This is a genomic window from Paenimyroides viscosum (assembly GCF_003858535.1).
GTDB lineage: Bacteria > Bacteroidota > Bacteroidia > Flavobacteriales > Flavobacteriaceae > Flavobacterium > Flavobacterium viscosum.
In genome coordinates this window covers 1-41,504 of record NZ_RQTJ01000024.1, presented here as the reverse complement: position 1 = coordinate 41,504, position 41,504 = coordinate 1, and the positions used below count along the sequence as shown (strand labels likewise).

Genomic DNA, 41,504 nt, shown 5'->3' with positions numbered 1-41,504 from the left:
GTCAATACAATATACTGATTTTTAATCTTTTGAGCAACTTTTTCTATAATGCACTACGGGTTAGTGATATAATTTGTTTCATAATTATTTTTGCTCAAAAGTAGTGTTTATTGTAGTATTCCACAAAATTAAAGTTATTGGGTTGTAAGGATAAAACAAGAAATAATAGCTAATAACCTTTTTCTTAAACTTTTTGCCTAATTTTACCCCACTAAACAACAATTATTACAGTTATGTCAGTAGCTAAAAAAGATTATAAGATAGTGACCACCAAGTCACTTTTTGATATGAAACAAAACGGAGAAAAAATCTCTATGCTTACCGCTTATGATTACACCATGGCTAAAATTGTAGATTCTGCGGGGGTTGATGTGATTTTGGTGGGCGATTCTGCCAGTAACGTAATGGCGGGTCATGAAACTACTTTACCTATAACTTTAGATCAAATGATTTATCATGCATCATGCGTGGTGCGTGGTGTAGAGCGTGCTTTGGTAGTGGTTGATTTACCTTTTGGAACTTATCAATCGGATTCTAAAAAAGCATTAGAATCTGCCATTCGTGTAATGAAAGAAAGTGGTGCTCATGCCTTAAAATTAGAAGGTGGTAAAGAAATTAAAGAAGGAATTAAAAAGATTTTGGGTGCCGGCGTTCCTGTTATGGGACATTTAGGTTTAACACCGCAATCGATTTACAAATTCGGAACATACACCGTTAGAGCAAAAGAAGAGGAAGAAGCAGAAAAGTTGATCGAAGACGCTAAAATGTTAGAGAAAATTGGATGTTTTGCTATTGTTTTAGAAAAAATTCCTGCAACATTAGCTACAAGAGTCGCACAAGAAGTATCAATCCCTATTATTGGAATTGGAGCTGGTGGCGGCGTTGACGGTCAGGTTTTAGTAGTGCATGATATGATTGGTATGACGCATGAATTTAGTCCGAAATTTTTAAGAAGATACATGAATTTGTACGAAGATATGACCAAAGCTATCGGTCAGTATGTTGATGATGTAAAATCAAAAGACTTCCCTAATTCAACAGAGCAGTATTAATTACAATAAACCACAGATGCACAGATTTTTTATTAATCTAAATAATTTTTTTTAGCTTGATCTACAAAATAAGTTGCATCTAAAACAATTAAATGAATATCATTTTCATCTGTGCATCTGTGGTAAATTATTTATTTTCATCACTAATGAAAAGCTATTCAACAAAAGAAAATTTACAGGTTTTATACGAAGACAATCACTTAATTGTGGTAAATAAACGTGTGGGCGATATTGTGCAGGGCGATGAAACGGGAGACAAACCTTTAAGCGATGTTGTAAAAGAGTACCTAAAAGATAAATACAGCAAACCCGGAGCCGTTTTTTTAGGAGTTGTTCATAGGTTGGATCGACCAACATCGGGCATTGTGTTGTTTGCAAAAACATCAAAAGCATTAACCCGACTGAATGATTTGTTTAAAAACCGTGAAACACAGAAAACCTATTGGGCTGTTGTAAAAAATCAACCGCCGAAAGAAAGCGATACGTTAATTCACTATTTAACCCGAAATCCTAAAAACAACACCTCTAAAGCACATTTAAAAGAAGTAAAAGATAGCAAACAAGCTGTTTTAGATTATAAAATCATTCAAAAATTAAACTCTTATTTTGCGTTGGAAATCAATCTGCATACGGGTCGTCATCATCAAATCCGTTGTCAATTAACTGCTATTGGTTGCCCAATTAAAGGTGATTTAAAATATGGGTTCGATCGTAGTAATAAAGACGGTGGTATTCATTTACATGCGCGAAAATTAGTATTAAGCCACCCCGTTACAAAAGAAGAATTAAAAATAATTGCACCTGTTCCCGACGATATTATTTGGAAAAATGTAGAAAAATAGTATATTAGATTAAAATTTTAGATATGAAATGGGAAAAAAGAAAAGCAGAAGGCTTTGAAGACCGTCGCGGAATGTCTGGCGGTGGCAAAGCAATTGTTGGTGGTGGAATTATTGGTGTAGTTGCTTTACTACTAACCATGTTTGGTGGAGAAACGGGTCAGGTAATAGGTACTATTTTAAACCAAACACAAGGCACTACTCAATCGTCTGAGCAAGTGCAAACACGAGAATTATCAGACGAAGAAATAACTTTAGGGCAGTTTACAGAAGCTAATTTTGATTATAATCATATAACTTGGACTGAAATTTTTAAAGAAAACGGTCAAAAGTATCAAAAACCAGGAATGGTTTTGTTTGATGATGGCGTAAATACAGCATGTGGATCTGCAACATCAGCGGCGGGACCATTTTACTGTCCAGCTGACCAAAAAGTATATATGGATTTACGTTTTTTTGAACAATTACGTACCCGTTTTGGAGCAAAAGGTGGCGATTTTGCTATTGCGTATGTAATTGCACATGAAGTTGGGCATCATGTACAAACAATAGTTGGTACCAATCAACAAGTTCGTCAGGCACAACAAAAAACAGATAAAGCCGGTGCAAATAAACTATCTGTAGCACAAGAACTACAAGCCGATTTTTATGCAGGCGTTTGGGCTAGCCGTAACAAAGAAAAACTTGATGCTGGCGATATTGATGAAGCTATAAGTGCTGCACAAGCTGTTGGTGACGATGCTATTCAAAGCAAAATGCAAGGACACGTTCAACCCGAAACATTTACACATGGAACTTCGGCAGAACGCAAAGCTTGGTTCATGAAAGGTTTTAATTCTGGTGATATTAATCAAGGAGATATAGAAACTATTTATAACAGTATTAGATACTAAAATAGCTAACTATTAAAAAAATGCTTCGTATTTTTGCGAAGCATTTTTATTTATATATGAGTTACGAAATCGATCAAATAAAATTATCCGAACGTATAATTGCTATCGCTAAAAAAGTATCAATCACTGCAGGTTTGTATATTTTTCTTACGTTTATCATTGTTTTGGTTATATATTCGTTTGGGTTAATTGCTGTAATTGGTTCACCAGATGAATTAATAAAAATGTCTAACCAAAAAAATTTAGATCAATTTATGGTAGCCAACGCTACCCCGTTACTTATTTTAAATACTGTTGTTACAATTGCTTTGCACTATTTTTTAGGCGGTATTTATGGAATGATTAAAAAAGTAGAAACACAACCTTACGCAACACTTGGTAATGCTTTTGGAACTATTTTTAGCAAAGAAGGCTTAAAAGTATTAAACGTTATCATTTTATTGCAACTTATAACTACAACCGCTTCTTATTTTTTAGATTTTGCTGGATTTGCGTTAGTAGGTTTAGGCATAAGCATACTATTACAATTTTTAACGTATTTTACAATCCCCGCAATTTATATCGATGGTTTAAGTATTAGAAAAAGTATTGATTTAAGTGTAAAAACAGTTAATCAAAAACCAGCATTTTTATTCTTTTTCATTGCCTTTGCCTATTTTTTATCTTTTATAGGAATACTATTTTTTGGGTTAGGAATCATCTTAACACTACCGTTAAATTACATTGTTGCTTACAGTTTGTACACTCACATAAAAGAACAAGTTTAGTTATTTGTCCACAAATCACGATCTAAACTTCTATATTGAATAGCCTCTGCAATATGCTGGGGTTTTATTTTTTCGGCAGCTTCTAAATCAGCAATTGTTCTAGCAACTTTTAAAATTCGATCGTACGCACGAGCCGATAAATTCAGCTTCTCCATTGCTGTTTGCAGCAGATTTAGCGAAGTTTCATCTAACTCACAGAAAATAGAAATTAGTTTTGTAGGCATTTGTGCGTTGTAATGAATTCCGTGATATTCACTAAATCTTTGTGATTGAAAGGTTCTTGCTTTTATGACACGTTTTCGTATGTCATCACTTTTTTCGGCTGTTGATTTATCTGCCAGTTTTTCAAACGGAACAGGGTTTACTTCAATGTGAAGGTCGATTCGATCCAATAAAGGTCCCGAAATTTTGTTCAAATATCGATTCATTTCCATAGATGAAGACTGACTTAAACCTTTATCGTTCATAAAATATCCACTTGGACTAGGATTCATACTTGCTACCAGCATAAAAGATGAAGGGTACGAAACCGTGAATTTTGCCCGAGAAATAGTTACTTCGCGATCTTCTAAAGGCTGACGCATTACTTCTAACACTTCGCGCTTAAACTCAGGTAATTCGTCTAAAAACAACACACCATTGTGTGCCAAAGAAATTTCACCAGGTTGCGGATAACTTCCGCCACCAACCAAGGAAACACTAGAAGCAGTATGATGCGGTGCTCTAAACGGTCTTTTCTTTATCAACCCTACATTTTGCGCTTTGCCTACCACACTGTGAATCTTGGTGGTTTCTAAAGATTCCTCAACCGTCATTGGTGGCAAAATACTTGGTAATCTTTTAGCTAGCATGGTTTTTCCAGAACCGGGCGGACCAATCAAAAGAATATTATGTCCGCCTGCTGCTGCAATTTCCAAAGCACGTTTAATGTTCTCCTGCCCTTTTACCTCGGCAAAATCTAATAACGAAAAATCGCTGGCAACATCAAACAAATCTTCCTCTTGAAGTTCAACGGTTTTAAGCAGCGTTTTCTCTTCAAAATGACTGATTAAATCGGCAATATTATCAACCGCATAAACATTCAACCCGTGAACAATAGCAGCTTCTTGTACATTTTGTTTAGGTAAAAATATATCGGTAAATCCATCATTTTTTGCCTGAATTGCAATTGGTAAAGCTCCTTTTATTGGTTGAACAGATCCGTCTAACGACAATTCACCCATAATCATACAATGAGTAAAATCGGTCTTTTTTAACTGACCCGATGCTGCCAAAATACCAATAGCCAAAGGCAAATCGTAGGCAGATCCTTCTTTACGCAAATCGGCAGGTGCCATATTTATTGTAATTTTTTTTCCAGGCAAATTATAACCAATATTAGACAATGCCGCAGCAATACGGTAACTTGATTCTTTTACAGCATTATCTGGCAAACCAACCAAATGATAGCCAATACCTTTGTCAATATTTACTTCAATAGTAATTGTAGTAGCATCAATCCCAAAAACGGCACTACCAAAAACTTTAACCAACATACCTATTTTATTTTCTATTCTAAATATAATGAATTAAATACTTAAACAGCAAAAAAATTAAATATTATAGAATTCTAAAGTGAAATATTAATTGGTTTTTTTATATTTATTTTAAAATTTATTAGAATTTATGTTGGATATTTTTCAGTCAATTTATCAGCACCCTCTATTTAAAGAGAATGATTTACACGTTATTGCACAAGCGCACAAAAAGGTAGAATTACCAAAAGGCAGTTATATTTTTAAAGAAGGCGAAACTGCCAATGAATACTATTTACTTGAAAAAGGAATTGTACGTGCTTTTGTTTTAGACTATAATAATAACGAAATTACAACCGAACTTTTTACTGATAATGAAATTGTAATTGTTCCAGCATCACTATTTCAACGCCAGCCTTCACAAGAAACGGTACAAACAATAACCGATTGTGTTTTATGGAAAATTGATTTTCAAGACTTTCAAAATTTATTTACCTCGCATCCAGGTTTTTCAGAATGGGGGCGTTTGTGGTTTACCTTTCAGCTTTTTTCTTTAAAACAAAAATCGCTTGATATGGTCACCCAAACAGCATCAAACCGCTATTTAAAGCTTTTAAAAGATAAGCCACAACTTGTACAAAACACTCCACTAAAACACATTGCTTCTTATTTAGGTATTACCGATACATCTTTAAGTAGAATTAGAAAAGAAGTTTTAAAAATATAACTCAACAATAATTTTCTTGCCAAAAGACAAGAAATAAAAGGTACGAAATCGGCTACATTTGGTTAAGATAAAACTTAAACCATGAAAATTGTAAAAACAATCTTTTTTGTATTATTTGCCTTAATGATGATTAATACAGGTATTGATAAATTTTTCATTACATGCCCATGCCTGAAATGCCGGCAGAAATGATAAAAATTAACGAAGCTATGATGACTTTAAAATGGATTTTACCTTTGGTTGCAACCATTGAAATTCTTTCAGGAATTTTAGTATTAATTCCAAAAACAAGAGCATTAGGTGCGGTAATGATTTTTCCTGTAATGATTGGTATTCTATGTCACAACGCTACTTTTATGCCCGAAGGTTTAATTATTGCAGGTGTGTTTTTCTTAATTAACATCTGGATGCTTGTTGACAATAAAGAAAAAATCAAACATTTAATTAGCTAAGTTATGAACAAACCAAAATCACAAAAATTAGAGATCGTTATTCCTGCATTTCGTGGACACAGTCAAAGCTTTTTAATGGTTCTTAAAGATATTTCAGAAGAAGATGCGCTAAAAAGAATTGAAGGTAGAACGAATCATATTATTTGGATGGTTGGAAATTTTCTGGATATGCGTTACGCAATGGGAAATGTTTTAGGATTAACAGACGTATTCCCATACAAAGACTTTTTCTTTCAAGGAAAAGCTTTAGACGAAAGTTTGATCTTAATATGAACTATTAATTTTACAAAAGGCGATTTTTAAACGAAATGAAATAAACTAAATTTCTACTGAAATTACCCTGTTATTTACTAATACAGCAAAAAAGGTGAGCTTTTAAGGCTCACTTTTTTTATTGATTACTACTTTTTAAAACAACTACATGACACTAAAATGGCGAAATAAATATCCGCCGCCAATTCCTATCGAAATAAAAAAATGTCCCTGATTAAGTGGCATTACATAATCATGCCCTACTTTAATTGTAAACGGAAAAGCTTCCATGTAAACATGCGGACTAACCCGAAACTGATTATTGAATTCTTTATTAAAATCGAACAAATAACCGGTTATAACACCTGCAGAAACATTGTAAGATTTATATTTATCATCAATCAAAAAATACATTGCCGTAAACTGCGGCTGTAAACCCGACGGTGCTTTTGCGTTTGGTGTAGTATAATCTAACCCAAAAGCAAAATCGTAGGGTTTGTATTTGTCAAACAGTACAGGAATATTAAATGATGCCTGAAACATTGTTGCTTTATCATATTTTGCACCTACACTAAAAACCTGAGCTTTAACTGATTGATTGCAAATCAAAACAAGAAACACACCAATTATTTTCGCTATAAATCTCATATTATTTATCATTGATTTGCTATTAAGTTATTTATTAATATACGGTGCTTTCTTTAAATCGACAATTTATTCAAAAATACGCATTTTGAACTGTTAAAAGATCAAATTGCAACTGTGATATGGTATTTACAATGATTTTTATCAGTATTTGAAACGATTTTTATTTAAAACTTCGCAACAATAAAAATCATTTTCATGAAAATACCCAACATACATACTTTTCACATTCCCGTTATGGGGCTTGCTTATACCATTGATACGCCGATTCTTGTAGCGCATTACGGAATTTCGTCTGTTATTTCGGTGATGGATGACGAGCTTATCGAACAAATGAACCGTTTGTACACCAAAAAATTCCAGCTTCCTTACAAGGAAATCAGTAAAAAGGCAGAAGATTTTAGAGCCCAAAGAATAACTTCGTACCTGAATACATTGGATACCATTGTTAAACAGAAATTTGAACATTTAAAAGATCAATTGATTAAAAACAAAGAAGTCGTAAAAAACTACATCGATCTTTTACCAAATACTTCAGAAATCAGAGAAAATCTGCGAAAGCATTTGGAAGGCAGCGAACCGCTTACAAAATTAAAAGCTTTTTTAGACCAGCACCTTACTCCAGGATCAATCGATGTTAATATTATGACCAAAGTAGATCGTGAAACGTACGAAAATAAAGAACCTCGACCGGCAATTTATAACGATGCACATTCTGCTTTGCGCGGTTTTGCAAAAAGTACGGTTAATGCTTCGGTAATTTTGTCGGCAGGAATGAATCCTAGATTATTTGGTTATTTTGAAAGCTTTGATGTTTTCTTTCCTGATGAACAAAATCAGCTTCAAAAAAAGATTATTTTAAAGGTAAGCGATTACCGTTCTGCATTTATACAAGGAAGTTTCTTGGCAAAAAAAGGGTTGTGGGTTTCGGAATATCGAATAGAATCTGGACTTAACTGCGGCGGGCACGCTTTTGCTACAGACGGTTTTCTTATGGGAACTATTTTAGAAGAATTCAAACAAAAACGCGAAGAGCTTACACTTTCCATGCACGAATTATTCTGCAAGGCTTTAGAACAAAAAGGAAGACACGTTCCGCAACAGCCTTTAAACATTAAAATTACTGCGCAAGGCGGGGTTGGTACAGCTTTAGAACACGATTTTCTTTTAGCGCATTATCAGTTAGATGCCGTTGGTTGGGGATCGCCGTTTTTACTGGTTCCCGAAGCAACCTCAACAGACGAGGCTACAAGAAATCTATTAGCATTGGCTAAAGAAGACGATTTGTATTTAAGCACTATTTCTCCGTTAGGCATTCCGTTTAACAATATAAAAGGCACAACCAATGAATTTATAAAACAGGAACGAATTGCCAACAATAAAGAAGGAAGCTCCTGTCCGCGAAAATATCTGGCATTAAACAAAAAATATTCAGAAGAAGGTCTTTGTACGGCATCGCGAAAATATCAGCAGAAAGCATTGGCAGAATTATTTGATTTGAATTTAAGTGCTGAAGATTATAAGCAACATTTTGCAGAAATTACCGAAAAAGCTTGTTTGTGTGTAGGTTTGGCAAATGCTGCTTTAATGGATCATGAATTGCCTGTAAAAGGCGAACAGCAAGGCGTTGTAATTTGTCCCGGACCAAATATTGCGTATTTTAACAAAGAAACGTCGTTAAAACAAATGGTGAATCATATTTATGGTCGGGAAAATATCATTGATGTTGAAGACAGACCGCATGTGTTTATTAAGGAATTAAAAATGTATTTAGATCATTACAAAAAAGAACAAAAAATTGCCAAAATTGAACAATCTGATCTTAAAATGAAAAAACAGGAGAAATTCCGTAAAAATTTGTTAGATGGAATTGCCTATTATAAAGATCTTTTTAAAAACGACACTTTTTATTTCACGAATGAAACCAACCTAATTATAACCCAATTACAAGTTGCCGAAAACGAATTAAACATGTAATTACGATCGCTTAAATTTAAAAAGGTTGATACAAAAAGTACCAACCTTTATATTTTTGTTAAGTTTATTAGCTTAATGACACTATAAGTTATACAATTTTCACGAATTTCTTAGAATTTTTTCCATTGCTTTACCTTTGGCTAATTCATCAACCAGCTTATCTAAATATCGGGCTTTTTTTGTTAATTGGTTTTCAATGTCTTCAATTCTATATCCGCAAATAGTTCCTTTAATTAAAGGAGCGTTTGTGTTTAAATTGGCGCGCTGAAAAAAAGTTTCAAACGTAACTTTCTCTTCCATAAGTTTTATTAATTCTTTTTCATTAAATCCTGTAAGCCATTCAATAACTTGGTGTAATTCATCAACAGTTCGCCCTTTTTTTTCAACTTTAGCTACGTAATGTGGATATACCGATGCAAATATCATTTTTGCAATTCTATCATTATGTTTATCTGTTTCTTTCATTTTAGCTTAATAAATTAAATTTCGGTAATTTCAAATATGATTTTCTCTAATGGATAATCCTTTTCATTGGCTTGTACTTTGCTTATTTTTAAGAGAACTTCCAATCCTTCATAAACTTCACCAAACACCGTATAATCATTATCTAACCTTGGTAAACCGCCATTTTTAAGATATATTTCTCTTTGATTTTCTGAAAATTTAATTCCTTTTTTTAGTTCCAACGCATTTAATTCTTCGTTAGTAACAATTTTACCAACCACAAAATAAATTTGATTTAAAAAAGAAGCTTTAGCATCATTTTCATCTCTACCGGCACCAAGAGCACCCATTTTATGAAAAGCGCGAGAATCGAATTCTGCTGGCAACCTATAACGTTTGCTGGGCTGCAGTGCTTTTTCTTGTTCTGCAATATCCACATCATGTGCGCCACCTTGTACTACAAAATTTTCAATAACTCTGTTAAACAATGCGTCATGGTACATTTTATTTTTTACTGCATTTAAAATTAACTGTTGATGTTTAGGGGTAAAATCGTAAAGCAGCACCTTAAAATTGCCTTTATTTGTTTTAAACAACAATTTATGTGTTTGCGCTAAAGCATTGAAAGTACCTAAAAAAATAAATAAAATAACCAACCATATTTTCATAGTTTAAAGATAACTATTTATGCTTTATAATGGTATTGTACCTTTAAATTATTAAGTGAAGAAAATAAAAAAAGGGATAAATCTAATAATTAGACGTATCCCTAGAAGTGACCCGACTGGGGCTCGAACCCAGGACCCCAACATTAAAAGTGTTGTGCTCTACCAACTGAGCTATCGAGTCTAAAACTTTAAAAGTTTATGGTATTTTCAATATGTAATTTAGTGACCCGACTGGGGCTCGAACCCAGGACCCCAACATTAAAAGTGTTGTGCTCTACCAACTGAGCTATCGAGTCAATAATATTTTCGACTTTTTGTGACCACAATGGGAGTCGAACCCATACGCTTTTCAGCACCACCCCCTCAAGATGGCGAGTCTACCAATTCCTCCACGCGGTCTGTAAACTTCTTTTTGTGACCCGACTGGGGCTCGAACCCAGGACCCCAACATTAAAAGTGTTGTGCTCTACCAACTGAGCTATCGAGTCTTAATTACTAACGTAATTGCGGGTGCAAATATAGTATACTTTTTTAATAATTTACTCATATATTTTATATAATTTTAATGTTTTTTAGAAACAAAAACTTAATCAACTAACAAACACTAATTTAAGAATGAAAAAAATTATCTTGGTTGGATATATGGGAAGCGGTAAGACAACAATTGGCTTAAAACTTCACCAAAAGTTGAATATAGAATTTATTGATTTAGATCAATTCATAGAAGAAAAAGAAGGTTTAAAGGTTGCCGATATTTTTAAACTTAAAGGCGAAGTTTATTTCAGAAAGCAAGAAAATATTTGGTTTAACTCACTTATAAATGAAAATAAACCATTAATAATTAGTTTAGGCGGTGGTACACCTTGTTATGCAAACAATCATTTGCTTTTACAAAACAACAATGTGGAATCATTTTACTTAAAAGCAAGTGTGGCAACTTTAACAAGCAGATTAATGCATGAAACAAACCGACCTTTATTAAAAAATGTTACCGATTTCCCTACTTTTATAGCTCAACATTTATTTGAACGTGCCTTTTACTATAATTTTTGTAAATATAAAATAGATGTTAATAACAAAGACCTTGATACTATTTGCAACGAAATTTTAGTAAAAACTCAATAAAAAATTAATACTATTGTTTTTTTAATTATATTTATAGTTAAAAAAATTACTATATGAAATATATTTTTACACATCTACTTTTATTGCTAGGTTTTAATGTATGTTTTGGGCAGGCTATAAATCCAATACACATCATTAATTTATGTTCTAACCAAACCGTACAAGGCACCACGCCTACTACAAATGCGTACAATAATTTACTTACACCTTGTAGTACCTTACCTTTATCTACTGCAATCACTTTTTATTATGTAGAAATTGAGTCTGGGTCAACATTTACCTTCACGGTATCGCCTAACGCACAAGTAGATTTTGATTTTGCTTCATGGTTAAATCCTAATTTATCAAATTTAGGTCCTGGCGATAGGGGTTCGCAAAACACTATTGTTGGCATTAACACAATGGATATAGGTTTATCTTTATTAGAACCTGTTCAACTATGTGAAACTGCTGGTTCTGCCCCACCTAATACTGGTGTTATTCCTGGTATGGTTCGTTGGTACGATGTTGTGCCGGGAGATGGTATTTTAATAGCTGTAGACCATTGGGAAAGTTCGGTTGTTAGTTATGATTTATCTTTTGGTGGCGATGCCGTTCTAAATTGTACAGTAATTGGTAAAACCTACGAAGTTTGCGATTGGGATAAAGACGGAAAAGAAACCTTTGACTTAGATATTATAAAAGATGAAATAAATAATATTAACAAAACATTTACAATAGACTTTTTTGAATCGTCTGTAGATGCAAATAACTTATTTTCAACAAATACTTTACCTTCATTATACGATGTATCGGTAGATGAAAGTCCAAAAACAGTTTATGCCCGTTTTAAAAGAGCAAATGGTCTATTAGCACGTGTTACCGAAATTACTTTTATTGTAAATGAAGTAGCAAAACTTCCTGAACAAGATTTAGAATTAGAATTTTGTGATTTCGATCAAACTAAAGATGAGTATTTTAATTTAACTGATATTGAAAGAATTATTAATCCGCTAAACAATACAAAACCTGAATACAAATACTACGAAAACAGAATAGACGCAGAAGAAAACAACACCAATAACATAACAAATATTACCAATTACTTATCGCGAACTAAAACCATTTACATTCAAATTACAATAAACGGTAAATGCCCAATTGTGGTTCCTTTAAGATTGAAAGTTGATACTTTGGGATTCCCTCCAAAAATTATTGATTATTCTGAATTTTGTGCAGAAGAAACTGCCGATGGATTGGTTTATGATTTAGAAAAATCTATTGATTATTTTATTGGCGACGAACCTAAAGATCAATATTCATTTACTTTTTACGAAACTAGAACAGATGCCATAAATAAAACCAATGAAATTGCACAACCAAAAAGTTATAAAGTATTGTATGGCAGTCAAGAAACCGCATATCTTAGAATAGAGAATGAAAAAGAATGCTTTATAATATCTGAATTAAAACTTGATTCTAAACGAAGAATTAAAATAGACGATATGTACAATTTTAATTGCGATCCTTACATTTTAAAGCCACTTCCGCTGGGATATAACTATTTTACCGAACCTAACGGTCAAGGAAAACGTTTAAGTGCATTTTCTGCAGATGCTATTATTTATGGTAAACGAACCATTTATATATTCGGGAATAGTGCTTTTGTAGATGACGAATATCCCGATTTTAATAAATGCACCTATGAAACAGCATTCACGGTTTACAACAACGATTGTCAAGTACCAAGAGGTATTTCACCAAACGGCGATGGTTTTAACGACAATTGGGATTTAACACCATTTGGCGTAGTAAAGTTAGAAATATTTAATCGTATGGGTAATTTGGTTTATAGTTACGGCATGGGATATACCAACCAATGGAACGGACAAACTACAAACGGAGCCCGATTGCCTTCTGGTACATACTTTTATAGCTTTAACTCTATAAATGGTATTAAAACCGGCTGGGTAGAAGTACTATACGAAACAAGATAACTTGCAACAAAAAACCTCAAACGTTAATGTTTGAGGTTTTTTGTTTAGCTTAAATAAGCATACTCTTCGGTATCGCTAAAAACAACTTGTATATGTTCTAAACTTGAAGTAGATAATGAAATACCTTTAAAATCTGCTTTTACAGGATACTTTTTATGACTTCTGTCTATTAAAACTGCGGTTTTAAATTTCTTTAAAGGAACTTCTAAAAAGTACTTAACACCATAAACCAATGTTGCTCCAGAATTCATAACGTCATCAACCAAAACAATTGCTTTATTTTCATAATCGGTTTTAAGTAAATCGGTTTTAATCTCTTGCAACGGATTTTGTTTGTTTATTTCAACTTTTCCTAAAACTACTTTTATATTTGAAATTTTTGAAACTTCATCACTTATTTTCTGTGCAAAAACATATCCGCTGTTAGCAATTCCGGCAATTACAATTTCAGTTTCATCTACAAAAGTTTCGTATATCTGATATGCAATACGCTTGGTTATTTGCTGTATTTGTTGTTGAGTTAATATAATATTTTGTATCATTTTTTATTGAATATAATAAACAGTTCGTTGTTTAATCTTGGTTTTATTGAATTGTAACAAGGTTCTAAGGTTTTAAATACGAAATTATCTGAAAATAAATCTCGATACTCTTCAATCCTTCCACCAAACGGCGGACCTTGCTCTGTTAATGGAAACGAAAATAAAACACCCGCCAATGTGCCATTTCCTTTTAACAAATTATTCATTTTAGTTGCATACAAAGGTCTTAATTCTGGATTTAATGCACAAAAAAATGTTTGTTCTATAATTAAATCGTATTCATTATCATGTTTAAAGAAATCATCAACTATTAATTGATCTTCAGGAAAATCGGGATTATTTTTTTTAAAATTTGCAATAGGCTCTTCAGAAATATCTAACCCATACACATTTTTAAAACCGTTAGCATACAAATATTGTAATTCGTAACCGTTACCAACACCAGGAATTAAAATTTTTAATTCCTTTTTAGTCAGTTGATCTACATACTCTTTAATTGGTGTTGTAATATTGCCTGCATCCCATGGAATATTATTCTGTAAGTATCTATTGGTCCAAAACTTTTCGTTTAATTCCATAATTTACTCTTTAAAATTGGTTTCGTCAACTATTTCATCATCTAAATAATCATCCATGTCTCTACGATCTTTTTTGGTTGGACGCCCATCACCTTTTAATCGGTAATGATCTTTTGCCAATTTTAAAAGTTCTAAATGTTCAAAAGCCTCGGCAGGTGTATCATCTTTTCGGTACATATCCACTAACTTAGCTCCTACGCGGTTCGCAGGAATATCTAAAACCACATATTGATAATTTATTTGATCTTTACGAACTTGTATTTTATCTCCCGCAAACACATCTCTAGAAGCCTTAGCTTGCTGATTATTAACAGAAACATGACCTTTTTTAACTGCTTCGGTTGCAATGCTACTTGTTTTAAAAATCCTAATACACCACAAATATTTATCTATGCGCATGCTAAAATTATAATTTTGGGTTAATTTTCAAACAAAAATAAATGAAAATTGTATCTTGCACCATTAATTATAAGTTAAATGAAAAGATTTTTTACATCGGCTATAATTTGTGGTAGTTCTTTACTGCTTTGGAATTGTAAACCAGATGATAATACTGCTGAAATAGTAGATCGCGACAGACAAGAAGTTTTCAATGAAAACATTAAAGAAATTGAAACGTTTTTAAAGACAAATAGTGTTGAAGTACTAGAAGATGGTGTAAGTTTTGAAACTGTTGCTTCTGAAGCTAATAATTCTATTTGGAAACAAACCGACTATCCTTTACAGTCTGTAGCTTTAAAAAACCTTCCTTACCACACCACTAGTCAAGGTTTAACAAAAACAAACGACAATGTAGAATATACCGTTTATTATTTAATTTTAAATGAAGGCGGTGGTGAAACACCAATGATTCACGACAACGTTTTTACATCGTACACAGGTTATAATTTTGATAAAACAATTTTTGATACTTATAAGTTTGGATTTTGGAGTGCCTATCCAGCATTTTCAACATATAGCGAAAATATTCCTGGATACACCCAAATACTTCAAAAAATAAAAACAGCCGCAAGTATTATTGATAATGGTGACGGAACGTACACGTATGATAATCCGGGGAGAGTTTTGGTATTTATTCCTTCTGGATTAGGGTATTTTGCCAGTCCCGCAGGATCTATTGGGGCTTATAAACCAATTATTTTCGATATAAAATTAATCCTTTCAAAAGAAGTAGATCATGATAACGATGGTATTTTGGATAAATACGAAGATGTAAACGGGAACGGCGATTTATGGGACGATGATACAGACGGTGACGGAAAGCCTAATTTTATAGACGTAGATGATGATGGTGACGGTTACACAACTCGTGAAGAAATAACCTATATTGATGAAGAAAATGGCGAGTCAGTTAAAAAACTGTATGCTTTTGATGATATACCAACTTGCCCGGGAGGTTCAATAAAAAAACATCTTGATAAAAGTTGTCATTAATAAAATACTAAAACCTGTTTAAAGCAGGTTTTTTTTTATAAAATAAAGATATGAGTTCTTCAAACATAGAAAATTTAATTCAAAAAGATTTAGATACGCTTCTTTACCATAAAAGTTTAAAAGGTGAAATTTCGGTTAACATTGCTATTGAAATTGCAGCTTATGTTGCAGCTAAGTTTTTAAGGATTATATTTGCAAAAAATAAAGAAATTTTACCCCAAGAATTAAATGGTGTTTTTGGCATTATTAGTAACATTTACAAAGTTATTTTTAATGATCAATTAGAACTGAGTGATTATCAAAAAATAAGTACTATGGCATTAGATTTTTTAAAAGATGCTGATTTTGACTCTAACTGTAAAAATTTCTTTAATAATATAATTCAATAAGTTTCACGATACTATTTAATGATTAATTTCGATTTTAACGAAGATTACATCTTAGAAAATGATTCTGTAAGATTAGAGCCTTTATCTGCAAAACATTATGAGGAATTGTTAGAATACACACTGAATGAACCTGAAATATGGGAATATTCTATGGTGAAATGTGACACGCCCGAAAATTTAAACAAATACATAGGTATAGCTATTCAAAAAAGAATCGATCAGAAAGAATATACCTTTGCCGTTTACGATAAAAAGAAACAAAAATTTGTTGGTGCCACTCGTTATTGCGACATTTATTTAGACAGTAACAGATTGCAAATGGGCTATACTTGGTACGGCAAACAACATCAAGGAACTGGTGTTAACAAACATTGCAAATGGTTGCTATTAGAGTTTGCTTTTGAAAAAATGCAAATGGTTCGTGTTGAGTTTAGGGCATATACAGAAAATTTACGCAGTATTAATGCCCTACTTAGTATTGGTTGCGCTGTAGACGGCGTATTACGTAGTAATGCTATTTGTCCTAAAACAGGTGTACGAAGAGATACTATGGTTTTAAGTATTTTAAACAACGAATGGAATGATACCGTAAAACAAATGCTTATAAGTAAGATTAGTGCACAAGGCTAAACGCAATTGGTTTATTTACATTTTAAAACTACTTATAAATTTATTGTACACAAGATAATCTTCAAGTTCGTTTATTTTTTTGGTTAAAACTTTACATTCATAAATAAGGATAATAGTATCTATATCTTCTTCCATTTGACGTAATTCTATTCTTTTACAAAAATGGTTTATATTGGTTTCTATTTCTGCTCTTGAAGTATAATCTTTTTTATTTATATGGATATGAATGTTTTTTAAAGAAATCATGGTTAGTAATTTTTTATTGATGAATCCACCTAAATGAATAATAAAAAAACTACAACCCAAAAATGTAAAGGCAGTATAAAATTGCCCAAAACCAATACTCATGCCAATAGCTGCAGAAATCCAAATAATGCTAGCTGTAGTTAAACCATTTATAGTAAAACCATCTTTAAAAATTACACCTGCACCTAAAAATCCAATACCACTTACAACATAAGAGGCTATTCTAGTTGCATCTTCAGATTCGCCCATTCCCAATTTGTAGGATAGCAAAGTAAAAAGAGTACTTCCCAAACAAATTAAAGTTATGGTTCTAAAACCTGCAGCTTTATCTTTAAGCTCACGTTCTGCACCCAATATCATACCTACCAAAAGCGATGTTACTGCCTTTAGTAAATCAAGTGCTTCCCAATGATCTGTAGCTATATTAAAATCCATATACTATAAATTAAAAAGGTTAACGAAAAACCGTTAACCTTAATTTACTTAAAAATATTAAATTTTATTTATTTAATCATTAATTTATGAGAATATTCTCCTTTAGTAGATTTAAATTTTAAAATATACATTCCTGTTTTATATTGTGCCACGTTAATGGTACTTTGTTCTACTAAAATCATTGGAGCCATAACTTTTTTACCTGTCAAATCAAACATTTCAACCGTTGTTTCAGTATCTAAATTTGATTCAATAGTAACAATTTCTCCATTTGTTGGGTTAGGGTATACTTTTAACTTAGATTGCATTTCGTAGTTTTTTGTAGACGCAGGCGCATCGCCAATTCCCACAGCATACCATGCGTTTACCACTTGTTCCCATTCATTAGAATTTGCACCATATAAAATTATTGCGGCAGTAATTGTTGCGTTATAGGCATCTAAATAGGTCGCTGTTGTTGGTAAACCGCTTGTTAAAGCCTTATAAGCAATTTGTTCTGCTTTTTGAATTGTTATTGGATTTACATAATAGTTATTACCTAAATCGTTAATTCCCATTCCACCTACACTTAATAGGTAAAACCAATGATTACCCACTCCGCTGTTAATGTGCACACCTCCATAATCGTTTGATGGATTTGGATTGGTTGTTGTATTTTGCCAATAATTACCTTTATAAGTATTTGGTTGGCGAGGTGCACCTACAGAGGTTGGCGTGTATTTTGGATCACTCATGCTTCTTAAATGACCGGGTGTAACATTATTTTTAAAAACCCCCTCTCCAATTGTCCAGTTAGGATTGTCATTTACATAAAATTCAATAGCCGTTCCAAACATATCTGCAAAAGATTCATTTAAAGCACCCGATTCGTTTTGATAATCTAACCCACCGTTACCATTTCTGCTAACAACCATATGTGAAAATTCATGACCAGCAATATCTAAACTTACCACTGGATTCATAAGAGATCCGCCTCTGCCATAAAACATTCCATTATAAGTTTCGTTGTTAAAAACTTCATCAAACGCACCAGCATTTTCATGTGTTCCTAGAAAATTTCCTGCGTTATAATAATTATTTATTGCATGACCATTACCATCAAAACTAGTGCGATTATGAATATTTTTATAATATTCATACGTTTGTATCATAGCCCAATGAACTTCTACAGCAGGTTTTGTATTATTGGCTGTAAAATTAGCTGTTGTGCTAGAATATTCAGAAAAACCAGAGAATGTACCGTCATTGTTTAAATTACCATTCAACTGTGAACCATTTACTGTTTTAATTTTCCGTGCATTGTCTAACAACCTATAGCCTCCGCTGTAAGAATCGACCGTAATGTTTTTATTTCCTCTAAAAAAAGTGGCACTCACACTTGGTGTATCGGCTTTAAAAACTTTATTTTCTTGAGATATTATTTCACCCGTTTTGGCATCAATTACATAATTTATACTTTTTAAAGGTGTAAGGGCAGTTAAGTTTATTTTATGAACTAATCGTATATCTAATGTATTTTCGGTAGTTTCACTTTTAAAAATATAAGTTTCTATAGCTGTTTCTTTAACATTTTCCTTTCTACCAAATTCGTCATAAGCTATGCTTCTAACTTTATCTTCCCCTATTTTTGTAAGTACAGATAAGTCTTCAACCTTAATTAATTGACCATTAACATATTGTACTTTATCTTGTTTTGCATGAACAAAAATTAAATCTCCATGAACCTTTACATTTTTATAATAATGCTGATACGTAGTATGGTTATAACCTGTTGCAGAATCAAACTGTTCATTTATCACTTCAAAATGATGCTCTTTATCTAAACTAAAATAGGCATTAAAATCTTTTGTAAAGGCTATTTTAGAAATCGGGGTTTTAGTAAAATCAACTAAAAAAGATCCTAACTTATTTTTAAAAAAAGGCTTTGGTAATTCTTGGTTTAAATTACTAGGGTAAGAAGAGTTGTTATTCACCGCAAAAGTATGGATACTTGGGGTAGCTATTAAAACACTAGCTAAAATTAAACGTACAACATTTTTTTTTAAAGGAAGATGGGTATTGTTCATTACTTATGTTTACAATTTGTTATTAACGCACGAAGTTAATAATTAATTTATTGTAAATAAAAAAACAGAGTTAGTTATTAACTCTGTTTTTGGATAATATTATATTTTGTTATTTAGTAACGTGCTGCTTCTTTTTGAGCATCTTGTACCATATCTTCATTTGCAACAATTGCAAATTCAACTCTACGGTTTTTTGCTTGTCCTTCTTTTGTATCGTTTGATGCAATTGGATCTGCTTCGCCCATACCTTGAGAAGTGATTCTTTTAGCTCCAATACCTTTCGATCCCATATAAGCTTTTACAGCATTTGCACGACTACGTGATAATTTCATGTTATACTCATCTTTACCTACACTGTCTGTGTATCCGTAAATCATGATTTGTGTTTTAGGATTTTGTTTAAAAACTTTTACAATTTTATCTAAGTTAGATGTTGCAGTAGATGTTAATTCAGCAGAATCAAAATTAAAGTTAACCGTATTTTCGTTTAATACAACTTTAATACCTTCACCAACTCTTTCTACTGTTGCACCAGGTATAGCATTTTCAATTTCTTGTGCTTGTTTATCCATGTTTTTACCAATGATTGCACCTGCTGTACCACCAATAACACCACCTAAAACAGCACCTAATGCACTATTGTTTTTGCTTCCTACATTATTTCCTAACACACCACCTAAAACGGCACCTGCTGTAGCACCAACAACAGCAGCTTTTTGCGTATTATTTGCGTTTTTAACCGTATTACAACCAGTTAAAAAAGATCCTGCTAAAAGTGCAGTACTTAATACATATACATTTAATTTTTTCATAACTTAATTATTTTCTATTTGTTGTTTTTTACGAATGAATATACAATTGTTGTCTCTGTTGAATTGTCAATTAATTCAAAATTGTTGTCTGTAATGTTCGATACTGTTAAATTATAACCTGTAGTAATATGCTTAGCTTTATCATCACCAATAAATTTAAGGTTGAACGATGTATCTTGCTTAATATTCCAAATAATTTTAGAATTGTATTGTGGACAATTACTAGAACTATTGTTTAATGTAACGGTTCCCGAATTATTGTTAGATACAAATTTCCATTGGCTACCTTCAAAACATTTTGCATCGGCAACATTGAAAGATGTAACTTTGTATCCCGACGGATAATTAACATTTGTTAATGTCCACTCACCTTTTAATTTAATTTGTGTTGGCACATCGTTTTTAGTGTTCGTAGATGTTTTACACGAAAACATTGCTAACGATAAAATTCCTATTGCTAAGACCTTTTTCATAATTAAAATATTTTATAATTCAAAATTAACAAAATTTGTGCCTTAATTTAATTTTGCACATTTTTTTTTATGTCTTTTTGTCATATTTTTCAGTTTGGTATCTATTTTGACTATTCACCAACTGAAATAACCCTTAAATTTAGTACAAAATATGACATCAGGTAAAATAAATGTAACGGTTGAAAATATTTTTCCGTTAATTAAAAAATTTTTATACAGCGATCACGAAATTTTTTTACGTGAGTTAATAAGCAACGCTACCGATGCAACTTTAAAGCTAAAACACTTAACATCTATTGGTGAAGCAGCGGTTGAATACGGCAACCCAAAGATAGAAGTTAAGATTAACAAAGAAAACAAAACTTTGCATATTATTGACCAAGGTATTGGTATGACAGGCGAAGAAGTTGAAAAATACATTAACCAAGTTGCTTTTTCTGGAGCCGAAGAATTTTTAGACAAGTATAAAGATTCTGCAAAAGATTCAGGAATTATTGGTCATTTTGGCTTAGGATTTTACTCTGCCTTTATGGTTGCAAGTAAAGTGGAAATCATTACAAAATCGTACAAAGACGAACCTGCGGTACATTGGACATGTGACGGATCGCCGGAATTCACTTTGGAGCCATCAAACAAAACCGATCGCGGAACTGAAATTATCCTTCATATTGCCGATGATTCTACCGAATTTTTAGAAGATCATAAAATTCAAGAATTACTTAACAAATACAACAAATTCATGCCGGTTCCTATTAAATTTGGAACTAAAACGGAAAAAGAAGGCGATAATGAAATTGAAGTTGATGCAATTATCAACAATCCAAACCCGGCGTGGACAAAGAAACCAAGCGATTTATCAGACGAAGATTATAAAATTTTTTACCGCGAATTGTATCCAATGCAGTTCGATGATCCTTTGTTTCATATTCATTTAAATGTAGATCATCCTTTTAATTTAACTGGAATTCTATATTTCCCTAAATTGTCAGGCGATTTAAATATTCAAAAAGATAAAATTCAATTATACCAAAATCAGGTTTTTGTAACTGATAATGTAGAGGGAATTGTTCCTGAATTTTTAACAATGTTGAAAGGTGTGATTGATTCGCCGGATATCCCGTTAAACGTGTCACGTTCCTATTTACAGGCTGATGGAAATGTTAAGAAAATAGCAAACTACATCACAAGAAAAGTTGCCGATAAACTAAAATCGTTATTCAACGAAGACCGTGCTGCTTTTGAACAAAAATGGAACGATATTAAAATTGTTCTGGAATACGGTATGTTGAGTGAAGATAAATTCTACGAAAAATCAAAAGATTTTGTTTTGTACCCAACTGTTGATAATGCTTTTTATACTTGGGATGAGTTAAAAGAGAAAGCAAAGATTAACCAAACAAACAAAGACGGCAAAACGGTACTTTTATACACATCTAACAAAGATGCGCAACACAGCTACATTGCCAATGCAAAAGCAAAAGGTTATGAAGTTTTGTTGTTAGATTCGCCAATTGTATCGCACTTAATTCAAAAATTGGAAATGGACAATCAAGACGTTACTTTTTCTCGTGTTGATTCGGATTCTATTGATAATTTAATTAAGAAAGATGAAGAAGTTATATCGAAATTAAGCGAAACAGAAACTACGCAGTTAAAAGAGTTTATTGAAACTACTATTGCAAATAAAAGTTATAATATACAAACCGAAGCTTTAGACAGCACTGCAGCACCCTTTATGATTACGCAACCAGAATTTATGCGCCGTATGAAAGAAATGCAGGCAATGGGTGGCAACACCATGTTTGGTAGTTTCCCAGATTCGTACAACTTAATTGTTAATACAAATTCTGAAATTGCTTCGAAAATTTTAAACGAAAGTAACGAAGAAACAAAAGACAATTTAGTTAAACAAGCGTTAGATTTAGCAAAACTAGCGCAAGGTTTACTTAAAGGTGAAGAATTAACTGCTTTTGTAAAACGAAATTTTGAAAGTATTAAATAACAAAAAAGGAGCTTAAAAGCTCCTTTTTTTTATGATATTAAATTTAATTAATCGTTTTTAAAACGTTTTCTGTCTGTTTCGTTTAGGTAGATTTTACGTAAACGGATAGATTTTGGTGTTACCTCAACATACTCATCTTTTTGAATGTATTCCAAAGCTTCTTCTAACGAGAATTTTATTGCAGGAATAATTCGTGCTTTATCATCTGCTCCAGAAGAACGTACGTTAGAAAGTTTCTTAGTTTTGGTTACGTTAACCGTCATATCATCTTGACGAGAGTTTTCCCCAATAACCTGACCTTCGTATATATCTTCGTTAGGATCAACAAAGAATTTACCGCGATCTTGTAATTTATCGATAGAATAAGGAATAGCTTTTCCATTCTCCATAGAAATTAACGAACCGTTATTACGCCCAGCAATTTCACCTTTGTATGGTTGGTATTCTAAGAAACGGTGAGACATGATTGCTTCACCTGCCGTAGCTGTTAATAATTGATTACGTAAACCAATGATTCCACGAGAAGGAATGTTGAATTTAATAATCATACGCTCACCTTTTGGCTCCATAGATAACATTTCACCTTTACGAAGCGTAACAAATTCTACTGCACGACCTGATAAATTTTCAGGAATATCAATTGTTAATTCTTCAATTGGTTCACATTTTTTACCGTCGATTTCTTTGATGATAACTTGTGGTTGCCCAATTTGTAATTCGTAACCTTCACGACGCATTGTTTCAATTAAAACAGATAAATGCAGTACTCCACGACCAAAAACCATGAATTTATCGGCAGAATCAGTTTCATTAACACGTAAAGCTAAGTTCTTTTCTAATTCTTTGGTTAAACGATCTTTAATATGGCGAGACGTTACAAATTTACCTTCTTTACCAAAGAATGGTGAATCGTTAATTGTAAACAACATACTCATTGTAGGCTCATCAATTGTAATTGTTTGTAAACCTTCTGGATTTTCGATATCAGCAATACAATCTCCAATTTCAAATCCTTCTAAACCTACAACAGCACAAATATCACCTGCTTTAACTTCTTCTACTTTCATACGGCCTAAACCTTCAAAAGTATAAAGTTCTTTAATTCTAGATTTTACAATTCCACCTTCGCGTTTAATTAAAGATACTTGCATCCCTTCTTTTAAAACACCGCGGTGTAAACGCCCAATAGCAATACGCCCTGTAAATGAAGAGAAATCTAAAGAAGTAATTAACATTTGTGGTGTCCCTTCTTTTTCTTCTGCAGCAGGAATATGATCTATAACCATTTCTAACAAGGCTTCCATTGAATCAGTTTGGTTTTTCCAATCTGTAGACATCCAGTTGTTTTTAGCAGAACCGTAAACCGTTGGAAAATCTAACTGCCATTCTTCGGCACCAAGTTCAAACATTAAATCGAAAACTTTTTCGTGTACTTCTTCAGGTGTACAGTTCTCTTTATCTACTTTATTAATAACAACACATGGTTTTAAACCTAACTCAATAGCCTTTTGTAACACAAAACGCGTTTGTGGCATTGGTCCTTCAAAAGCATCAACAATAAGTAAAACTCCATCGGCCATATTCAACACACGCTCTACCTCACCGCCAAAATCCGCGTGACCAGGAGTATCAATAATGTTAATTTTAGTTCCTTTATATTGAACAGAAACGTTCTTAGATACAATTGTAATTCCTCTTTCGCGCTCAATGTCGTTATTGTCAAGGATTAAATCTCCAGTATTCTCATTCTCTCTAAACAATTGACAATGATACATAATTTTGTCTACCATAGTAGTTTTACCGTGGTCAACGTGTGCAATAATTGCGATATTTCTTATTTGGGTCATAAAACTAAAGTTTCTTTTTTTATGCAGATGCTTTTAACAACAAAAAGCCCTCGTTTAAGGAGAGCTTAAGTGTTATATATCTCAAAACATTAACTAATTATAGTGCGTTAACGTGTTTTGTTAATTTTGATTTTAAATTAGCTGCTTTGTTAGCGTGAATAATATTCTTTTTAGCTAATTTATCGATCATAGAAGTAACAACAACTAATTTTTCAGCAGCTTCCGCTTTTTCTCCAACTAAACGTAAAGCTTTAATTGCATTACGAGTTGTTTTGTGCTGATACTTGTTTAACACTCTCTTTTTTTCGTTGCTTCTAATTCTTTTTAAAGCTGACTTGTGATTTGCCATTTTTTAATCTTTTTAATTGTAATTAATTATTTTTAAAACTTTTAGTTAAAAAAGAAAAACCTCCCACATTTGCTTAGGCGAACACTTTGGTTTTAACTAATAAAATAATAATCGAGACACTGACCACTATTTTACAAAACTTATTTACAACTAACTGTAGCCCGTGGGGGAATCGAACCCCCCTTACCAGGATGAAAACCTGGCGTCCTAACCGATAGACGAACGGGCCATCGTTTTTTAGGTTCGATGAAAACCTTTGTAGCCCGTGGGGGAATCGAACCCCCCTTACCAGGATGAAAACCTGGCGTCCTAACCGATAGACGAACGGGCCATCGTTTTTTAGGTTCGATGAAAACCTTTGTAGCCCGTGGGGGAATCGAACCCCCCTTACCAGGATGAAAACCTGGCGTCCTAACCGATAGACGAACGGGCCATCGTTTTTTAGGTTCGATGAAAACCTTTGTAGCCCGTGGGGGAATCGAACCCCCCTTACCAGGATGAAAACCTGGCGTCCTAACCGATAGACGAACGGGCCATCGTTTTTTAGGTTCGATGAAAACCTTTGTAGCCCGTGGGGGAATCGAACCCCCCTTACCAGGATGAAAACCTGGCGTCCTAACCGATAGACGAACGGGCCATTGTTTTTTAGGTTCAATGGAAACCTTTTGTAGTCCGTAGGGGAATCGAACCCCTGTTACCAGGATGAAAACCTGGCGTCCTAACCCCTAGACGAACGGACCATTATTTGCTATTGCGGTTGCAAAATTAATATTAATTTTAAAACCTACAAATTATTTTTTACTTTTCTGCAATAATTAAAGAGCGTATATGCTTTTTGTTAGCGAGTGCAAATATCTGCATTATTTTTGAATTGGCAAACGAAAATTTCAAAACAAACACAATATTTCTTATTTTAATACTTAAATTCAACCATATAAATCTCTTAATTATTTCAATTCTAAAATAATAGGTACGGTATTTGACAAACACAAAACTAACTTTACAACTATGAGGATAAAACTACACCCTTTTTTTATTTTATTATTTTGCCTTTTTTGCAGTATAACTAAAAGCCACGCACAACGTGAAATACACCCGTTAGAACCAACATTTACGTATGATTACGCATTAAAATATTACGGAAATTTAACATTGGGTGGTTTTTGGTCTTTAGATAATTTTAAAGCACCTAAAGATGTTCAAAGTATTGAACAATATGAAAGTTTTTATGATTGGAGTGATTTTTACAGAAGTAGAGATCGTATGCTACTGGGAGAAAAAAACATCTATTATTATAACAAAGAAACTGGTTTTTTAGAGCGTTCGATATATTTAAATAGAAACCTTAAGACGAAATCTACTCATTTTTATAGTTACAAAACCGATAGTTTACATTTAACCATTAGTATTAAAAACAACTACTTTGCACGTGATTTTACTACTAACACTATGCAGTACATTTACGATGTAAAAACAGAAAACTTGTTAGAAATTAGATACAATAATGATAACAAAGATTTTATTAAATATACTTATGATAAAAACCAAAAAGATTTAACAGGAGTTGAAGATAATAGCAATTGGCGAAGACAGGAAATAACAATATCTTATGATACACTTAAGCCTATTGATAAAATAAAATTCTCTTACCAAATTGGGGATAATTATGAATTTGAACGAGATAGCATTTATCTTAATAAAGCGCAAATTTTTGTTAACGTATATCAAAGAAAACTTGAAATTAAAACATTTGCTACAGGACACAGATTTGTTAGAGGAGAAAAGGAATATTACGAAAACCTTAGTAAAATAGAATCAAACTACGTAAGTTTTAGTTCAAACCATATCTCATATAGTCTTGGACACCGGGAAACCTATCCTGCGCAACGAATTGATAATCCTGCTTCGATTTATTATCCGCAAACAGGCACATTTTTGTTTGATGAAAAAGGAAAATTATTTTTTGTAGAAACACCTTTTAAAATTATGCGTTCTAATATTTTTACTAAACGATTAACTCCGTATTATGAAATGGAGGAAAACTTAAGGATTATTAAGAAAAAAAATGATACTGAATGGCAGGTTAATGATTATAACAATCTTTATCTTGAAAAAAAGCCGTTAAGTTTTAAGAGATTTGCTTATCGCTTTAAAGTCAAGAGAAAGCAAGAAGATATTCATGACATTAAAAACGGCAGTATTTATAAGAACAACAAACCGGTAATTATATACAATTATTACAATTAAAAAACTCCGACGAAGTTTGAAACTTCGTCGGAGTTTTTGCTTTTAGCTTATTGCTTAAAACTTATAATTAATCTAAACGTTCAATTTTTGCTCCTAAAGCCAATAAACGCTCATCTATATTTTCATATCCGCGATCTATTTGATCTATGTTTTGTATCACACTTGTTCCTTTTGCAGATAATGCTGCAATTAATAACGAAATTCCGGCACGGATATCTGGCGATGACATTTTGGTTGCTTTTAACTGCGATTTAAAATCGTGACCAATGATTACAGCACGGTGAGGATCACATAAAAGTATCTTTGCGCCCATATCAATTAATTTATCAACAAAGAACAAACGCGATTCAAACATTTTTTGGTGTATCAACACTTCTCCCCTTGCCTGCGTTGCTACTACCAGAAAAATACTCAACAAATCGGGTGTTAAACCTGGCCAAGGCGCATCGGCTATCGTTAAAATAGATCCGTCAATATCGCCTTTAATTTCGTATCCGTTGGTGTGTGCAGGAATAAAGATATCGTCTTCGTTTACTTTTTCAATAGTGATTCCTAATTTTCTGAAAGCTGTTGGTATTACCCCTAAATTCTCCCAGCTTACATTTTTAATGGTAACTTCACTACGTGTCATTGCTGCCAAGCCTATCCAAGATCCAATTTCGATCATATCTGGTAAAATCTGGTGCGTACAACCACCTAATTTCTCAACACCTTCAATAGTCAATAAATTAGAACCTACACCAGTAATTTTAGCTCCCATATTATTCAACATTCTGCAAAGTTGCTGTAAATAAGGTTCGCAGGCTGCATTGTAAATGGTGGTAGTTCCTTTCGCTAAAACGGCTGCCATTACGATATTTGCGGTTCCAGTCACCGAAGCTTCGTCTAACAACATATAAGCGCCTGTTAAACCATTTGGCGCTTCTACACCGTAAAAATACTCTTCGCGGTTGTATCTGAATTTAGCACCTAAATTTATAAATCCTTCAAAATGGGTATCTAATCTGCGGCGACCAATTTTATCGCCTCCCGGTTTGGGAATGTATCCTTTACCAAAACGCGCTAATAACGGGCCTACGATCATAATAGAACCACGAAGCGACTTTCCTTCTTCGCGGAATTTATCAGACTCTAAATAGCTTAAATTAACATTATTAGCCTGAAATGTGTAAGTGTTTCTATTTAATTTTTCAACAGCAACGCTTAAATTCTCTAATAAAGAAATAAGTTTATTAACATCTATAATATCGGGAATATTAGAAATTGTAATTTTTTCATCGGTTAATAAAACTGCGCATAAAATCTGTAGTGCTTCATTTTTAGCCCCTTGTGGTTGTACAACACCGTTTAAAGTATGTCCGCCTTCAATTTTAAAAGTTCCCATTAATTTGAATTTCTATTTGTATTTTTAGATGAATTGTTATTGTTGTTTGGATTTGATTTTTTTACAAACCTATTATTTGCATTTGGTGTATTTGCCTGCTTGTTATTTGAATTATTGCGCTGTTGGTTTGGGGTATTATTCCCTGAATTATTCCGACTTTGAAACTGATTGTTTCTGTTATTTGTATTTGATGTTGATGAGCTACGATTTTGAAATTGATTGCTACGAACACTTGGTTTCATTAAATTAACCGTATTGTTGTTGTCATCAGCATTTGATATTAAATCTATTTTACCTTTAGATAATTCTTTTAAATGCTGAAAAATAACAGCATCGTCTACCGATTCATTATTCCAATTTACGTAGCTTTTTTTCATGTGGTTTGCTATCACCATAATTAAAGCATCTTTACGTTCACCTTCTTCCCAACTAATTGCTTCATTTATCATATCAACAATATTTGATCCGTAAAAACGGTATTGATGATTGTTTCTAGGATATTCTATTAAAATAGGTTCGTTAAAATTGGTAGTCGCTCTTGGCTTTTCGTAAGGTGAATCTACATCTAATTCAAAACGCGACATTTTAAAAAGTTGATCCCACAGTTTATGCTGAAAATCTAATACATCGCGCAAATGCGGATTAATAGTCCCCATGATATCAATTACTGCTCTAGCCGCTTTGTTGCGTTCCTCACTATCTTCAATTAAAATAACCTGATCGATTAACTTTTGTAAGTGACGACCATATTCGGGCAATACCAAATCTTTACGGTTGGTATTATACTCTAAATTTTCTATTGCTTTGGTTGGATTAAATTTCATAAATTTATAAGGAAATTATTCCTTCTATAGTAGAAACTTCTTTATATTTTTCAATTATCGCATCGGCACTTGGCATTATTACATTAATTGATACACTTGAATAGTTTCCGTTTTTAGATTTATTTGTTTTTATAACAGCCCCCATATTGTTAAAAGCCTTTTCTATTAAAGCAACTTTAGCTTCGCTAGCAGGTATAATAAATTTATATAAATATTCGGTAGGCCATTTTTCAGTAGTATTTTCTAACTCTGCTTTTAGGCGCTTATAAAATTCTTCTGTTTTCTCGTTCATAAAATAAAATTGTCTACAAATATACATTACATTAAGGTAAATATACTAATATTCGTTTTAATGAATATACAATTTAATTTTTATATGTAAATTTGCCCTTTGATTTTTTAAGGTGGATAAAAAAATTATTTTACTTATTGGTGGGCCTGGTTCAGGAAAAACATCAATTATAAACGAACTTACAAAAAAAGGATATATCTGTTATCCTGAAATTTCACGTCAAGTAACATTAGAAGCCCAACAAACCGGCATTGACCAATTGTTTTTAAAAGAACCGTTATTGTTTAGCGAGATGCTTTTAAAAGGCAGAATTAACCAATACAACAACGCTAAAAACGAAGAAAGCAAATGCGTTTTCATAGACCGTGGAATTCCAGACGTTTTAGCTTATATGCATTATATAGGCGATGCGTATCCTGCTTTATTTGATGAAGCTTGTAAAAATCACCGATATTCTAAAATTTTTATTTTACCACCATGGGAAGATATTTATGTAAGCGATAATGAACGTTACGAAAATTTTGAACAGGCAAAATTAATTCACGATCATTTAGTAGAAACTTACCAAAGCTATGGATACACGCTTACCGAAGTTCCTAAAGCTGATATAGAAACAAGAATTACATTTATATTGAATAATTTGTAATTTTTCTTTATTTTTAAAGAAAAAAACACACGCATTTGTTTGAAGCTGTACATATTTTAAAGAAATTTTGGGGGTACGATTCTTTTAGAAATCCGCAAGCTGAAATAATAGAATCGGTTGTTCAAGGAAACGATACCTTAGCCTTACTGCCAACTGGCGGTGGAAAAAGTATTTGCTTTCAAATACCAGCTTTAATGACCGATGGTATTTGCTTGGTTGTTTCACCTTTAATTGCGTTAATTGAAGATCAAATTAACCAATTAAAAGATCGAAACATTAAGGCTTTATCCATATCGGGAAATTTATCAACGGAAGAAATTTCGAATCTGTTAGATAATTCGCTCTACGGAAATTACAAATTTCTGTACATTGCGCCCGAACGTCTAAAAAACGAATGGATTTTAAGTAGAATCATTCAATTACCCATAAATTTAGTAGCCATAGACGAAGCGCATTGCATATCTCAATGGGGGCACGATTTTCGCCCGGCGTATTTAGAAATGGGCAAGTTAAAAGAGTGGCTTCCATCCGTTCCGTTTATTGCGTTAACTGCATCGGCAAATAATAGGGTTCAACAAGATATTATTAGTAGTTTACAATTAAAAAATCCAAAAGTTTTTAAAAAGACTTTTTTGCGTAACGAATTGTATTATGGTGTTTATCAGCAAGAGAATACAGAAGAATTGTTACTTCAAATCCTTAAAAAAAATCCTTCACCTGCAATTATATATGTTAAAAGTAGAAAAGCAACTATTGAGGTTGCGCAAAATTTAAAATCGTACGGAATTGCTACCGATTTTTTTCATGGCGGTTTAGATTTTAAATCGAAAAAACAAAAATTGAACGATTGGCTAAACGAAACAGTTTTGGTTATGGTAGCCACTAATGCCTTTGGCATGGGTATAGACAAACCAAACGTACGTAACGTAATTCACTTACACATACCTGATAATTTAGAAGGATACTACCAAGAAGCCGGCAGAGCTGGTAGAGATGGCGAAAAAGCATTTGCCACCTTGCTTTTAAGTTCAAACAGTATTAATCAAGCAAAAGGCTTTCACGATTTAAATCATTTAGAAATCGATTTTGTAAAGCTTGTATATAAACGTTTTGTAAACCACTTTCAAATAGCTTATGGCGAAGGTTTTAACGAAACCATTCGTTTTAACTTTAAAGATTTTTGCGAAAAATACAATTTGCCTGTTAGCAAAACATTTCATGCATTTGAATTTTTAGATAGACAATCGGTTTTAAATTTTGAACAAGCATTTAAATACAAAAATTACATTCATTTTTTAATAAATTCTAACGATGCCATTGCCTATTTTAGCAACCATTCTTTAGAAGAGATTTTGTTTTTAAGCATTCTACATCATTACAGAGGAATTCAAGACGGCGAAACAGCTATAGATATCGAAACATTATCGAAACATACCAAAATGCCGGCAGCCAAAATTATAGAAACCATTGAATCATGGGTTTTAAAAGGGTTTTGCACTTTTACACAAGCACCAAATGATACCAACGTTATTTTAACCGAAATACGCGAAGACGATATTACCATTAACCGTGTTGCAAAAAACCTAACACAGTTCAATACTATAAAAGATAAGCAGTTTAAGGCAATGCTTCATTATGTTACAAATTCAACTATTTGTAAAAATAAAATCCTTTTAAATTATTTCGACGAAGAGTTTAATGAAAAATGTGGTAAATGTTCATCTTGCCTTCAAAATAAAAATACCGAGCAAAACGACACTATCGTTAATGACATTAAAACTAGTTTAAAAAAATACCCACAAAATCACGTGTTGGAATTAGCTGAACTAAAATCAATATATTTAAATAAATCAAACTTCTTGGCACAAGCTTTAAAGGAACTTTTAGAAGAAAGTGAATACCTTTACCAAAATGCCACATATATAAGATTATAATGGAAAAATTACGAATTATATTCATGGGAACACCCGATTTTGCGGTGGGAATATTAGATACAATTTACAATAACAATTACGAAATTCCAGCTGTTGTTACAGCACCAGACAAACCTGCTGGACGTGGACAAAAACTAAACCAATCTGCGGTAAAAATTTATGCTCAAGAAAAAAACTTAAAAGTTTTGCAACCAACTAATTTAAAATCAGAAGATTTTTTGGCAGAATTAGCAGCATTAAATGCCAACTTACAAATTGTAGTAGCTTTTAGAATGTTACCAAAAATGGTATGGCAAATGCCAAAATTAGGCACGTTTAACCTGCATGCGTCTTTATTACCAGATTACCGTGGTGCTGCACCAATAAACTGGGCAATTATTAATGGCGAAGAAAAAACGGGCGTATCTACCTTTTTTATTGATGAAAAAATTGATACGGGTGCTATTATTTTAAAGAAGGAAACAGATATATCAAAAACCGAAACTGCCGGCGAGTTGCATGACAGATTAATGCATTTAGGTGCCGAAACAGTTGTTGAAACTTTAAAGTTAATTGAAACCAATTTGGTTAAAACCACCATACAACCTGCCGAAGAAACAAAAACAGCTTACAAATTAAACCGCGACAATTGTAAAATAGACTTTAATAAGCCAAGCAAAGATGTTTATAATTTAATTCGGGGATTAAATCCCTATCCATCTGCTTACACTATTTTAATAGATGAAGAAAACGAATGGAACATTAAAATACATGATGTAAAATATACTTTAGAAAATCATCGTTTTACTCCAGGACATTTTCAAACCACAAAAAAAGAAATTCGTATTTATACTACAGATGGATTTATTGAAGTTTTATCGATACAATTCCCTGGTAAAAAGAAAATGAAAACCGCAGAATTACTAAACGGAATGCAATTTTCTAACAACGCTAAATGTATTTAAGCAATTTTATAGCTTTTATTTGCTATTTTGCATACTTTTTTTCAAAAAAAAGTTGTATAAATGAATTTAACTTTTAAATTTGTATATGTTAAGATTAACTCAATAAAAAAATTATTATGAACAAAACACAATTAATCGACGCAATCGCAGAAGATGCAGGAATTACAAAAGCTGCTGCAAAATCAGCTTTAGAATCATTTTTAAAGAATGTTGGACAAACTTTAACTAACGGTGAAAAAATTTCATTAGTAGGTTTTGGTTCTTGGTCAGTTTCTGAAAGAGCAGAAAGAGAAGGTAGAAATCCACAAACTGGAAAAGCAATTAAAATTGCTGCTAAAAAAGTAGTAAAATTTAAAGCGGGTGCTGATTTAGACGGCGCTGTTAACACACCAGTTAAAGCTGCACCTAAAAAGAAAAAATAATTTTCTTTATAAATAATGAAAAACCACCTGCAAAGCGTGGTTTTTTTTATTTATTTTTTTTATTTTTAAATAAAAAATATTATGAAACAGCTAACTCCCACTAAAGGAAAGCTATTAATATCTGATTCATCGGTTTTATTAGATGCAGTTTTTAGCCGAACTGTTTTATTATTAGCTGAGCATAACGCAAAAGGAAGTGTAGGATTTATTTTAAATAAACCCTTAAACTTATCGTTACAAGACATTATTCCGGAAGCACATACCAATTTCAGAATATTTAATGGTGGACCGGTAGAACAAGATAATCTTTATTTTTTACATACAATTCCTTCGTTAATTCCCAATAGTATCGAAATTAAAGATGGTATTTTTTGGGGTGGTGATTACGAAGTTTTGTTTGAGCTTTTAAAGAACAACAAAGTATCGCAAAAAGACATTCGTTTTTTTCTAGGTTACAGCGGTTGGGAAGAAAACCAACTACAAGATGAAATCAATGAAAAAGCGTGGACTTGTGTTGAAAATCAGTTTACAAATCACTTACTAGAAAAAGTTCCTTCTAAATTATGGAAAGAATTAATGATTGACCTTGGTGATGAGTTTATAATTTGGGCAAATGCTCCAGAAGATCCGGTTATGAATTAAATTTAATATGCCGCATTTAATTTCGTTAATAAATTATTTGCTACTTTATTAACAAACGTTTTTTTACGGTATTGCGTTACCGACTGTATACCTATTGCAATATTAGTAATAAAAATCTCATCGGCTTTTTGTAGCTCAAACGGTGAAATAGAACGTTCTTCTAAAACAAAATCTTCTGTATTATTAATTATTTCCATTAGTTTTTTTCGCACAATTCCATTTTTACAGCCATCTGCAATTGGCGCAGTACTAATAATGTTGTCTTTAACTATAAAAACATTTCCGTTTATTGCTTCAACAACATTTTTATCGTCATTTATCAATAAACAATTTTCATAGTTATTTTCTTGTGCAAAAATACTAGCTGTAATATTTATTAAACAACTTGTCGTTTTTAAAGTACTTAGTAAATGTTTAGATATGTAAAAGTCTTTAAAAAGTTCAACCTCGTATTTATCGGTAGCATTTAAATATAAACCTGAGGTGCTTTCTGCGTTTATAATAAACCCTATTGTTCGTTGTTCTGGCAAATAGCGCCCCTCGCCTGTTCTAAAAACAGTTAAACGTACACGAGCATTGTTTAAATTAAAAGCGTTAGTTGTTTTTAAAATTTCACCTTCAAGGTATTCTAAAGTAAAATCTAATGGAATTTCCATACGCAGAATACGCATAGATGCCATTAATCTAAAATAATGATCTTCTAAGAAAAGTACTTTACCATCTAAAATTTTCAATGTTTCAAAAACGGCATCGGCATAAAGAAAGCCGCGGTTTTGTTCAATATTCTCGTTAGATTGTGCTACTAAATTTCCATTAAAATTAATCATAAAAAAAGCTCTGAAATTCAGAGCAAATATAAGGCTTTAATTATGCAGACCCTAATACTTTTTTAAGATCGGCTATTTGATTGTCCCACAGTTGAGTTTGATCTTTAATTTCATTCTCTTCTGCAAAATCGGTTACCATTAAAACCACGTCTTTTGTTAGTTCGTCTAATACAATTCGTAATTCAAAAAAGTAGTCGGTTTCTTCATATTCTTCTTCTAACCATCTAAATTTTACTTTTTCATCGGTTTTTTTCGAAACTAATTTTGCTTTTTCTTCACTATCTCCCCAAATAAAAGTAAAGAATTCTCCGCGTGAATTTACATCATCTGCAAACCACTCTGTTAATCCCGAAGGAGTTGAAATATACTGATACAATAATTGGGGTGATGCTGTTATAGGGTATTCTACATCAAATTTTGTTTTCATAGCTTATTTTTTTTCGAAATATATAAAAAATAATACTATTAGCAAATGTTTTTGTTAAAAATAAAATGCTTTAAATAAAACAAGCGCAAATATATATTTGCGCTTGTTTTTTATATCAAATTAAAAATTTAAAATGTATAACGAGCTGTTATACCACCGTTAAAAAAGAAACCTTCGTGGTGGCGAACACCTTCTGTAACATGAACAGTTGGTCGTAAATCTACAGAAAAAGCAAATGGAGCACTTTTTAATTTATAATCTACACCACCAGTTGGGAAAACACCCACACTAACTCCAGAATAATCATCATGATTAGAAAAAGAATTAGCGAAAACCAAACCTCCACCAATATACCATTTAAAACCACTGATATTCCCGATTGGGAAATGATGTTGATACGCTCCGGAAAGTGAAACATTTGTCCATTTATGCTTCCATGGACCTGCAGAATGTGAATATGGTCTAATTCCTAAGTTAAATTCTAAAGCACCGGGTTGAGTAATAAATGTTTTGTACGATGCCCCAATCGCATCATAAACACCAGATCCTAAACGGATACCTATGGAATTTTTGTAGTCTTGTGCATAAGCACTTCCGGCTATCATAATTGAAGCCAATAATAAAAACTTTTTCATACTTTTTTCTTTTATCACGTTAACAATAAAGTAATGCTTAACGTTGCAATTCATGATATAAAAATAATAAAAAAAATTGTCATATTATGTCGTATTGACGTGTTATTTTTGCTAAAAAACAAAATATGACCTCTTTTTTAATCATTCTAATTTGTATATTATTACTAGTCACCATCTTTCTATTAGTTAAACTTTCTAAGATTAAAGTTAGTAGTAATAATACATTGCTGCAATTAAACCTTGCTACCGAACAACTTACTTTTTTTAAAGATTTACATAAAGAGGTAAAGGTTGAAAACGATGTTTTATTGTTTGAAAAGACAAATCTTTTATCGGAAAACAGTGTTTTAAAAGAAAAATTATTGTTTCAGAAAAAAGAGATCGAACATTTACACAGGCAAACTACATTACAATTTGAAAGTATCGCTCAAAAATTATTAGAAGAAAAATCGGAACGATTTACTGCTGCCAACAAACAAAATATTGATGCCATTTTACAACCGTTGAATGAAAACATAGAGCGCTTTAAAAAACAAGTGGAAGAAACGTATGATAAAGAATCGAAAATTAGATTTTCTTTAGATGAACGTATTAGAGAATTAATGTTACAAACCAATAAAATTAGTACCGAAGCTAATAATTTAGCAAATGCATTGAAAACCAACCATAAAAAACAAGGAGATTGGGGCGAACTTATTTTAGAAAATATACTGCAAAAATCGGGCTTGGTTAAAAACCGTGAATATCGTACACAAAGTAACTTGGTAACAAACGATGGCAAAAATGTGCGCCCAGATATTATTATTGATTTACCAAATAATCGATCAATAATAGTAGATTCAAAGGTTTCGCTGAATGCTTACGATGGGTATTGCAATACCGATAGCACCGAAGAACAAACTATTTATTTGAACAATCATTTAAAGGCGTTGCGTTTACATATTGATGAATTAAGTGCGAAAAACTATAACGATTTAATTGACGGATTGGATTTTACTATGCTATTTATTCCTATTGAACCTGCATATTTACTAGCATTACAAAGCGACACTAATTTATGGAATGATGCTTATAAAAAGCGAATTTTATTGATTAGTCCAACAAATTTAATTGCTTGTTTAAAACTAATTTCAGATTTATGGAATAAGGACAAGCAAGATAAATCGGCTCAAAAAATTGTAAAACAAGCCGAAAAAATTTATGAAAAAACAGTGCTTTTTACCAAAAGTTTTGAACAAGTTGGCAAGCAAATCCAACAAGCACAAGATTCGTACTTAAAAGCGCAGAATCAATTGAAAGACGGCAGAGGAAACATTCTATCGCAAACAAATCATTTATTGAAATATGGTATTTCACCTAAAAATGTTTTGACTGATTTTAATGATGAAGAGGAAGTAAGTATGTAAATGTATTTAAGGAATTATACACAAATTAGAAAAAGTTCCTATAATATTGTTTAAATTTTGATTTTCTGACTTTTGAAATGTTCCGTAAATATTTGCTTCAAGTAAATGACAACTTTCTCTTAAAAATTCAATTTCATCGGTTTTTAACAACAATTGAAATCTAGAAACTTTAGAACCATTTAAAAATTCATTATACCTTGCTTGATTAGCATAAATGAATACTTTAAAATCATCAAAAACTAACAGACCTTTAATTGTTAAATGTTTTCCTTGATATTTATCTTGTTTATTAATTAATTTATCAAAGTTAGTTGTTACTAAGTTACGAGTAAGAAAATGTTCGTACTTAGCATTGTGTAGATGATATGGCTTAAACCTTTGTGAATAACCGTTGATACTGCTCAAGAATATCAATAGGTATAATGCGATATATTTAAACATAAAGAAGAATTAAATTTAAAATAAAAAATACTGCTTTTTTATAAGCAGTATTTTTATTTATAAACTATACGTGTAACGCTCTGTTTTCAGTAGCAGCCAAAGCAGCTTCTTTAATAGCTTCTGCAAAAGTTGGGTGTGCATGTGACATACGAGAAATATCTTCTGCCGATGCGCGGTATTCCATTGCAACAACTGCTTCTGCAATTAAATCTGCAGCACGAGCACCAACAATATGGAAACCTAAAATTTCGTCGGTCGTTTTATCTGCTAAAATCTTTACAAAGCCATCTAAATCAGAAGATGCGCGCGCACGACCTAAAGCTTTAAAAGGGAATTGACCTACTTTGTATTCTTTATTTTCGGCTTTTAATTGCTCTTCTGTTTTACCAACAGCAGCAACTTCTGGCCAAGTGTAAACAACACCAGGAATTAAGTTATAATCGATATGTGGTTTTTGACCTGCCAATTGTTCAGCAACCATAACACCTTCTTCTTCTGCTTTGTGTGCCAACATTGCTCCACGAACAACATCGCCAATTGCATAAATATTTGAAGCTGATGTTTGTAAATGATCGTTTACTTCAACCTGACCTCTATCTGTGATTTTAACTCCCGCTTTATCAGCGTTTAATCCATCAGTGTACGGACGACGACCAACGCAAACCAACGCGTAATCTCCATCTAAAGAAATCACTTCGTTTTTAGCGTTTAAAGCTTCAACCAAAACAGCATCGCCGTTTCTTTCTACTTTTTGAACTTTATGTGAAGTATAGAACTTCATTCCTGCTTTCTTAAGAACCTTTGTTAACTCTTTAGAAACAGCTCCGTCCATAGTAGGTAACACGCGGTCTGCGTATTCTACAACAGAAACTTGTGCACCTAAACGTAAATAAACCTGACCTAATTCTAAACCAATAACGCCACCACCAATAATGATTAAGTGTTTAGGAATTTCTTTTAATTTTAATGCTTCGGTAGAAGTAATTACGCGTTCTTTATCAATAGAAATAAAAGGTAAAGAAGATGGTTTAGATCCTGTTGCAATGATGGTGTTTTTTGCAGAAATTTGTTCTACAGAACCATCGTTTTTTGTAACATTAATGGTAGTTGCATTTTCAAAAGATCCAACACCTTCAAAAACAGTAATGCTGTTTTTATCCATTAAAAATTTAACGCCACCACAAGTTTGATCAACCACTGCTTGTTTACGAGCAATCATTTTTTCAAGATCAATTTTCACATCACCCGGTAATTCAATTCCGTGATTTGCAAAATGCTTAATTTCATCAACATGGTGCGACGAAGCTAATAATGCTTTAGAAGGAATACATCCCACATTTAAACAAGTTCCTCCTAAAGTTGAGTATTTTTCAATGATTGCAGTTTTCATTCCTAATTGTGCGCAACGAATTGCCGAAACATATCCGCCCGGACCAGAACCTATTACAACTACGTCAAATGAATTCATATTAAATATTTTTTAGTGTAAAATTAAAAGTTGTACAAAAGTACGATTTATTATTTTTAAATAGATCTTTAAAAACAGTCTGTTAACAAATCTGTTATATTAAAGTTTCACCATATTTTGAGCTAATGTTTCAATAAACTTACCAATTGGTCCTTTTATCATCATTGCCATCATTGGGTTAAAATCACCTTCAAAGTGCAATTGCACGTTCGTTTCTTCGGCAGATTTTTCGTCTAATTTAGCAATTAAAGTAAACGGTAATTTGCTGCTTGCAGCACCTAAAACAATTTCTGATGTAGGTTTTGCCGATTTTTTTACCAATTTTATTTCTGGCATGCCTTTTAAACCAAATTCAAAGCAGTTTTCATCGATAACTTCAAATTTTGCAATATTTTCTGGCATTAATTTTTCAAAATTTTTAATATCAGATAAAGCGTCAAACAAATAAGCCGACGATTTTGGAACTGATACTATTGGACTTTCTAAATTCATAATATATTCTTTTAAACTCCCCAAACAGAAGGATCCTTGCTCCAATCACTTAATGTAGCAACTTCTTCTTGTGAAATATAATTATTATTTACTGCAGCTTTTAATAATGTTGGGTAATTGCTTAAGGTTACCAACTGTATGTCTGCGTTTTTAAAATTTTCTGATGCCACGTCAAATCCATACGTAAAAATAGCAGCCATTCCTAAAATATTGGCATTGGCAGCGCGCAAGGCTTCAACAGCTTGCAAACTACTTTTTCCCGTACTAATTAAATCTTCTACAACTACTACAGATTTACCTTCTTCGAACTGACCTTCGATTTGATTTTGACGCCCATGCTTTTTAGCTTCCGGACGAACATAAATAAAAGGTAATTCCAAAGCTTCGGCAACTAACAAACCAATACCAATGGCACCTGTTGCTACACCTGCAATGTAATCTGGCTTACCAAATTTTTCAACAATATTTGCAGCAAATTCGTTTTTTAAAAATTTTCTAATTTCTGGAAATGAAAGAGTTATGCGATTGTCGCAATAAATTGGCGATTTCCATCCTGAAGCCCATGTAAAAGGATTTTTAGGATTTAATTTAATTGCGTTTATTTGTAAAAGCAATTCGGCCGTTTTCTGTGCTGTGTTGTCATTAAAAATCATACTACAAATGTATAAAGTTTTTATTAATGATAAGCCACTTTTTTTAACAAGTACGTTAGAAAAAGAACGCGATTTTCAATATTTTTTGTTAGACACTGTTGATTTACAAAAACTGATCGCGCAATATTTAGCAGATCAGCTTACAAATGCCTATTTGTATCACCCTGATGAAGATTTGTTACTTAAATTATTTAAGGAAAAAATCACCATAAATAAAGCTGGTGGTGGTTTGGTGGAAAACGAGAAAGACGAGGTTTTGTTTATTTTTCGTAATGGTAAATGGGATTTGCCAAAAGGTGGTATTGAAAAAAATGAAACCATTGAAGAAACCGCAATGCGTGAAGTGGAAGAAGAAACGGGTTGTGGAAATTTAAAAATTAAGCAACCGTTAGAAAAAACTTTTCATGTTTTTAAACGTAATGGAGAATACCGCTTAAAAATCACACATTGGTTTTTAATGAAATCATCGTACAACGGCGATTTGAAAGGACAAATTGAAGAAGGAATTGAAAAAGTGGTCTGGGTAGATAAAAAGGATATTCCGGTACTGCTTAAAAATTCGTATAAAAATATTGAATTGTTGTTTAATGACAGTATTTACTGCAAAACAGCTTTAGAAAAAGAAAGAAGCTGTCTCAAAACTAGACAGCTTCTTTTTTGCTTTTTAGAATATATATGTTCTTGTA

Annotated in this window: 45 protein-coding genes and 10 tRNA genes; 22 read left to right on the top strand and 33 right to left on the bottom strand. The window is 32.4% G+C overall.

Annotation, left to right across the window (positions count from 1 at the left end; all coding sequences use genetic code 11):
- Positions 1-233: 233 nt before the first annotated feature.
- The 4 genes from panB (at position 234) to EG242_RS10760 (ending at position 3,551) form a co-directional block, all read left to right on the top strand.
- The gene (gene panB / locus EG242_RS10775; protein WP_124899882.1) at positions 234-1,052 is read left to right on the top strand and encodes a 3-methyl-2-oxobutanoate hydroxymethyltransferase; all 819 of its coding nucleotides are present in this window, start codon (positions 234-236) and stop codon (positions 1,050-1,052) included.
- Positions 1,053-1,198: 146 nt separating this feature from the next.
- Positions 1,199-1,894, top strand: coding sequence for an RluA family pseudouridine synthase (locus EG242_RS10770; RefSeq protein ID WP_124899884.1), 696 nt, complete (start codon positions 1,199-1,201; stop codon positions 1,892-1,894).
- 23 nt (positions 1,895-1,917) lie between these two features.
- Positions 1,918-2,784 (top strand): KPN_02809 family neutral zinc metallopeptidase, encoded by an 867-nt coding sequence (ypfJ, locus tag EG242_RS10765; RefSeq protein WP_124899881.1) that lies wholly within the window; start codon positions 1,918-1,920, stop codon positions 2,782-2,784.
- 20 nt (positions 2,785-2,804) lie between these two features.
- A complete protein-coding gene (locus tag EG242_RS10760; protein WP_124899880.1) occupies positions 2,805-3,551 on the top strand; it encodes a hypothetical protein in 747 nt (248 codons plus the stop codon).
- On the opposite strand, the gene EG242_RS10755 is transcribed toward EG242_RS10760, so the two are convergent.
- On the bottom strand, positions 3,548-5,086 hold the full coding sequence (locus EG242_RS10755; RefSeq protein ID WP_124899879.1) for a YifB family Mg chelatase-like AAA ATPase: 1,539 nt from the start codon (positions 5,084-5,086) through the stop codon (positions 3,548-3,550). The genes EG242_RS10760 and EG242_RS10755 overlap by 4 nt on opposite strands.
- A gap of 130 nt (positions 5,087-5,216) precedes the next feature.
- On the opposite strand from EG242_RS10755, the gene EG242_RS10750 reads away from it, so the two are divergent.
- The 3 genes from EG242_RS10750 (at position 5,217) to EG242_RS10740 (ending at position 6,517) form a co-directional block, all read left to right on the top strand.
- Positions 5,217-5,792 carry a Crp/Fnr family transcriptional regulator gene (locus tag EG242_RS10750; protein ID WP_124899878.1) on the top strand — a complete coding sequence of 192 codons (576 nt, stop codon included), beginning with the start codon at positions 5,217-5,219 and terminating at the stop codon, positions 5,790-5,792.
- Positions 5,793-5,953: 161 nt separating this feature from the next.
- Positions 5,954-6,244 carry a DoxX family protein gene (locus EG242_RS10745; protein WP_235831899.1) on the top strand — a complete coding sequence of 97 codons (291 nt, stop codon included), beginning with the start codon at positions 5,954-5,956 and terminating at the stop codon, positions 6,242-6,244.
- 3 nt (positions 6,245-6,247) lie between these two features.
- Positions 6,248-6,517: a hypothetical protein gene (locus EG242_RS10740; protein WP_124899877.1), complete on the top strand. Its 270-nt coding sequence runs from the start codon at positions 6,248-6,250 to the stop codon at positions 6,515-6,517.
- A gap of 144 nt (positions 6,518-6,661) precedes the next feature.
- Here EG242_RS10740 and EG242_RS10735 read toward each other — a convergent pair whose 3' ends face one another.
- Positions 6,662-7,144 carry a hypothetical protein gene (locus EG242_RS10735; RefSeq protein ID WP_203227707.1) on the bottom strand — a complete coding sequence of 161 codons (483 nt, stop codon included), beginning with the start codon at positions 7,142-7,144 and terminating at the stop codon, positions 6,662-6,664.
- A gap of 195 nt (positions 7,145-7,339) precedes the next feature.
- Between EG242_RS10735 and EG242_RS10730 the strand changes: the two genes are divergently transcribed.
- Complete coding sequence (locus tag EG242_RS10730; RefSeq protein WP_124899876.1) at positions 7,340-9,118, top strand: hypothetical protein; 1,779 nt, start codon at positions 7,340-7,342, stop codon at positions 9,116-9,118.
- A 99-nt stretch (positions 9,119-9,217) separates the two neighbouring features.
- Here the strand turns inward: EG242_RS10730 and EG242_RS10725 are convergent, their stop codons facing one another.
- The 6 genes from EG242_RS10725 to EG242_RS10700 all read right to left on the bottom strand — a co-directional run bounded on the left by EG242_RS10725 (position 9,218) and on the right by EG242_RS10700 (position 10,718).
- Positions 9,218-9,583, bottom strand: coding sequence for a DUF2200 domain-containing protein (locus tag EG242_RS10725; RefSeq protein WP_124899875.1), 366 nt, complete (start codon positions 9,581-9,583; stop codon positions 9,218-9,220).
- 14 nt (positions 9,584-9,597) lie between these two features.
- Entirely contained in the window at positions 9,598-10,230 is a 633-nt protein-coding gene (locus EG242_RS10720; RefSeq protein WP_124899874.1) for a peptidylprolyl isomerase, read from the bottom strand.
- A 108-nt stretch (positions 10,231-10,338) separates the two neighbouring features.
- Positions 10,339-10,411, bottom strand: a tRNA-Lys gene (locus tag EG242_RS10715).
- Between the two features lie 42 nt (positions 10,412-10,453).
- Positions 10,454-10,526 (bottom strand) — tRNA-Lys (locus EG242_RS10710).
- A 21-nt stretch (positions 10,527-10,547) separates the two neighbouring features.
- Positions 10,548-10,629: transfer RNA gene (locus EG242_RS10705), tRNA-Leu, on the bottom strand.
- 16 nt (positions 10,630-10,645) lie between these two features.
- Positions 10,646-10,718 (bottom strand) — tRNA-Lys (locus EG242_RS10700).
- Between the two features lie 127 nt (positions 10,719-10,845).
- Here EG242_RS10700 and EG242_RS10695 point away from each other — a divergent pair.
- Positions 10,846-11,355: a shikimate kinase gene (locus EG242_RS10695; RefSeq protein WP_124899873.1), complete on the top strand. Its 510-nt coding sequence runs from the start codon at positions 10,846-10,848 to the stop codon at positions 11,353-11,355.
- A 53-nt stretch (positions 11,356-11,408) separates the two neighbouring features.
- Positions 11,409-13,331, top strand: a complete 1,923-nt coding sequence (locus EG242_RS10690; RefSeq protein ID WP_124899872.1) for a gliding motility-associated C-terminal domain-containing protein — start codon at positions 11,409-11,411, stop codon at positions 13,329-13,331.
- 44 nt (positions 13,332-13,375) lie between these two features.
- Here the strand turns inward: EG242_RS10690 and EG242_RS10685 are convergent, their stop codons facing one another.
- From EG242_RS10685 to EG242_RS10675, 3 genes are read right to left on the bottom strand one after another with little or no spacing between them, the layout of a single operon-like run.
- The gene (locus EG242_RS10685) at positions 13,376-13,873 is read right to left on the bottom strand and encodes a phosphoribosyltransferase family protein (RefSeq protein ID WP_124899871.1); all 498 of its coding nucleotides are present in this window, start codon (positions 13,871-13,873) and stop codon (positions 13,376-13,378) included.
- The gene (locus tag EG242_RS10680; RefSeq protein WP_124899870.1) at positions 13,870-14,451 is read right to left on the bottom strand and encodes a methyltransferase domain-containing protein; all 582 of its coding nucleotides are present in this window, start codon (positions 14,449-14,451) and stop codon (positions 13,870-13,872) included. Before EG242_RS10680 ends, EG242_RS10685 begins: the two co-directional genes overlap by 4 nt.
- A 3-nt stretch (positions 14,452-14,454) precedes the next feature.
- Positions 14,455-14,850: an RNA-binding S4 domain-containing protein gene (locus tag EG242_RS10675; RefSeq protein WP_124899869.1), complete on the bottom strand. Its 396-nt coding sequence runs from the start codon at positions 14,848-14,850 to the stop codon at positions 14,455-14,457.
- A 78-nt stretch (positions 14,851-14,928) separates the two neighbouring features.
- Here EG242_RS10675 and EG242_RS10670 point away from each other — a divergent pair, with 78 nt between their 5' ends.
- Genes EG242_RS10670 through EG242_RS10660 form a run of 3 tightly spaced genes read left to right on the top strand, consistent with a single transcriptional unit; the run spans position 14,929 to position 16,904 of the window.
- On the top strand, positions 14,929-15,885 hold the full coding sequence (locus EG242_RS10670) for an FKBP-type peptidyl-prolyl cis-trans isomerase (RefSeq protein WP_124899868.1): 957 nt from the start codon (positions 14,929-14,931) through the stop codon (positions 15,883-15,885).
- Positions 15,886-15,935: 50 nt separating this feature from the next.
- On the top strand, positions 15,936-16,274 hold the full coding sequence (locus EG242_RS10665; protein ID WP_124899867.1) for a hypothetical protein: 339 nt from the start codon (positions 15,936-15,938) through the stop codon (positions 16,272-16,274).
- An 18-nt stretch (positions 16,275-16,292) separates the two neighbouring features.
- On the top strand, positions 16,293-16,904 hold the full coding sequence (locus EG242_RS10660) for a GNAT family N-acetyltransferase (RefSeq protein WP_124899866.1): 612 nt from the start codon (positions 16,293-16,295) through the stop codon (positions 16,902-16,904).
- 15 nt (positions 16,905-16,919) lie between these two features.
- On the opposite strand, the gene EG242_RS10655 is transcribed toward EG242_RS10660, so the two are convergent.
- From EG242_RS10655 to EG242_RS10640, 4 genes are all read right to left on the bottom strand, one after another.
- The gene (locus tag EG242_RS10655; protein WP_124899865.1) at positions 16,920-17,585 is read right to left on the bottom strand and encodes an MgtC/SapB family protein; all 666 of its coding nucleotides are present in this window, start codon (positions 17,583-17,585) and stop codon (positions 16,920-16,922) included.
- 68 nt (positions 17,586-17,653) lie between these two features.
- Positions 17,654-19,651, bottom strand: a complete 1,998-nt coding sequence (locus EG242_RS10650; RefSeq protein ID WP_124899864.1) for a M4 family metallopeptidase — start codon at positions 19,649-19,651, stop codon at positions 17,654-17,656.
- Positions 19,652-19,764: 113 nt separating this feature from the next.
- Positions 19,765-20,463 carry an OmpA family protein gene (locus tag EG242_RS10645; protein WP_124899863.1) on the bottom strand — a complete coding sequence of 233 codons (699 nt, stop codon included), beginning with the start codon at positions 20,461-20,463 and terminating at the stop codon, positions 19,765-19,767.
- A gap of 14 nt (positions 20,464-20,477) precedes the next feature.
- Positions 20,478-20,936 carry a lipocalin family protein gene (locus tag EG242_RS10640; protein ID WP_124899862.1) on the bottom strand — a complete coding sequence of 153 codons (459 nt, stop codon included), beginning with the start codon at positions 20,934-20,936 and terminating at the stop codon, positions 20,478-20,480.
- A gap of 151 nt (positions 20,937-21,087) precedes the next feature.
- Between EG242_RS10640 and htpG the strand changes: the two genes are divergently transcribed.
- Entirely contained in the window at positions 21,088-22,938 is a 1,851-nt protein-coding gene (htpG, locus tag EG242_RS10635) for a molecular chaperone HtpG (protein WP_124899861.1), read from the top strand.
- 47 nt (positions 22,939-22,985) lie between these two features.
- Here the strand turns inward: htpG and typA are convergent, their stop codons facing one another.
- The 8 genes from typA to EG242_RS10595 form a co-directional block, all read right to left on the bottom strand.
- A complete protein-coding gene (typA, locus tag EG242_RS10630) occupies positions 22,986-24,785 on the bottom strand; it encodes a translational GTPase TypA (RefSeq protein ID WP_124899860.1) in 1,800 nt (599 codons plus the stop codon).
- Positions 24,786-24,882: 97 nt separating this feature from the next.
- A complete protein-coding gene (rpsT, locus tag EG242_RS10625; RefSeq protein ID WP_124899859.1) occupies positions 24,883-25,134 on the bottom strand; it encodes a 30S ribosomal protein S20 in 252 nt (83 codons plus the stop codon).
- A 157-nt stretch (positions 25,135-25,291) separates the two neighbouring features.
- A tRNA-Glu gene (locus EG242_RS10620) sits at positions 25,292-25,363 on the bottom strand.
- A gap of 30 nt (positions 25,364-25,393) precedes the next feature.
- Positions 25,394-25,465 (bottom strand) — tRNA-Glu (locus tag EG242_RS10615).
- Between the two features lie 30 nt (positions 25,466-25,495).
- Positions 25,496-25,567 (bottom strand) — tRNA-Glu (locus tag EG242_RS10610).
- A 30-nt stretch (positions 25,568-25,597) separates the two neighbouring features.
- A tRNA-Glu gene (locus EG242_RS10605) sits at positions 25,598-25,669 on the bottom strand.
- Positions 25,670-25,699: 30 nt separating this feature from the next.
- Positions 25,700-25,771, bottom strand: a tRNA-Glu gene (locus tag EG242_RS10600).
- Positions 25,772-25,802: 31 nt separating this feature from the next.
- Positions 25,803-25,874: transfer RNA gene (locus EG242_RS10595), tRNA-Glu, on the bottom strand.
- A 268-nt stretch (positions 25,875-26,142) separates the two neighbouring features.
- Here EG242_RS10595 and EG242_RS10590 point away from each other — a divergent pair.
- Complete coding sequence (locus tag EG242_RS10590) at positions 26,143-27,381, top strand: hypothetical protein (protein ID WP_124899858.1); 1,239 nt, start codon at positions 26,143-26,145, stop codon at positions 27,379-27,381.
- A 67-nt stretch (positions 27,382-27,448) separates the two neighbouring features.
- Here EG242_RS10590 and murA read toward each other — a convergent pair whose 3' ends face one another.
- Genes murA through EG242_RS10575 form a run of 3 tightly spaced genes read right to left on the bottom strand, consistent with a single transcriptional unit; the run spans position 27,449 to position 29,881 of the window.
- Positions 27,449-28,765: a UDP-N-acetylglucosamine 1-carboxyvinyltransferase gene (murA, locus tag EG242_RS10585; protein WP_124899857.1), complete on the bottom strand. Its 1,317-nt coding sequence runs from the start codon at positions 28,763-28,765 to the stop codon at positions 27,449-27,451.
- On the bottom strand, positions 28,765-29,589 hold the full coding sequence (locus EG242_RS10580; protein ID WP_124899856.1) for a DUF4290 domain-containing protein: 825 nt from the start codon (positions 29,587-29,589) through the stop codon (positions 28,765-28,767). Before EG242_RS10580 ends, murA begins: the two co-directional genes overlap by 1 nt.
- A 4-nt stretch (positions 29,590-29,593) precedes the next feature.
- Positions 29,594-29,881 carry a DUF493 family protein gene (locus EG242_RS10575; RefSeq protein WP_124899855.1) on the bottom strand — a complete coding sequence of 96 codons (288 nt, stop codon included), beginning with the start codon at positions 29,879-29,881 and terminating at the stop codon, positions 29,594-29,596.
- A gap of 112 nt (positions 29,882-29,993) precedes the next feature.
- Between EG242_RS10575 and EG242_RS10570 the strand changes: the two genes are divergently transcribed.
- From EG242_RS10570 to EG242_RS10550, 5 genes are all read left to right on the top strand, one after another.
- Positions 29,994-30,527 carry an AAA family ATPase gene (locus EG242_RS10570; RefSeq protein WP_124899854.1) on the top strand — a complete coding sequence of 178 codons (534 nt, stop codon included), beginning with the start codon at positions 29,994-29,996 and terminating at the stop codon, positions 30,525-30,527.
- Between the two features lie 35 nt (positions 30,528-30,562).
- The gene (locus EG242_RS10565; protein ID WP_124899853.1) at positions 30,563-32,461 is read left to right on the top strand and encodes a RecQ family ATP-dependent DNA helicase; all 1,899 of its coding nucleotides are present in this window, start codon (positions 30,563-30,565) and stop codon (positions 32,459-32,461) included.
- The gene (fmt, locus tag EG242_RS10560; protein WP_124899852.1) at positions 32,461-33,405 is read left to right on the top strand and encodes a methionyl-tRNA formyltransferase; all 945 of its coding nucleotides are present in this window, start codon (positions 32,461-32,463) and stop codon (positions 33,403-33,405) included. Before EG242_RS10565 ends, fmt begins: the two co-directional genes overlap by 1 nt.
- A gap of 116 nt (positions 33,406-33,521) precedes the next feature.
- Complete coding sequence (locus EG242_RS10555) at positions 33,522-33,827, top strand: HU family DNA-binding protein (RefSeq protein WP_124899851.1); 306 nt, start codon at positions 33,522-33,524, stop codon at positions 33,825-33,827.
- Positions 33,828-33,908: 81 nt separating this feature from the next.
- On the top strand, positions 33,909-34,469 hold the full coding sequence (locus EG242_RS10550; protein ID WP_124899850.1) for a YqgE/AlgH family protein: 561 nt from the start codon (positions 33,909-33,911) through the stop codon (positions 34,467-34,469).
- A gap of 2 nt (positions 34,470-34,471) precedes the next feature.
- Here EG242_RS10550 and EG242_RS10545 read toward each other — a convergent pair whose 3' ends face one another.
- The 3 genes from EG242_RS10545 to EG242_RS10535 form a co-directional block, all read right to left on the bottom strand.
- Complete coding sequence (locus EG242_RS10545) at positions 34,472-35,296, bottom strand: aminotransferase class IV (protein WP_124899849.1); 825 nt, start codon at positions 35,294-35,296, stop codon at positions 34,472-34,474.
- 40 nt (positions 35,297-35,336) lie between these two features.
- Entirely contained in the window at positions 35,337-35,723 is a 387-nt protein-coding gene (locus tag EG242_RS10540; RefSeq protein WP_124899848.1) for an START-like domain-containing protein, read from the bottom strand.
- A gap of 128 nt (positions 35,724-35,851) precedes the next feature.
- Positions 35,852-36,358, bottom strand: coding sequence for a hypothetical protein (locus EG242_RS10535; protein WP_124899847.1), 507 nt, complete (start codon positions 36,356-36,358; stop codon positions 35,852-35,854).
- 125 nt (positions 36,359-36,483) lie between these two features.
- Here EG242_RS10535 and EG242_RS10530 point away from each other — a divergent pair, with 125 nt between their 5' ends.
- Positions 36,484-37,764: a DNA recombination protein RmuC gene (locus tag EG242_RS10530; protein WP_124899846.1), complete on the top strand. Its 1,281-nt coding sequence runs from the start codon at positions 36,484-36,486 to the stop codon at positions 37,762-37,764.
- A gap of 6 nt (positions 37,765-37,770) precedes the next feature.
- Here EG242_RS10530 and EG242_RS10525 read toward each other — a convergent pair whose 3' ends face one another.
- The 4 genes from EG242_RS10525 to pyrE all read right to left on the bottom strand — a co-directional run bounded on the left by EG242_RS10525 (position 37,771) and on the right by pyrE (position 40,818).
- A complete protein-coding gene (locus EG242_RS10525; RefSeq protein ID WP_124899845.1) occupies positions 37,771-38,205 on the bottom strand; it encodes a hypothetical protein in 435 nt (144 codons plus the stop codon).
- Between the two features lie 64 nt (positions 38,206-38,269).
- Positions 38,270-39,673 (bottom strand): dihydrolipoyl dehydrogenase, encoded by a 1,404-nt coding sequence (gene lpdA, locus EG242_RS10520; protein WP_124899844.1) that lies wholly within the window; start codon positions 39,671-39,673, stop codon positions 38,270-38,272.
- A gap of 99 nt (positions 39,674-39,772) precedes the next feature.
- A complete protein-coding gene (locus tag EG242_RS10515; RefSeq protein WP_124899843.1) occupies positions 39,773-40,165 on the bottom strand; it encodes an SRPBCC family protein in 393 nt (130 codons plus the stop codon).
- Between the two features lie 11 nt (positions 40,166-40,176).
- Positions 40,177-40,818, bottom strand: a complete 642-nt coding sequence (gene pyrE, locus EG242_RS10510) for an orotate phosphoribosyltransferase (RefSeq protein ID WP_124899842.1) — start codon at positions 40,816-40,818, stop codon at positions 40,177-40,179.
- 7 nt (positions 40,819-40,825) lie between these two features.
- On the opposite strand from pyrE, the gene EG242_RS10505 reads away from it, so the two are divergent.
- The coding region (locus tag EG242_RS10505; RefSeq protein ID WP_124899841.1) for an NUDIX hydrolase at positions 40,826-41,504 on the top strand (679 nt) is incomplete at its 3' end.

Excerpts from the sequence above, each read along its gene's own strand:
- EG242_RS10545 (WP_124899849.1), bottom strand. The coding sequence starts at position 35,296 with ATGATTAATTTTAATGGAAATTTAGTAGCACAATCTAACGAGAATATT.
- EG242_RS10660 (WP_124899866.1), top strand. The coding sequence starts at position 16,293 with ATGATTAATTTCGATTTTAACGAAGATTACATCTTAGAAAATGATTCT.
- EG242_RS10535 (WP_124899847.1), bottom strand. The coding sequence starts at position 36,358 with ATGAAAAAGTTTTTATTATTGGCTTCAATTATGATAGCCGGAAGTGCT.
- EG242_RS10690 (WP_124899872.1), top strand. The coding sequence starts at position 11,409 with ATGAAATATATTTTTACACATCTACTTTTATTGCTAGGTTTTAATGTA.
- EG242_RS10730 (WP_124899876.1), top strand. The coding sequence starts at position 7,340 with ATGAAAATACCCAACATACATACTTTTCACATTCCCGTTATGGGGCTT.
- panB (WP_124899882.1), top strand. The coding sequence starts at position 234 with ATGTCAGTAGCTAAAAAAGATTATAAGATAGTGACCACCAAGTCACTT.
- EG242_RS10675 (WP_124899869.1), bottom strand. The coding sequence starts at position 14,850 with ATGCGCATAGATAAATATTTGTGGTGTATTAGGATTTTTAAAACAAGT.
- EG242_RS10530 (WP_124899846.1), top strand. The coding sequence starts at position 36,484 with ATGACCTCTTTTTTAATCATTCTAATTTGTATATTATTACTAGTCACC.
- EG242_RS10735 (WP_203227707.1), bottom strand. The coding sequence starts at position 7,144 with ATGAGATTTATAGCGAAAATAATTGGTGTGTTTCTTGTTTTGATTTGC.
- EG242_RS10750 (WP_124899878.1), top strand. The coding sequence starts at position 5,217 with ATGTTGGATATTTTTCAGTCAATTTATCAGCACCCTCTATTTAAAGAG.
- EG242_RS10680 (WP_124899870.1), bottom strand. The coding sequence starts at position 14,451 with ATGGAATTAAACGAAAAGTTTTGGACCAATAGATACTTACAGAATAAT.
- EG242_RS10760 (WP_124899880.1), top strand. The coding sequence starts at position 2,805 with ATGCTTCGTATTTTTGCGAAGCATTTTTATTTATATATGAGTTACGAA.
- EG242_RS10650 (WP_124899864.1), bottom strand. The coding sequence starts at position 19,651 with ATGAACAATACCCATCTTCCTTTAAAAAAAAATGTTGTACGTTTAATT.
- EG242_RS10645 (WP_124899863.1), bottom strand. The coding sequence starts at position 20,463 with ATGAAAAAATTAAATGTATATGTATTAAGTACTGCACTTTTAGCAGGA.
- EG242_RS10550 (WP_124899850.1), top strand. The coding sequence starts at position 33,909 with ATGAAACAGCTAACTCCCACTAAAGGAAAGCTATTAATATCTGATTCA.
- EG242_RS10555 (WP_124899851.1), top strand. The coding sequence starts at position 33,522 with ATGAACAAAACACAATTAATCGACGCAATCGCAGAAGATGCAGGAATT.
- EG242_RS10655 (WP_124899865.1), bottom strand. The coding sequence starts at position 17,585 with ATGGATTTTAATATAGCTACAGATCATTGGGAAGCACTTGATTTACTA.
- lpdA (WP_124899844.1), bottom strand. The coding sequence starts at position 39,673 with ATGAATTCATTTGACGTAGTTGTAATAGGTTCTGGTCCGGGCGGATAT.
- EG242_RS10720 (WP_124899874.1), bottom strand. The coding sequence starts at position 10,230 with ATGAAAATATGGTTGGTTATTTTATTTATTTTTTTAGGTACTTTCAAT.
- EG242_RS10590 (WP_124899858.1), top strand. The coding sequence starts at position 26,143 with ATGAGGATAAAACTACACCCTTTTTTTATTTTATTATTTTGCCTTTTT.
- EG242_RS10575 (WP_124899855.1), bottom strand. The coding sequence starts at position 29,881 with ATGAACGAGAAAACAGAAGAATTTTATAAGCGCCTAAAAGCAGAGTTA.
- EG242_RS10745 (WP_235831899.1), top strand. The coding sequence starts at position 5,954 with ATGCCCATGCCTGAAATGCCGGCAGAAATGATAAAAATTAACGAAGCT.
- rpsT (WP_124899859.1), bottom strand. The coding sequence starts at position 25,134 with ATGGCAAATCACAAGTCAGCTTTAAAAAGAATTAGAAGCAACGAAAAA.
- typA (WP_124899860.1), bottom strand. The coding sequence starts at position 24,785 with ATGACCCAAATAAGAAATATCGCAATTATTGCACACGTTGACCACGGT.
- EG242_RS10770 (WP_124899884.1), top strand. The coding sequence starts at position 1,199 with ATGAAAAGCTATTCAACAAAAGAAAATTTACAGGTTTTATACGAAGAC.
- EG242_RS10725 (WP_124899875.1), bottom strand. The coding sequence starts at position 9,583 with ATGAAAGAAACAGATAAACATAATGATAGAATTGCAAAAATGATATTT.
- EG242_RS10540 (WP_124899848.1), bottom strand. The coding sequence starts at position 35,723 with ATGAAAACAAAATTTGATGTAGAATACCCTATAACAGCATCACCCCAA.
- EG242_RS10525 (WP_124899845.1), bottom strand. The coding sequence starts at position 38,205 with ATGTTTAAATATATCGCATTATACCTATTGATATTCTTGAGCAGTATC.
- EG242_RS10515 (WP_124899843.1), bottom strand. The coding sequence starts at position 40,165 with ATGAATTTAGAAAGTCCAATAGTATCAGTTCCAAAATCGTCGGCTTAT.
- EG242_RS10740 (WP_124899877.1), top strand. The coding sequence starts at position 6,248 with ATGAACAAACCAAAATCACAAAAATTAGAGATCGTTATTCCTGCATTT.
- EG242_RS10685 (WP_124899871.1), bottom strand. The coding sequence starts at position 13,873 with ATGATACAAAATATTATATTAACTCAACAACAAATACAGCAAATAACC.
- EG242_RS10695 (WP_124899873.1), top strand. The coding sequence starts at position 10,846 with ATGAAAAAAATTATCTTGGTTGGATATATGGGAAGCGGTAAGACAACA.
- htpG (WP_124899861.1), top strand. The coding sequence starts at position 21,088 with ATGACATCAGGTAAAATAAATGTAACGGTTGAAAATATTTTTCCGTTA.
- EG242_RS10665 (WP_124899867.1), top strand. The coding sequence starts at position 15,936 with ATGAGTTCTTCAAACATAGAAAATTTAATTCAAAAAGATTTAGATACG.
- murA (WP_124899857.1), bottom strand. The coding sequence starts at position 28,765 with ATGGGAACTTTTAAAATTGAAGGCGGACATACTTTAAACGGTGTTGTA.
- EG242_RS10755 (WP_124899879.1), bottom strand. The coding sequence starts at position 5,086 with ATGTTGGTTAAAGTTTTTGGTAGTGCCGTTTTTGGGATTGATGCTACT.
- fmt (WP_124899852.1), top strand. The coding sequence starts at position 32,461 with ATGGAAAAATTACGAATTATATTCATGGGAACACCCGATTTTGCGGTG.
- ypfJ (WP_124899881.1), top strand. The coding sequence starts at position 1,918 with ATGAAATGGGAAAAAAGAAAAGCAGAAGGCTTTGAAGACCGTCGCGGA.
- EG242_RS10670 (WP_124899868.1), top strand. The coding sequence starts at position 14,929 with ATGAAAAGATTTTTTACATCGGCTATAATTTGTGGTAGTTCTTTACTG.
- EG242_RS10640 (WP_124899862.1), bottom strand. The coding sequence starts at position 20,936 with ATGAAAAAGGTCTTAGCAATAGGAATTTTATCGTTAGCAATGTTTTCG.
- EG242_RS10580 (WP_124899856.1), bottom strand. The coding sequence starts at position 29,589 with ATGAAATTTAATCCAACCAAAGCAATAGAAAATTTAGAGTATAATACC.
- pyrE (WP_124899842.1), bottom strand. The coding sequence starts at position 40,818 with ATGATTTTTAATGACAACACAGCACAGAAAACGGCCGAATTGCTTTTA.